This is a genomic window from Algibacter luteus (assembly GCF_030344935.1).
In the GTDB taxonomy this organism is placed as follows: domain Bacteria; phylum Bacteroidota; class Bacteroidia; order Flavobacteriales; family Flavobacteriaceae; genus Arenitalea; species Arenitalea lutea.
This window is the reverse complement of sequence record NZ_CP128313.1, coordinates 1,590,001-1,647,671: the sequence shown is the minus strand read 5'-3', so window position 1 is coordinate 1,647,671 and position 57,671 is coordinate 1,590,001. Positions and strand designations below refer to the sequence as shown.

General features: G+C 34.4%; 43 protein-coding genes and 3 rRNA genes (1 of these 46 running past the window's edge). 24 read left to right on the top strand and 22 right to left on the bottom strand.

Going from position 1 to position 57,671, the window contains the following annotated elements; all coding sequences use genetic code 11:
- The first annotated feature begins 251 nt into the window (after window positions 1-251).
- Window positions 252-1,511 carry a carboxypeptidase-like regulatory domain-containing protein gene (locus O5O44_RS07010; protein WP_289196302.1) on the top strand — a complete coding sequence of 420 codons (1,260 nt, stop codon included), beginning with the start codon at window positions 252-254 and terminating at the stop codon, window positions 1,509-1,511.
- Between the two features lie 12 nt (window positions 1,512-1,523).
- Here O5O44_RS07010 and O5O44_RS07005 read toward each other — a convergent pair whose 3' ends face one another.
- The 6 genes from O5O44_RS07005 to O5O44_RS06980 all read right to left on the bottom strand — a co-directional run bounded on the left by O5O44_RS07005 (window position 1,524) and on the right by O5O44_RS06980 (window position 10,292).
- Complete coding sequence (locus tag O5O44_RS07005; protein WP_289196301.1) at window positions 1,524-2,276, bottom strand: endonuclease/exonuclease/phosphatase family protein; 753 nt, start codon at window positions 2,274-2,276, stop codon at window positions 1,524-1,526.
- A gap of 287 nt (window positions 2,277-2,563) precedes the next feature.
- Window positions 2,564-5,215: a DNA gyrase/topoisomerase IV subunit A gene (locus tag O5O44_RS07000; protein WP_289196300.1), complete on the bottom strand. Its 2,652-nt coding sequence runs from the start codon at window positions 5,213-5,215 to the stop codon at window positions 2,564-2,566.
- Between the two features lie 295 nt (window positions 5,216-5,510).
- Entirely contained in the window at window positions 5,511-7,361 is a 1,851-nt protein-coding gene (locus O5O44_RS06995) for a DNA topoisomerase IV subunit B (RefSeq protein WP_019388346.1), read from the bottom strand.
- A 204-nt stretch (window positions 7,362-7,565) separates the two neighbouring features.
- Window positions 7,566-8,465, bottom strand: a complete 900-nt coding sequence (locus O5O44_RS06990; RefSeq protein WP_289196299.1) for a DMT family transporter — start codon at window positions 8,463-8,465, stop codon at window positions 7,566-7,568.
- A gap of 232 nt (window positions 8,466-8,697) precedes the next feature.
- Window positions 8,698-9,792 (bottom strand): redox-regulated ATPase YchF, encoded by a 1,095-nt coding sequence (ychF, locus tag O5O44_RS06985; protein WP_019388348.1) that lies wholly within the window; start codon window positions 9,790-9,792, stop codon window positions 8,698-8,700.
- A gap of 146 nt (window positions 9,793-9,938) precedes the next feature.
- The gene (locus tag O5O44_RS06980) at window positions 9,939-10,292 is read right to left on the bottom strand and encodes a 4Fe-4S dicluster domain-containing protein (RefSeq protein ID WP_019388349.1); all 354 of its coding nucleotides are present in this window, start codon (window positions 10,290-10,292) and stop codon (window positions 9,939-9,941) included.
- A gap of 98 nt (window positions 10,293-10,390) precedes the next feature.
- Between O5O44_RS06980 and O5O44_RS06975 the strand changes: the two genes are divergently transcribed.
- The 9 genes from O5O44_RS06975 (at window position 10,391) to O5O44_RS06935 (ending at window position 18,459) form a co-directional block, all read left to right on the top strand.
- Window positions 10,391-11,452 (top strand): acyl-CoA reductase, encoded by a 1,062-nt coding sequence (locus tag O5O44_RS06975; RefSeq protein ID WP_289196298.1) that lies wholly within the window; start codon window positions 10,391-10,393, stop codon window positions 11,450-11,452.
- Between the two features lie 74 nt (window positions 11,453-11,526).
- Window positions 11,527-12,591, top strand: a complete 1,065-nt coding sequence (gene serC, locus O5O44_RS06970; RefSeq protein WP_289196297.1) for a 3-phosphoserine/phosphohydroxythreonine transaminase — start codon at window positions 11,527-11,529, stop codon at window positions 12,589-12,591.
- Window positions 12,592-12,719: 128 nt separating this feature from the next.
- Complete coding sequence (locus O5O44_RS06965) at window positions 12,720-13,670, top strand: D-2-hydroxyacid dehydrogenase (RefSeq protein WP_019388352.1); 951 nt, start codon at window positions 12,720-12,722, stop codon at window positions 13,668-13,670.
- A 118-nt stretch (window positions 13,671-13,788) separates the two neighbouring features.
- The gene (locus tag O5O44_RS06960) at window positions 13,789-14,427 is read left to right on the top strand and encodes a DUF937 domain-containing protein (protein WP_019388353.1); all 639 of its coding nucleotides are present in this window, start codon (window positions 13,789-13,791) and stop codon (window positions 14,425-14,427) included.
- A 205-nt stretch (window positions 14,428-14,632) separates the two neighbouring features.
- The gene (locus tag O5O44_RS06955) at window positions 14,633-15,073 is read left to right on the top strand and encodes a DUF6146 family protein (protein WP_289196296.1); all 441 of its coding nucleotides are present in this window, start codon (window positions 14,633-14,635) and stop codon (window positions 15,071-15,073) included.
- Window positions 15,074-15,108: 35 nt separating this feature from the next.
- Window positions 15,109-15,411: a DUF6787 family protein gene (locus tag O5O44_RS06950; RefSeq protein ID WP_289196295.1), complete on the top strand. Its 303-nt coding sequence runs from the start codon at window positions 15,109-15,111 to the stop codon at window positions 15,409-15,411.
- Complete coding sequence (locus tag O5O44_RS06945; protein ID WP_289196294.1) at window positions 15,411-15,743, top strand: hypothetical protein; 333 nt, start codon at window positions 15,411-15,413, stop codon at window positions 15,741-15,743. Before O5O44_RS06950 ends, O5O44_RS06945 begins: the two co-directional genes overlap by 1 nt.
- Window positions 15,744-15,811: 68 nt before the next feature.
- Window positions 15,812-18,070, top strand: coding sequence for a TonB-dependent receptor (locus O5O44_RS06940; protein WP_289196293.1), 2,259 nt, complete (start codon window positions 15,812-15,814; stop codon window positions 18,068-18,070).
- 206 nt (window positions 18,071-18,276) lie between these two features.
- Window positions 18,277-18,459: a hypothetical protein gene (locus O5O44_RS06935; RefSeq protein ID WP_289196292.1), complete on the top strand. Its 183-nt coding sequence runs from the start codon at window positions 18,277-18,279 to the stop codon at window positions 18,457-18,459.
- A gap of 349 nt (window positions 18,460-18,808) precedes the next feature.
- Here O5O44_RS06935 and guaB read toward each other — a convergent pair whose 3' ends face one another.
- From guaB to O5O44_RS06910, 5 genes are all read right to left on the bottom strand, one after another.
- Window positions 18,809-20,281, bottom strand: coding sequence for an IMP dehydrogenase (gene guaB / locus O5O44_RS06930; protein ID WP_289196291.1), 1,473 nt, complete (start codon window positions 20,279-20,281; stop codon window positions 18,809-18,811).
- A gap of 89 nt (window positions 20,282-20,370) precedes the next feature.
- Complete coding sequence (locus O5O44_RS06925) at window positions 20,371-20,859, bottom strand: Aq_1264-related membrane protein (RefSeq protein ID WP_289196290.1); 489 nt, start codon at window positions 20,857-20,859, stop codon at window positions 20,371-20,373.
- Window positions 20,860-21,387: an FMN-binding protein gene (locus O5O44_RS06920; RefSeq protein WP_289196289.1), complete on the bottom strand. Its 528-nt coding sequence runs from the start codon at window positions 21,385-21,387 to the stop codon at window positions 20,860-20,862.
- Between the two features lie 211 nt (window positions 21,388-21,598).
- A complete protein-coding gene (locus O5O44_RS06915) occupies window positions 21,599-22,777 on the bottom strand; it encodes a porin (protein WP_289196288.1) in 1,179 nt (392 codons plus the stop codon).
- A gap of 202 nt (window positions 22,778-22,979) precedes the next feature.
- Window positions 22,980-23,843 (bottom strand): hydroxymethylglutaryl-CoA lyase, encoded by an 864-nt coding sequence (locus tag O5O44_RS06910; RefSeq protein ID WP_289196287.1) that lies wholly within the window; start codon window positions 23,841-23,843, stop codon window positions 22,980-22,982.
- A gap of 113 nt (window positions 23,844-23,956) precedes the next feature.
- Here O5O44_RS06910 and O5O44_RS06905 point away from each other — a divergent pair, with 113 nt between their 5' ends.
- Window positions 23,957-24,874 (top strand): T9SS type A sorting domain-containing protein, encoded by a 918-nt coding sequence (locus O5O44_RS06905; protein ID WP_289196286.1) that lies wholly within the window; start codon window positions 23,957-23,959, stop codon window positions 24,872-24,874.
- A 152-nt stretch (window positions 24,875-25,026) separates the two neighbouring features.
- Window positions 25,027-26,955, top strand: coding sequence for a T9SS-dependent choice-of-anchor J family protein (locus O5O44_RS06900; RefSeq protein WP_289196285.1), 1,929 nt, complete (start codon window positions 25,027-25,029; stop codon window positions 26,953-26,955).
- A 5-nt stretch (window positions 26,956-26,960) separates the two neighbouring features.
- Here the strand turns inward: O5O44_RS06900 and O5O44_RS06895 are convergent, their stop codons facing one another.
- Window positions 26,961-27,989, bottom strand: coding sequence for a quinone-dependent dihydroorotate dehydrogenase (locus tag O5O44_RS06895; protein ID WP_289196284.1), 1,029 nt, complete (start codon window positions 27,987-27,989; stop codon window positions 26,961-26,963).
- Window positions 27,990-28,128: 139 nt separating this feature from the next.
- Between O5O44_RS06895 and pepT the strand changes: the two genes are divergently transcribed.
- The 8 genes from pepT (at window position 28,129) to O5O44_RS06855 (ending at window position 37,838) form a co-directional block, all read left to right on the top strand.
- Window positions 28,129-29,373, top strand: coding sequence for a peptidase T (pepT, locus tag O5O44_RS06890; RefSeq protein ID WP_289196283.1), 1,245 nt, complete (start codon window positions 28,129-28,131; stop codon window positions 29,371-29,373).
- Window positions 29,374-29,531: 158 nt separating this feature from the next.
- Entirely contained in the window at window positions 29,532-29,756 is a 225-nt protein-coding gene (locus O5O44_RS06885) for a hypothetical protein (RefSeq protein ID WP_289196282.1), read from the top strand.
- A gap of 96 nt (window positions 29,757-29,852) precedes the next feature.
- The gene (gene trmD / locus O5O44_RS06880) at window positions 29,853-30,530 is read left to right on the top strand and encodes a tRNA (guanosine(37)-N1)-methyltransferase TrmD (protein WP_289196281.1); all 678 of its coding nucleotides are present in this window, start codon (window positions 29,853-29,855) and stop codon (window positions 30,528-30,530) included.
- A gap of 8 nt (window positions 30,531-30,538) precedes the next feature.
- Window positions 30,539-30,868 (top strand): hypothetical protein, encoded by a 330-nt coding sequence (locus tag O5O44_RS06875; protein ID WP_289196280.1) that lies wholly within the window; start codon window positions 30,539-30,541, stop codon window positions 30,866-30,868.
- 282 nt (window positions 30,869-31,150) lie between these two features.
- Window positions 31,151-31,501, top strand: a complete 351-nt coding sequence (gene rplS, locus O5O44_RS06870) for a 50S ribosomal protein L19 (protein WP_019388371.1) — start codon at window positions 31,151-31,153, stop codon at window positions 31,499-31,501.
- Between the two features lie 858 nt (window positions 31,502-32,359).
- Window positions 32,360-34,570 (top strand): NADP-dependent isocitrate dehydrogenase, encoded by a 2,211-nt coding sequence (locus O5O44_RS06865; RefSeq protein ID WP_289196279.1) that lies wholly within the window; start codon window positions 32,360-32,362, stop codon window positions 34,568-34,570.
- Window positions 34,571-34,645: 75 nt separating this feature from the next.
- Window positions 34,646-37,021: a TonB-dependent receptor gene (locus tag O5O44_RS06860; RefSeq protein ID WP_289196278.1), complete on the top strand. Its 2,376-nt coding sequence runs from the start codon at window positions 34,646-34,648 to the stop codon at window positions 37,019-37,021.
- 4 nt (window positions 37,022-37,025) lie between these two features.
- Complete coding sequence (locus O5O44_RS06855) at window positions 37,026-37,838, top strand: DUF4249 domain-containing protein (protein WP_289196277.1); 813 nt, start codon at window positions 37,026-37,028, stop codon at window positions 37,836-37,838.
- Here O5O44_RS06855 and O5O44_RS06850 read toward each other — a convergent pair.
- Genes O5O44_RS06850 through O5O44_RS06835 form a run of 4 tightly spaced genes read right to left on the bottom strand, consistent with a single transcriptional unit; the run spans window position 37,828 to window position 41,871 of the window.
- A complete protein-coding gene (locus O5O44_RS06850) occupies window positions 37,828-38,931 on the bottom strand; it encodes a serine hydrolase domain-containing protein (RefSeq protein ID WP_289196276.1) in 1,104 nt (367 codons plus the stop codon). The two genes, O5O44_RS06855 and O5O44_RS06850, sit on opposite strands and share 11 nt — an antisense overlap.
- A 1-nt stretch (window position 38,932) precedes the next feature.
- Window positions 38,933-40,195, bottom strand: coding sequence for a BamA/TamA family outer membrane protein (locus O5O44_RS06845; RefSeq protein WP_289196275.1), 1,263 nt, complete (start codon window positions 40,193-40,195; stop codon window positions 38,933-38,935).
- 12 nt (window positions 40,196-40,207) lie between these two features.
- The gene (locus O5O44_RS06840) at window positions 40,208-41,155 is read right to left on the bottom strand and encodes a hypothetical protein (protein ID WP_289196274.1); all 948 of its coding nucleotides are present in this window, start codon (window positions 41,153-41,155) and stop codon (window positions 40,208-40,210) included.
- Between the two features lie 2 nt (window positions 41,156-41,157).
- Entirely contained in the window at window positions 41,158-41,871 is a 714-nt protein-coding gene (locus O5O44_RS06835) for a DUF547 domain-containing protein (RefSeq protein ID WP_289196273.1), read from the bottom strand.
- Between the two features lie 112 nt (window positions 41,872-41,983).
- Here O5O44_RS06835 and murQ point away from each other — a divergent pair, with 112 nt between their 5' ends.
- On the top strand, window positions 41,984-42,799 hold the full coding sequence (gene murQ / locus O5O44_RS06830; RefSeq protein ID WP_289196272.1) for an N-acetylmuramic acid 6-phosphate etherase: 816 nt from the start codon (window positions 41,984-41,986) through the stop codon (window positions 42,797-42,799).
- Window positions 42,792-43,022, top strand: coding sequence for a DUF6095 family protein (locus tag O5O44_RS16310; RefSeq protein ID WP_019388380.1), 231 nt, complete (start codon window positions 42,792-42,794; stop codon window positions 43,020-43,022). The genes murQ and O5O44_RS16310 overlap by 8 nt, the downstream gene beginning before the upstream one ends.
- A gap of 1 nt (window position 43,023) precedes the next feature.
- On the opposite strand, the gene O5O44_RS06825 is transcribed toward O5O44_RS16310, so the two are convergent.
- The 4 genes from O5O44_RS06825 to O5O44_RS06810 form a co-directional block, all read right to left on the bottom strand.
- On the bottom strand, window positions 43,024-43,524 hold the full coding sequence (locus O5O44_RS06825; RefSeq protein WP_289196271.1) for a hypothetical protein: 501 nt from the start codon (window positions 43,522-43,524) through the stop codon (window positions 43,024-43,026).
- Between the two features lie 117 nt (window positions 43,525-43,641).
- On the bottom strand, window positions 43,642-46,077 hold the full coding sequence (locus O5O44_RS06820; protein ID WP_289196270.1) for a helix-turn-helix domain-containing protein: 2,436 nt from the start codon (window positions 46,075-46,077) through the stop codon (window positions 43,642-43,644).
- Window positions 46,078-46,325: 248 nt separating this feature from the next.
- Window positions 46,326-46,433: ribosomal RNA gene (gene rrf, locus O5O44_RS06815) — 5S ribosomal RNA — on the bottom strand.
- Between the two features lie 153 nt (window positions 46,434-46,586).
- Window positions 46,587-47,339 (bottom strand): LuxR C-terminal-related transcriptional regulator, encoded by a 753-nt coding sequence (locus O5O44_RS06810; RefSeq protein WP_289196269.1) that lies wholly within the window; start codon window positions 47,337-47,339, stop codon window positions 46,587-46,589.
- A gap of 338 nt (window positions 47,340-47,677) precedes the next feature.
- Here O5O44_RS06810 and O5O44_RS06805 point away from each other — a divergent pair, with 338 nt between their 5' ends.
- Window positions 47,678-48,733, top strand: a complete 1,056-nt coding sequence (locus tag O5O44_RS06805) for a right-handed parallel beta-helix repeat-containing protein (protein ID WP_289196268.1) — start codon at window positions 47,678-47,680, stop codon at window positions 48,731-48,733.
- Window positions 48,734-48,744: 11 nt separating this feature from the next.
- Window positions 48,745-56,322: a CARDB domain-containing protein gene (locus O5O44_RS06800; protein ID WP_289196267.1), complete on the top strand. Its 7,578-nt coding sequence runs from the start codon at window positions 48,745-48,747 to the stop codon at window positions 56,320-56,322.
- 463 nt (window positions 56,323-56,785) lie between these two features.
- Here the strand turns inward: O5O44_RS06800 and rrf (O5O44_RS06795) are convergent.
- Both rrf (O5O44_RS06795) and O5O44_RS06790 read right to left on the bottom strand, forming a co-directional pair.
- A 5S ribosomal RNA gene (gene rrf / locus O5O44_RS06795) occupies window positions 56,786-56,893 on the bottom strand.
- A gap of 134 nt (window positions 56,894-57,027) precedes the next feature.
- Window positions 57,028-57,671, bottom strand: a 23S ribosomal RNA gene (locus O5O44_RS06790) (it continues 2,179 nt past the right edge of the window).

Here is a 57,671-nt window from a genome sequence, read left to right as displayed (position 1 = left end):
GTAAATATACAGCTATTCAAAATTCTAATATCTAAAATTTTAGTTAAGAAATATCTCCTAGAATAAAGTCATAAAATTGACAGGGATTTAGCTCATAGATAAAATCAATAATATTTTATAACGAAATATAGGCGTTTTCTCTAGCAAGTTAGACACAAATTAAAGCCCTCATTTCTAATTAATTAAATGTTAATTTATTGGCTTTTTTTTCAAGAATTCATTATCTTATTAACAATAAAAAAAAGATAGTTATGAAAACGTTAAAATTCAACAAATATCTACTAGCTCTTTTTCTTTTAATTGTAGGAGTAAACACCTTATTTGCACAAGATACGGACTTCATTGAATTGGAAGCCAGAGTTATAGATAAAGATACTAAAGACGCTTTAGTATTCGCAGATGTACTTATTTTGGACACAAATATTAGCACGGTTACGAATACTGATGGCGAATTTTTATTAAAAGTACCTCATACCAATTTAGATGGAAGTATTATCATTTCTCACTTAGGTTATGAAAAAAAAGAATTGAAAATTTCATCAATAATGAACAATGAAAAAATTGCGCTTGAACCTGCAATAACAGAATTGGATGAAATTAGTATAAGTCTTGTGACAAAGGATGCGAGAGATTTAGTGGAACGCACCCTCGAGAAAAAAAGCAGTCTTTACAATAACGAAAACTCTGTAATGACCGCATTCTATAGAGAAACTATTAAGAAAAGAAGAAAAAACGCATCGCTTTCTGAAGCTGTTGTTAAAATTCATAAACAGCCTTATAATAATTTTAGAACTGATAATATTGAACTAATAAAAGCCAGAAAGAATACCGATTATTCGAAACTTGATACTCTTGCTTTGAAATTACAAGGTGGGCCATTTAGCAATTTATATACTGATATTATAAAATATCCTGAGTTCATTTTTACACCTGAGGACATGCCTAAATATAAATTTAGTTACGGAAAATCTACTAAAATTAACAATCGTCAAATCTATGTTGTGAACTTTAAACAGAAAGAAGACATTGGTATTCCGTTATATTATGGTAAACTTTACATAGATGCTGAAACTTTAGCGCTAACCAATGCGGTTTATAGTTTAAATGTTTCAAATAGAGAATTATCAAGTAGAATGTATGTGAGAAAAAAACCCAGAAAGGTAGATGTCTATCCGACAGAAGCAAAATATCGAGTGAATTATAGAACAACAAATGGCAAATGGCAATACGCTTACAGCAATATTTCTTTAACTTTTAAAGTGAATTGGAAAGGTAAATTATTTAATTCTACATATACTTTAAATAGTGAAATGGCAATAACAGATTGGCAAATTCAATATACAAAACTTGCTAAAAAAAGAAGTAACTTAATTACGCCTTCAACGATTATTAGCGAAAAAGCATCAGGCTTTTCAGATCCACGATTTTGGGGAGCATATAATATTATTGAGCCAGAAAAATCAATAGAATCTGCGATAAAGAAAATACAGAAGCAGTTAAAACGAACTTAAAAATATTAAACTTTAATCAATTGCTAGATTAACAAGAATAGGTTCATGATCTGATAATTTTAGCTTAAAATTTTCATGTGAGAGTACTTCTATATTTTTATCTACCAAAATGTAGTCAATTCTAATTGGATAATTAAGTCTAGGATACGTTCCACCAAATCCTCGTCCAGATTCTATAAATGAATCAAGCATATTATGTGATAACTTCCTAAAAGTATTTGAATACTGTGTAGCATTAAAATCGCCTACAAAAACAACTTTACCTTTAAAAGAATTGGCATGCTCAATAATTATTTTTGCCTGTTCTTCTTGTATGGCTTGCACTTTCTTAACCCTATTAGTAAGTTTAAAAATTCCCCATACGTTTAAATAGGAGCTTTTTGGTCTTAATTTAAAAGATTCAAGATGAATATTATAAACCCTGATTATCTTTTCGTTAAACTTAATATCTGCATAAATTGCTTGATTTCTAGAATCAGGGAAATCTACATAGCCTTCAGTCACTATGGGGTACTTAGAAAACATAGCCATAACAGATTTACCTGAGGTAACTAAATTAGTTTTAAACCAATGTGGGTAATCTTTAAAAGGCTTATATTTAATTGCTGAGAACTCTTGAAAACAAACAATATCCGGTTTTTTTTTAATTATAAAATCTGCTATCTTATCATCCCCTTCTCGATTTCCATCTTTACCATCATATTTAAATCCATTAGCATTATAACTTAAAATTGATAAATTATCTGAATTTATCGATTCTTTCAAGGAATTAAGCTGTACAAACGAATCAAACAAGATGAAATAAACTATAACAGATAAAATTGAAAGTAAAAAAAAATTATTTCTTGTAATCAACCAAAAAACTCCGATTATTACATTTAATGTAAAGAGAAAAGGTATAATAAGAGAAAACACAAAAGCTAAAAAACCGTTATAAATGGAAACTATTACACACCCAGTTATTAAAAACAAACTAGGTAATAAAGTCATTGCGCGACCTATATCTCGCCAAACAAATTTGAGAGTAATAGAATTTAACAAGTTATTATTTTTTAAAATAACGTTATTTGGCCATCATCATCAGCTTCTAAATCTGGGTCTTTAGAATCTGAATCATTTGTAGAAGGATTACTTTTAATTTCAGTTGATACTTCTTTTTCATCAACAACTTCTATTTCATCGGCATGCACTTCTTCAGGCGCATCATATGGTAGGGGTTCAAGTAGATTTACTTGATTTACTTTTTCTTTTGTTAATTGATTACCTAATGCATTTATACCCTTAATTGAAATAAACTCCTCTAAATTGATTTCTAAATTCTCTTTTCGATCTTTACCTCGTTCTTTAGCAAAAACGACTTCGGCCATGGGTCTCCAGTCTGTTGAAACAATTTCTAATTGAGAATTTGGATGCTCTGAAATAAAGCTTTCTTCTTTCCCTTCCTGTTCAATTAAAAACCGTTTAACATAATACAACTCTTTTTCACCATTGAAATAAACTGCTGATATTGGCTTTTTAGGCACCCATTTTTCCAATACAATCATGTCGTCATCAAAGTGCATTGTAACTTCAGGCGTTACTGTTTTAATTATTCCAGATTGTGTTATAATTAACAGTTTATCTTCGCCTCTAAATTCACCTATGAGCTCTCCTCTTCCGTCTACATTAAGACGTTGAACAGTTTCATCATACCAAATTTTTCGGGGTTTTAAAGTAGAAACTCCTTTTTCTTTTAATTCAATTCTCTTAACAGAGTATTTTGTCACTAAATTTCCTTTAGAAACGCGACCTTTAATAATAATATCTGCGAAATCAATATCCCACTTTAATTTCTTTATACTTCCTGCTTGTCTTAAATTTACAGTTACGACCTCGGCTTCTCCATTTGGGTTAGCAGAAAAATATAAAACTATAGAACCTTTATTAGCATTTGTCAAATCGTATTCTTTATCTCTAGTTACTCCAGTAACAGCAAAACGTTTTATGTAAGATGGTCCTTTTTTACCATCACGATAAATCATGTTATAAATAGTTCGTTTATCCTTCTTTTTAAATACAGCAACGTGCAAAATATCTTTACCAACAAACGTTTTTGAATCGACTTTGGTAACCATCATTTTCCCTTCAGCTGTAAACACAATAATATCATCAATATCACTACAATCGCAAACATATTCATCACGCTTTAATGAGGTCCCTATAAAGCCCTCTTCCCTATTTACATAAAGTTTAGTATTCCGAATAACCACTTTGGTGGCATCAACATCATCAAATATTTTAATTTCTGTTTTACGCTCTTTACCTGCACTATACTCCTTTTTTAGCCTAGTAAAGTACGCAATTGCATAATCTATTAAATTTGCTAAATGATGTTTTACTTCAGCAATTTGATCTTCAAGCGCATCTATTTTTTGTTGTGCTTTATCAATATCAAATTTAGAAATACGCTTGATTCTAATTTCAGTTAAACGCACAATATCGTCTTCAGTTATAGCGCGTTTTAGATGTTTAATGTGTGGCTGAAGTCCTTTATCAATGGCTTTTATAACGCCCTCCCAGGTTTCTTCTTCTTCGATATCACGATAAATTCTTTTCTCTATAAAAATTCGTTCTAAAGAAGCGAAATGCCATTGCTCTTCAAACTCAGATAATTTAATTTCTAGCTCTTGCTTTAGAAGTTGAACTGTGTTATCTGTAGAGCGTCGAAGCATTTCAGTAACACCTACAAAGAGTGGCTTATTATCTTCAATAACACAACCTAGAGGTGAAATCGATGATTCGCAACTTGTAAACGCATACAATGCATCAATGGTTTTATCCGGTGATAAACCTGAAGGTAAATGAATTAAAATTTCAACTTCAGCAGCGGTATTATCTTCAATCTTTTTTATCTTGATTTTACCCTTATCATTGGCTTTTAATATCGAATCAATAAGAGAAGATGTTGTTGTACCAAAAGGAATTTCAGTAATTACAAGTGTGTTTTTATCTAATTGAGAAATTTTGGCACGAACACGTACTTTTCCCCCACGTAAACCGTCATTGTAATTAGAAAAATCTGCTTCTCCACCAGTAGGAAAATCTGGTAAAATGGTAAATCGTTTTCCCTGTAAGTGTTTTACCGAAGCATCAATAAGCTCAATAAAATTATGTGGTAATATTTTCGTTGAAAGTCCAACTGCAATCCCTTCACCTCCTTGCGCCAGTAATAATGGAAACATGACAGGCAAGTTTATTGGCTCTTTTCTTCTCCCATCGTAAGAGGCTTGCCATTCTGTGATTTTCGGATTGTAAACTACATCTAGCGCGAACTTCGATAAACGTGCTTCTATGTAACGTGAAGCTGCAGCACTATCGCCAGTTAAAATGTTACCCCAGTTACCTTGGGTGTCTATTAATAAATCTTTCTGGCCAATTTGAACCATAGCATCAGCTATACTTGCATCACCATGCGGATGGTATTGCATGGTATGACCGACTATATTTGCAACTTTATTATATCGACCATCATCCAAATCTTTCATGGAATGCATGATACGACGCTGTACTGGTTTAAACCCGTCTTCAATAGCTGGAACTGCACGTTCTAATATAACGTAAGACGCATAGTCTAAAAACCAATCTTTAAACATTCCCGTAACTCGGGTTATGGTTTCTTTAGGTTCGTCCTGTCCGTTAATTAACTCGTCGCCGTCTTCAATCATTTAAAAAACCTATTTTTTAGGTGTTCCGTTAAGCATAACTCTTCCTACGTTTCTTAATCTATGTGCTTGCTCACTACTCGTGTGTACGTGCAAATATTTGTAAGATCTTTTCGTAAAGTGTGCTTTATCCTTGTTATATAACATTTTAGTTTAGTTTGATTTAATTATTTAATCCTTGTATATTTCAAGATATACGATATGTAATACAAATTTAAGATATTTTATCACATTAATTTTAACTTTAAACTAGTTTATAATTAGGTCTATTTATCTAAAAATGTACATAAACATAAAACTATTCTACAATATCTAATTCTACTTTTAAATTATCGATAATAAATTCCTGTCTGGTTGGAGTATTTTTACCCATATAGAAAGAAAGCAATTCTTCAATTGACATTCCTTCTTCTAACATCACAGGATCTAACCGAATATTATCTCCAATAAAATGTTTAAATTCATCAGGTGAAATTTCACCCAATCCTTTAAATCGAGTTATTTCAGGCTTCGGTTTCAGTTTTTCAATAGCATCTCTTCGTTCTTCTTCAGAATAGCAATAAATAGTTTCTTTTTTATTTCTAACTCTAAATAATGGGGTTTGTAAAATATACAAGTGCCCTTCTTTAATTACCTCAGGAAAAAATTGTAAAAAGAACGTTATGAGCAATAACCGAATATGCATTCCATCTACATCTGCATCTGTTGCAATTACTACGTTATTATAACGTAAGTCTTCAAGTGATTCTTCAATATTTAAAGCCGCCTGTAACAGGTTAAACTCTTCGTTTTCGTAAACTATTTTTTTACTTAATCCGTAGCAGTTTAATGGCTTTCCTTTTAAACTAAATACCGCTTGAGTATTTACATCGCGAGATTTTGTAATACTACCTGATGCCGAATCACCCTCTGTTATAAATAACGTGGTTTCTAGATTTCTTTCATTTTTGGTGTCACCGAAATGCACCCGACAATCGCGTAATTTTTTATTATGAAGGCTCGCCTTTTTAGCTCTATCTTTTGCTAATTTTCTAATACCCGATAATTCTTTGCGCTCGCGTTCTGCTTGAAGAATTTTACGTTGTATTTTTTCAGCTGTATCTGGATTTTTATGAAGATAATTATCTAGATAGGTTTTTAAAAAATCATTGATATAGGTTCTAACGGTAGGCAAATCGCCTCCCATATCTGTTGAACCTAGCTTTGTTTTAGTTTGACTCTCAAAAACAGGTTCCATCACTTTTATAGCTATAGCGCTTACTATAGATTTTCTAATATCTGAAGCATCGTAATTCTTACCATAAAATTCGCGAATGGTTCTCACAAAAGCCTCTCTGAAAGCATTTAAATGTGTTCCGCCCTGTGTAGTGTTTTGCCCGTTTACAAACGAATGATATTCCTCGCTATATTGGGTTTTACTATGTGTTAAAGCTATTTCAATATCATCACCCCTTAAATGAATAATAGGATATAGTCTATCGGATTCATTAATATTTTCACTCAACAAATCTTTCAATCCGTGTTCGCTAAAATATTTCTCACCATTAAAAACGATGGTTAAACCAGGATTTAGGTACACATAGTTTTTTATCATTTTAACTATGTACTCATTTCTGTATTTATAGTTTTTAAAAATAACTTCATCTGGAACAAAGGATACTTTAGTACCTTTTCTACGTGAAGTATCTTCTAATAAATCTTTATTAATGAGGTTACCTTGTTCAAACTCTGCTGAAGCAGATTTGCTATCACGTGTAGACTCTACTCTAAAAAATGAAGAAAGCGCATTAACTGCTTTAGTACCAACACCATTTAATCCAACCGACTTTTTAAATGCTTTTGAATCGTATTTTCCTCCGGTATTCATTTTAGAAACCACATCAACTACTTTTCCTAAAGGAATGCCTCGTCCGTAATCTCTAACAATGACTTTATTGCCTTGAATTGAAATTTCTATAGTTTTACCAGCTCCCATAACAAACTCATCTATGGAGTTGTCTAAAACTTCTTTAAGTAGAATATAAATACCATCGTCTGGTGACGACCCATCACCAAGTTTACCAATATACATTCCAGGGCGCATACGAATATGCTCCTTCCAGTCTAGAGAACGTATATTATCTTCGGTATAATTGGTCTGTTCAAGCATAAATAGGTTGTGATTTTAATACTTTCTAAACACAAAAGTATAAGATAGCACGCTAATATAGCACAACCTTTCAAAAAATAAAACCGCAGCGTTACAAAGTAATTAACAATGAAAGTAAATATTGTTGAGAACCTTGATATTACTGCCTCTATTGAGCGAATTGTTGTGTTTTTAAACTAAATTAATAGTCCAATACAAGTTTATTTAAGTTGCCTTTCTTGTTGACACCAGTAAAATGCCAACAATTACCACCAAGGCGCCAAAAAGTTGCAACCAAGTTAAAACCTCGTTTAAGAATACGGCTGCCAAAATTATCGTAGATATTGGACCAATACCAGCTATAATGGCAAAGTTTGAGGAATTAATCATTTTAATTGAGGCAGAAACTAAAAATGAAGGTATAACCGTTGCAAAACATGCAATTAAGAATCCTAAACCATAGACCTCCCATGAAAAACTAAAAATATCCATTTCATTAACCAAACCGTAATGAATGAAAACGCAAACACATGAAACCATCATAGCATACGCGGTGAATTTCATAACTCCAAATTTAGGGATTAACCATCCGCTACCAACCAAATACGACGCATAAGTAATGGCGCTAAGCAAAATAAAAAAACCTCCTAAATAGGTATCTGAACCTGAAATAGCAACCTCATCTGAAAATGCAATAACAATACCCAAATACGTTAATATTATGGCAATAATTTGAATTTTAGTAATTGCTTTTTTTAAGAATATTCTATTAAAAAGTAATACAATCGTGGGGTATAGAAAAAGAATAATACGTTCTAAACTTGCTTTGATATATGTTAATCCTACAAAGTCGAAATAACTAGCTAAATAATAACCTACTAAACCGAAAAATACAAGCCATACATAGTCTTTGGCTTCTACCAAAGCATCAGTATTTTGGTTTCTATACCAATATGCAATTACAAGATAAAATGGAAAGGAAAATAACATGCGGAGCAGTAAAACACTAATAGCATCAACATTATAGTTGTATGCCAACTTAACCATGACCGCTTTAGAAGAAAATAAAACGATTCCTAAAACCCCAAGAGCTACGCCATACCAAAATTGTTTATCGAGTTGCATAGAACGAAAGTAGATTTGATTTTTTCGTTTTAAACCTCGAGAAATAATTTATTACGATGTTCAGTGTTGTTTATGGTAATAAAAATTGCAAAATAACTCAAATACTGAATAGAAAAATGACTTAGTAAGAACACCTGCGTTAGGGATTGTAGTGGATAGCCCACAGCGGAGGCACGACGCGAGGACTTGGAACGGAAAGCCCGACCCAAAGGGTAACGCCAATAAAATAATTTTATACGTTGAACAAGAAGTGCATGACATCGCCATCTTTTACGATGTAGTTTTTACCTTCAACACGCATTTTACCAGCTTCTTTTACTTTAGCTTCACTTCCGTAGCTTACGTAATCGTTATATGCGATAACTTCTGCACGAATAAAGCCTTTTTCGAAATCGGTATGAATAACGCCTGCTGCTTGCGGTGCAGTGGCACCAATATCTACAGTCCAAGCACGAACTTCCTTCACTCCTGCCGTAAAATAGGTTTGCTGATTAAGTAATTTATAAGCAGAACGAATTAATTTTGCAGAACCGGGTTCGTCTAAGCCAATATCTTGTAAAAACATTTGTCGCTCTTCGTAATCATCTAGCTCATTGATGTCTGCTTCTGTTCCTACTGCAAGCACTAAAACCTCTGCACTTTCGTCTTTTACAGCCTCTTTGACTTGGTCTACATAAGCATTTCCTGAAACCGCAGCGCCTTCATCTACATTACAAACGTACATTACGGGCTTATCGGTTATAAACTGTGACGGCTTTACAAAATCTTCGTAATCATCCTCACTAAACTCTAATGCTCTAACAGAAGTTCCTGATTCTAATCCAGCCTTTATTTGTAATAAAACAGCTTCTTCTTTCTGAGCGTCTTTATTACCTGTTTTAGCAGCACGTTTTACTTTATCGAGTTTCTTTTCAACAGTTTCTAAATCTTTAAGTTGTAATTCCATATCGATAGTTTCTTTATCGCGAATAGGATTTACATTACCATCAACATGTACAATATTATCGTTATCAAAGCATCTTAATACATGAAGGATGGCATCGGTCTCACGAATATTGGCTAAAAACTGATTTCCTAATCCTTCTCCTTTACTAGCGCCTTTCACTAATCCGGCAATATCAACAATTTCGACAGTTGCAGGCACAACACGCTCTGGGTTAACCAAAGATTCCAATTTCTCCAAACGTGGATCTGGTACATTTACCACACCAATATTAGGCTCTATTGTACAAAACGGAAAATTTGCACTTTGTGCTTTTGCATTCGATAAACAATTAAATAAAGTCGATTTCCCTACGTTTGGCAATCCTACAATACCTGCTTTCATAATTACTTTAATTTTGCGAGTGCAAATGTAGTTAATTAGATGAATTAGATTTATACATTATTAGGAATATTTAAATTCTTACTCAAGGCAAAAAAAAATCCTAAGTGTTTGCTTAGGATTTTTTAAAATTTATTTTTTAGCCATTTTTAACCGTCAGGGTGCATAAAGCGTTGTTTAGCTAATAATTCTTCTTCGGTTTCAACATGGTCTTCATCAGGTACACAACAGTCTACAGGACAAACTGCAGCACATTGTGGCTCGTCGTGAAACCCTTTACATTCTGTACACTTATCTGGAACAATGTAATACAACTCATCACTTATCGGTTCTTGAGCTTCATCAGCATCAACTTCAGTACCATTAGTTAGTACAACTTTACCATCTAAACTCGTACCATCTTTATAGCGCCAATCATCTGCACCTTCATAAATTGCTGTATTAGGACACTCAGGTTCGCATGCCCCACAATTTATACATTCGTCTGTTATTATAATTGCCATAGTAATTTTTTATCTTTTAAAGTTTAAGAACTCTGCATAGAATCCTTAAATTTGCAGTTGCAAAAATAAAGCCAAAACCATTCATAACCAAATTCAGAATGCAATTACAAGAAAGAATTAACGCTTTTGTAAAATTAGGAGATTTTTTAAGGCAATTTTCTAATGAAGTTATCTCAAAAGCAGATAATGTTGAACACAACGAGGTATTCTTTGATGGCTTTAAACACCAGATAAAACTGGCACAAGAACATAATGGGTGGTTTACCGCCGAAAATATTAGGTTCGCGTTAAAATCATGGGCAGATGCTTTAACCCTAACTAATTTAGAAACCTGGTTAAATCCTTATGCCATAGAGAACGTGTCTCCAAAACAAGTAGCGATAATAATGGCGGGGAATATTCCGCTTGTGGGTTTTCACGATTTTCTATCGGTACTTATTACAGGGCATAAAGTCTTAGTCAAACAATCTTCTAACGATAAACATTTACTTCCTTTTTTAGCGAAATATATAGAATATGTAGAACCTAAATTTAAAGGTGCTATTTCTTTTACTGAAGCGAAAGTTGAAAATTTTGATGCCGTAATAGCAACTGGCAGTAACAATACAGCACGATATTTTGAATATTATTTTAAAAACAAGCCATCTATTATTAGAAACAACAGAAACTCAGTTGCTGTATTAACAGGCAATGAAACACTGGAGGATTTAAAAAATCTCTCCGAAGACATATTTAGATATTACGGATTAGGCTGTAGAAATGTTTCTAAACTCTATGTGCCAAAAGGCTATAAATTTGATGCCTTTTTTGAAGGTATTTATCATTGGCATCCTATTGTGGAAAAAGCAAAATATGCCAATAACTACGACCATAATAAAGCGGTGTATTTAATGAGCGAATTTGATATGCTTGAGAACGGATTTTTTATGATTAAAGAAGATGAAAGCTTTGCTTCTCCAATAGCGACGTTGTTTTATGAATATTATGACTCAACTGAAAATTTAAAAACAGAACTTGAAGCTAAAAAAAATCAAATACAGTGTATTGTTTCTAGAGGATTTATTGAAAATGAAATTGCTTTTGGCCACACTCAAAAACCAGAACTTTGGGATTATGCGGATAGTGTAGATTCTATTGAATTTTTGTTAGCAATTTCTTGAAAAAATTATTGATTTAATAACACAAAATACCTAATTAATTAGCAACTTTGCATCTTAATTTTTTATCACTCAAAATGAAAAAACACAACTTTAGCGCAGGCCCTAGTATTTTACCACAAGAAGTCTTATTAAAAGCTTCTGAAGCGGTAATAGATTATAATAACACTGGTTTATCTTTAATTGAAATCTCACACAGAAGTAAAGATTTTGTTGATATTATGGAAAAAGCAAGAGCTTTTGTTTTAGAGTTACTTGGTTTAGAAGGTAAAGGATATAAAGCATTATTTTTACAAGGCGGTGCTAGTACACAGTTTTTAATGGTAGCCATGAATCTTTTGGAAAAAAGAGCTGGATACTTAAATACGGGTGCATGGAGTGAGAAGGCTATAAAAGAAGCCCAAATGTTAGATGATATTTATCAAGTGGCTTCATCTAAAGATGCTAACTTTAATTATATCCCTAAAGGTTATACAATTCCTGAAGATTATGATTATTTTCACTGTACTTCAAACAATACCATTGTTGGAACACAGTTAAAATCATTTCCAAACTCACCAATACCTATGGTGTGCGATATGAGTAGTGATATATTTTCACGTCAGTTAGATTTTTCTCAATTTGGTATTATTTACGCCGGAGCCCAAAAAAATATGGGTCCTGCAGGAACAACTCTTGTGGTAGTAAAAGAAGATATTCTTGGAAAAGTATCTCGTAAAATTCCTTCTATCATGGATTACAAAAAACACATTGGTAGTGGTAGTATGCTTAACACGCCTCCTGTTTTTGCAGTTTATACGTCTATGTTAACTTTAGAATGGTTAAAAGGTCTTGGCGGTATTGCAGCGGTTGAACAAGAAAACGAGAAGAAAGCACGTTTAATGTATTCTGAAATTGATTTAAATCCATTATTTAAAGGATTCGCTGCTAAAGAAGATCGTTCTTACATGAATGCTACGTTCACCTTAGAAAACGAAAACTTAAAAGAAACTTTCGAATCTATGCTGAAAGAAGCGGGTATTAGTGGCGTAAACGGGCACAGAAGTGTTGGTGGATATAGAGCTTCAATGTACAATGCATTACCAATTGATAGTGTAAAAGCACTTGTTGAAGTCATGAGCGAATTAGAAAGTAAAGCATAATAAATATTACCGTAAGCAGTCTCAATTTTTAGCGCTTACTTAGACATAAAAACAAATTATAAATTGAAGTACAGAGGTAATAGTAATTTCAACTTTACACTCTTAAACTTTAACATTAAACATAAAAAATGAAAGTATTAGCAAACGACGGAATTTCTCAAAGCGGAATTGATGCCTTAGATAAAGCTGGTTTCGATGTTATCACAACCACAGTGGCTCAAGAACAATTGATTAATTATATAAACGAAAAAGACATCGCTGTTTTATTAGTTAGAAGTGCAACAACAGTAAGAAAAGATTTAATTGACGCTTGTCCAGGTTTGAAAATAATTGGTCGTGGTGGCGTTGGTATGGATAATATCGATGTAGAATATGCAAGAGAAAAAGGTTTAAAAGTAATTAACACACCTGCAGCCTCTTCACACTCAGTTGCTGAATTGGTATTCGGGCACTTTTATGGTTTAGCACGTTTTTTACATAACTCCAACAGAGATATGCCTTTAGAAGGAGATAGCAACTTCAAAGGATTAAAAAAAGCATATGCAAAAGGTACTGAGCTTAAAGGAAAAACCTTGGGTGTTTTAGGGTTTGGTCGTATTGGTCAAGCAACAGCTAAAGTAGCACTTGGTGTTGGAATGAAAGTAGTCGCTTTCGATCCGTTTTTAGCAGAAGCAGATTTAGAGTTAGAATTTTTTGATGGTCAAAAAGTAAACTTCAATATTAAAACAATTTCTAAAGAAGACGTTTTAAAACAATCAGATTTTATCTCACTTCATGTGCCAGCTCAAAAAGACTACGTAATTGATGAAGCAGAGTTTAACATGATGAAAGATGGTGTGATTATAGCTAATGCTGCGCGAGGCGGTGTGGTAAATGAAGTTGCATTAGTAAAAGCCATTGAAAGCGGGAAAGTTGCTAGAGCAGCTTTGGATGTTTTTGAAAAAGAACCTAAACCAGAAATGCAATTATTAATGAATCCTGCTTTATCTCTAACACCTCATACCGGTGCTGCAACTAATGAAGCACAAGATAGAATTGGTACAGAATTAGCATCACAAATTATTAATATCTTAGGATAGATTAATAAAATTGTGACTAATTAAAGATTAATGAGTCCTAACTATAGCAGTTGGGGCTTTTTTTGTACATTCAACTTCAATTTTTCAAATTATATTAATCAATAACAATTATAAAATCATGTCTGGAATTTTAGATTTATTAAACAGTGACCTAGGAAAAACATTAATTAACGGCGTTTCTAGTCAAACAAAACAACCTCAAAATAAAACACAAGATGTTTTAACAATGGCTTTGCCAGTTTTAATGCAAGCCATGAGACGTAATGCATCAACTCCTCAAGGAGCAGAAGGCTTATTAAGTGCTTTAAACAGTAAGCACGACGGAAGTATACTTGATAATTTAGGTGGACTTTTTAGTGGAGGTGTTGATCAAAATGTGATGTCTGACGGTGAGAAAATCCTTGGACATGTATTAGGTAATAAACAACGTAACGTACAGAATACTTTAGGTGCTAAAGCAGGAATGGACGCTGATTCTGTTGCGCAAATACTAAAAGTTGCGGCACCTATTTTAATGGGTGTATTAGGTAAACAAACCAGACAAAATAATGTCAGTAGTCCAAATGCAATTGATGGATTACTTGGTGGTTTATTAAAGGGTAATTCCCCTCAACAAGAACAAAGCTTTTTAGAATCGATACTTGATGCTGATGGTGATGGTAGTGTTATTGATGATGTTGCTGGCATGGTTTTAGGTGGAAACAAAAAGAAAGGTGGACTTGGTGGATTACTAGGAGGCTTATTCGGAAGAAAATAATACCAAATCTCTATAAATAGTTAAAAAAGTCAACATTACGTTGGCTTTTTTTTTGTTAAAAACATTTAAAAAGAACGCACTAAGGAATGATTTTTGTAAATTTAATAAGAAAGCTAATACTTTTTACTCACAACAGAATTAGTTTAAGTTTTACTTTTATTAAAATCACAAATTCTGTATTTATTCAAAAAAATGCCTAAATGCCATGAAAAAAATAATTTATATCCTTTGCATTTCAATGTTTATTGTAAGCTGCAACACAACTAAAAAAGTGGCAAAAACATCTACAGATGAGCAATTGGAAAGTTTAAAACAAAATGATACTGTAAAAATTGCTAATGACGACATAGAATATGAAATCATGATTATAGAGCCTGGTTTCAATTTTTGGCTTGTTAGTATAGCCAAACAACGCGGTTATTACTCGCAAGAATTCTTAGAAAACAGAAACAATCTTTATGTTATGGAATGGAATCAGCGTGTTTTGCTTCCTCAACAATACAGAACAGATTTATACGAATTACAAATTGATTATCAACAAGGTATAGATTATGGTTATGAAGTTAATTATGTGCTTTACAATTATTTTATATACTTTCAGAGAAAATACAATCAGAGATTAGGACCGTTCATTCCTAGAATTTAAATCTATTTTATTTATTTTTGCATAAAATTGCAACTTTGGAAAAATTAAAAGCCCGTTGGGGCATAGAACATAATTGGCAAATAATCGTTATACTGATAGTATTTGCAGTTACAGGTTCTACGGCATCATACATAGGCAAACCTATACTTTCATTTTTAAATATTACGACTGAAACCTTTTCAAGTTTCGGTTATTGGACCCTACGAATCGTTTTACTTTTTATAGTTTACCAATTTTTGCTGGTGTTTTTTGGGTGGATATTTGGTCAGTATAAATTTTTCTGGAACTTCGAAAAAAAGATGCTTCGTAGATTAGGTTTAAAACGATTTATAGATTAATGCATCGTATCAAGGAACATATCATTTTTCGTTTACTAAAATTTTTGTTGGTAATAGCGTTAATGGTACCTTCTACTATTAAATTAATCCATGTTTTTGAGCATCATGAACATGAAATATGTGTTGGTGGAGACACAACTCATATTCATAAAATAGATTTAGATTGTGAGTTTCAAAAATTTCAATTGACAACACATTTTAACCTTCCCGATGTCGATTTTGCGGTTTTTCAACCTAAAAAAATCTCAACATCTATTGAGTCTCAATACTTCTTTTTAAGTAAATATCAACGTTTACATTTTTCCCTCAGGGGTCCTCCTTCATTAGTTTAATAATTTTTACTTAGCTCAACTTTAAGAGCTTTAGCTATTTTTTTTATTAAATAAAATGAACAAATTATATGAAATCATTATTAAACGCATTGCTATTGTTAGCAATCACAAGTATTTACAGTCAAAATACATTTAGTGGTAAAATTACAGACTCTCAAACCTCAGAACCACTATCATTCGTAAATATCTATTTTTCCGATCTTGAAAAGGGTACAGTTTCAAATGAAAATGGAGTTTTTCAAATTGAAAATATCCCCACAGGGAAACATCAAATTATTTTTTCTATGATTGGTTACGAAACACAATCAGTTTCAATAAACATCTCTACAGAAACCAAATTTGAAATTAAGTTAATGCCCACCGCCATAGAAATGGAAAGTATTATCATTTCTACACCTTTTCACAAACTACAGAGTGAGAATGTTATGAAGGTGGAACAAAAATCTGTCAAAGAGTTAAAATCCAGCGGTGCCGTAACGCTTGCAGAAGGTATCACCAATATAGCTGGTGTAGAAAGTATTACTACTGGATTAAGTATAGGAAAACCCGTTATTAGAGGGTTAAGTTCAAACAGAGTGCTTGTTTACACTCAAGGCATTCGCTTAGAAAATCAGCAATATGGCGATGAGCATGGTTTAGGCGTAAACGAAACAGGTATTGAAAGTGTAGAAGTTATTAAAGGTCCAGCTTCGTTGTTATATGGAAGTGATGCCCTTGGTGGCGTTTTGTATTTAAACCCAGAGCGTTTTGCAAATACCAATTCGTCTTCAGGCGATTTTGGCGGTAACTATTTTAGTAACACACAAGGTTACAGTACCAATGCAGGTGTTAAAGTTTCAGGAGATGAATTTAAATTTTTATTTAGAGGAAGTTTAGCAGAACATGCTGATTATAAAACGAATGATTACCGTGTAACAAACACACGTTTTAGAGAACAAGATTTAAAAGCTGGTATAGCCTACTATAACAATGCATTTAAAACAGAATTTCGTTATAACGTAAACCAATCTAAACTCGGAATTCCTGAAGACATAGGCATACAGAACACCAACAGAATGCCACTTCTGCCCTACCAAGAAGTTACCAATCATGTGTTTAGTTCAAAATCTACATTGTTTTTTAATGATTCGAAATTAGATATCAGTTTAGGGTATATTTATAACAATAGAAAAGAATTTGAAGAGCATCACCATGACGAGGATGAAGATCATCATGACGAAGATGAGCATGACGAAGATGAACACGAAGAAGAAGAGCATCATGATGAAGCAGATGAAATTCTAGAAGCAGCTTTGAATATGAAACTCTCAACCGCGAGTTACGATGTGAAGTATAGTCTACCTAATCTTGGGAAATTTGAAACTATTATTGGAGTTCAAGGCATGAATCAAGTAAATACTAATTATGGTGAAGAAGCATTAATACCCAATGCCACAACTAACGATATAGGTGTATTTACAACGTCTCATATTCATTTTGATAAAGCCGATATTCAATTAGGTGCTCGATATGATAATAGACACTTAAATATTGAAAATAGTCTCAACAAAACCTTCAACAGTTTTAATGGCGCCTTAGGGTTTAAAACAAATATCACACCTGCAATAACAACACGAGTTAATTTAGCAACTGGTTTTAGAGCGCCTAATTTATCTGAATTAGCATCCGATGGGTCTCATGGTGGAACCAATCGGTATGAAATTGGAAACATCGAATTAAATAACGAACAAAATTTTCAAACCGATGTGGCTTTCGAATTTAAAAATGAACATTTAGAATTATTTGCCAACGGGTTTTATAATACCATAAACGATTACATTTTTTTAGCTCCTAATGGCGAGATTATTGATGAAGACCCCGTTTTCAGGTATGCTCAAGAAGATGCCAAATTATATGGTGGGGAGTTTGGATTGCATTTACATCCACATCCTCTAGATTGGATTCATTTTGAAAGCAGTTTTGCAATGGTAACTGGCAAGCAAGATAATGGTGCGTATTTACCATTAATTCCAGCAAATAATTTAACCAATACCATTAGAGTAGAATTTGAAAATAATTCTATAAACCAAGGCTATGCTTTTATAACCTTACGCTCTACTTTTAACCAGAATAATGTGAGTATTTTTGAAACTCCAACCGGAAGTTATAATTTGCTTAGTGCCGGTTTAGGAGGAAATTTAACCCTTTTTAAAAACGAAGTAAGTTTTAGTCTTTCTGGAACTAACCTAACTAATAAAACTTATATTAATCATTTATCTCGATTAAAACCAGACGGTATTTTTAATATGGGAAGAAACATAAGTATAGGGCTAGCTTACAACTTTTAAACACCAAAGCATGCATAAAAATTTATGCACGCTTATTTATTTCTTAACTTGAATTTGTCAGAAAAATTAACTAGCTTCGTTTAACGTCGGATATAAAACATTTAAACGTTTGATATCCGCCTGAGTTGGCAACAATTAAGAGCAACTAAACTAAAAATTAAAAAATGGAAAATATTCGGATAATATTAATAGTAATATCGCTTTTTTTGATAATCACCTTTCTTTATTGGAAACTGACCAATGGTTATGCTGAAAAAGAATACGGTAAAAAGATGTTTAAACAATGGGGAACGAGAACTTTTTATTGGACTGGAGCATTGTTTTTTAGTAGTGGAATTACAGTTTTTGTTATTTACCTATTAAAATGGGGAAATGTTTTGACTTTTTAAATATCATCTGAATTTATTATTGTTACGGAATCGGAATTAAAAACCAATCTGAATTCGGAATTTAGAAAGTGTCGGAATTGCTCACTCTAACGGAATTGAAAAATTTTGAGGAATTTATCGCTGAACGAATTTAAACTGACAAAAAATAACTGTTGCCAACACCGTATATAAAAAATTGCTGGTGTTGTGCTAAAACAAAGGTCGTTGCACGTTTGCTACGTCTGAATTTCCTTCGGAAATTCCTCGCACGCAAACACGCAACTTTCCATATACAAACACGTTAAACGAATTCCTTTAAAAACAAAAAGCACAACTTAAAAGTTGCGCTTTTTTTATATATGTAATGAAATTATCTTGAATAATTAGGAGATTCCTTCGTAATAGTTACATCATGTGGGTGGCTCTCGTTGATACCACTTGCCGTAATTTTAACAAACTGTCCTGTTTCTTTAAGTGTCTCTATATCTTTGGCACCACAGTAGCCCATGCCTGCGCGTAACCCTCCAATAAACTGGTGGATGCTTTCAAATAAATCGCCTTTATATGGAACACGCCCAACAATACCTTCTGGTACTAATTTTTTAATATCATCTTCAACATCTTGGAAATAACGGTCTTTACTACCTTGTTTCATGGCTTCAACAGAACCCATTCCTCGATAAGATTTAAACTTTCTGCCTTCGTAAATAATAGTTTCTCCTGGAGATTCTTTTGTTCCTGCTAAAAGGGAACCTAACATAACTGTATCTGCTCCTGCGGCAATGGCTTTAGGAATATCACCTGTGTAACGAATACCACCATCTGCAATCACTGGAACACCTGAGCCTTTTATGGCCGCAGCAACTTCCAACACCGCAGAAAACTGAGGAAACCCAACTCCTGCAACAACACGTGTTGTACAAATAGAACCTGGACCTATACCAACTTTTACAGCATCAGCTCCTGCTTCAACTAGATATTTAGCAGCCGCCCCTGTGGCTATATTACCAACAATGACATCAAGTTTTGGGAATTTAGCTTTAATTTCCTTAAGGACGCTTACCACTCCTTTGGTATGACCGTGCGCTGTATCGATAACAACGGCATCAACACCAGCTTTAACCAATGCTTCTGCTCTCTCAACTGCATCGCCTGTAACGCCAATGGCTGCAGCAACTCGTAAACGTCCAAATTTGTCTTTATTGGCGTTTGGCTTTTGACTTAACTTGGTAATATCTCTAAAAGTAATTAATCCAGATAGCTTAAAATGATCGTCAACAATAAGTAATTTTTCTATTTTATGTTGTTGAAGAATTTTTTCGGCATCTTGTAAAGAAGTACCAACTGCAGCTGTAACCAGGTTTTCGCTTGTCATGACCTCAACAATTGGACGTTTGTTATCATGTTCGAAACGCAAATCGCGATTGGTAACAATACCTTTTAAAGTTCCTTCTTCATCAACGATAGGAATACCACCAATACTATATTCAGACATATATTTTTTGGCGTGTTTTACTTTCGCTGTAAGTGGTAACGTTACAGGATCGATAATCATACCACTTTCTGCACGTTTTACCTTTTTTACCTTTTGTGCTTGAGCTTCAATAGACATGTTTTTATGAAGCACTCCAATACCTCCTTCTTGTGCCATGGCAATAGCCATTTTACTTTCTGTAACCGTATCCATGGCAGCAGATATAATGGGTACATTGATCGTGATGTTTCGTGTGAATTTTGTTTGAATATTGACTTCGCGTGGAAGTACTTCTGAAAAGGCTGGAACTAATAGAACGTCGTCGTAGGTTAATCCTTCTCCAACAATTTTGTTTTCGTGTGCAGTCATGATGCAATTACAGTTATAATTGCGTGCAAATATACAATTTAAAAATAGATTTTTACACCTATTTTTTGTTAAGAAATTAATAAGGGTTTTTATTGTTTTTTAAACAACTGCTTTAATATAATGACTGTTGAAGTTGTAAATGTAATAGTCATTAAAAAGCCCGAAAACATCACAACATACTTCATCCAGTGGACACCTATCCATAACAAATATAGTCCGCCAAAAGTTAAAAGTACTGAAACAAATGGTTCTATAATAAGAAACAATTTTAGCTTTCTGTTGAGTTTGGTTATTGAAACAAGTCCGCCAACTAAAAAGAAAATAATGGACATGGATAAAATATGGTTATGTACCAAGGTTAGCATTTCTTGATCGCTTTTTTTGAAACGCATAACCTCTGCGTTTTCATCGTCTTCATTACCTAAATAATGTTCTTCTATGCCGTTTGGGTTTGCTGAAGAGGTTTCGCCTACAAATAATAAACCCGTATAAAAACCAATACTTAATAGGATTACAAAAGCACCGATTAACAATTTAATCTCTTTAGGAAGTGTAAATATTAATCCGTTTAGCTGCATTTACAGAATGTTTTGGCTTTGAAGTAATTGAATAGATTTTAATAAATCGTTCATAGCATTCGTCATGGAACGCACAGAAATGGTTGCCCCAGAAATGGCCATAATATTATCGCCATGTTTAAGTTGATCGCCACCTTTTTTACCAATAAACTGTTTTAACCAGCGTGTACTTCCTATCTCGCCTCCATACTCTTCCCGATACATAAGTACTTTTGATTTTAAAACTATTAAATCTTTATCAAGCAGCACTAAATAATCAAAAAGAGCCGTCTTACTTGGCGCTTGTGATAAATAAGCATAACCTAAAAGTTTGTTATCAGCCTCAATTTTAAAGAGGTTATTTTCTTCGAATTTTGAAGGTAAATCTTTTGAAATTGACTTAGCAATTTTTACTTCCGTGAAATTGAAGGTTTCAATACCGAAGGTTTTAACAATTTCTTTATCAACCTTTTTTTGGATGTTTTTGGGCAGCCCAAAAGACATTAAAACTAATGCTAAAATTAATATTGAAATAAATTTCATTTTCATAATACAAAAGTATTGCTTTTTATTGTTTAAATCTTAAAAATCCAAACAGCTTATTCGTATTTTTTTGTTATACGAATAAGCTATTTGGTACTTGTGCGTTAGTGATTGTAATGGTTAGCTTTTGGCGAGGCGCGCTTCTAGCCAAAACTAATAATGTAAAGCCCGACCCTTGCGGTAACCTGCCTGCCGGCAAGTAGGCGCCCAAATTATTTTAGAACCAAACTCCTATTCCGAAATTTAATCTATTGGCTACATCGCCGCCAGATACCGCATTATCTCTAAATTGGTAATCGCCTTTTAAAACAACACCTGGAGCAATGTGATAGCTTAAACCGGTTGTTAAATCGTTGCGGTTGTACGCATCATTACGTTGTAAGGCGCCTGCTGTATTGGCGTGTGTATCGTACTGTTCGTAACGTGCAAATGCGAATAAACGTTGTGCCTTTTCTTGTGGTAATAAATTGTATCCTGCTTCGAGGTACCAACCTTGTAATTCGCTACCTAATTGATTTCCTGTTAAATTGTTATAAGCTTCTGTTCCTGATAAAGAACCGTGTACAAACTGACCACGAGCTGTAAAACGTTGGTAAGCATAACGGGCATCTAAACCTATCATTGAAATACCAATATTAGCGCCATCGATATTTTCTACATCGTCTTCGGCTTGCGTATCACCAAAATATCCTGAAAGCCCTAATCGTAAACCTGGAATACCATAGTAATCGAATTTAACAGATAGTGTTGGACTATCTACAGTAGATTGGATAGCTTTTTGACGACCACCTCGTAATCCGTTAGAGCCTTGTAAAGCACCGTTTACACCACCTGAACCATCAAAAGATGTTGATTTAAATCCGTTGAAAATATAGGCTTGATAACCTAAAGATAACTCGTTGAATCTTCCTGTTACACCTACTCCCAACTCTCTCCAAGTGGTTGGAATAATAACGTTATCAACAGAAGGACGTTCTACACCGTTAAATGTTGTTGGTTCGTGAAACTCATTAATAATGCCAAAAGGAACTAACATTAAACCACCGCGCAGACTAACGTTCTGCCCTACATTATAATTCACAAAAGCTTGTTCTACGAAAACCTCAACAGTATGCTCCATTTCTAATTCTGTTACAAACTGTGTTTTGTCGTTAAATTTATAACCAAAAAGTAATACCAAACGCTGCACATCCAGCTCGCCATTTGCAGCTTCTGGTTGGTTATAGGTTAGCTCTCCATAAGCACCTACAGTTACCGCTTTACCATAATTTCCAGATAAAATACGTTGCGCTGCGTTTAATTGTTGTTGTGGATTGAAAGTGATAGAATCTTGTAAGGTTTGTGCACCAACCATTGATGCCACTAAGATTGAAAAAAGTAGGGTTATTTTCTTCATTTTTTTGTCGATTGAATTTGTTTATTTAGACTTATTATAAATAATACTTAATTTGAAGCTGCAAATATAAAACTCATTATTACTTACGCAAAGTTTATTTAGATTAAATTTAAATAAAGAATTACGAGCAAAATTAACCGCCTATAATTCAATAAATTATAAACAAATTTTAACATTTAAATTTTCGGGAGAAAATGTGGAATTAATGAAAATGATTGAAAATTTTCGAGGCTTCGTTATACGCACTTTCAAAACTAAGAGCGTTTAAAGGGTTGTTTTTTTGAGAAGTGAAGTATGACAATAGTTTTTCGGTTGGCATATTACCTGTAAGTTCGTCTTTTGCCATTGGGCAACCTCCAAAACCTTGGATTGCACCATCAAAACGATGGCATCCCGCCTTGTAAGCAGCGTCAATTTTTTCAAACCATGTACTTGGAGTGGTATGCAAATGTGCTCCAAATTCTATATTCGGATACTTTGGAATTAAGTTAGAAAACAAATAGTCAATACTTTCTGGGTTTGAAGTTCCTACGGTATCGCTTAAAGATAAAATCTTCACGCCCATAGTGGCCAGTTTTTCGGTCCACTCGCCTACAATATCCACATTCCATGGGTCACCATATGGGTTTCCAAAACCCATAGATATGTAAACAACTACTTCTTTATTGGTTTTACTTGCTATTTCTAAAATTTCAGAAAGTGTAATTACGGATTGTGCAATGGTTTTATGCGTATTACGCATCTGAAAGTTTTCTGAAATAGAGAATGGATAACCTAAATAGTTAATGGCCTTGTGCTTACTGGCATCTTCTGCTCCACGAGTATTGGCAATAATCGCTAAAAGTTTGCTCTTCGTTTTACTTAAATCTAATTGAGATAAAACCTCTGCCGTATCAACCATTTGAGGAATAGCTTTGGGTGATACAAAACTCCCAAAGTCAATTGTATCAAAATCTACACGTAATAAAGACTGAATGTATTGTACCTTCTGCGAAGTTGGAATAAATTGCTTTATCCCTTGCATAGCATCGCGCGGACATTCAATAATTTTTATGGGTTTTGACATGGTTACTCAAACGATATTCAGAGGTTAAAAATACTATTATTTTTAAGAATGTAAGTTCTAATCTTAATTCCCGACCCATCTAATCCGAAACTAATCCATTTATCGCCTTTGTTATGAAAAACATTACTTTATTATTTTCTTTTTTATTATGCTCTTTTGCTTTTAGTCAAAGTACTGCAAACTACACCATAACAGTAAGCACTATATGGAATGCCACTGACCATACTTCTATACCAAACGATCCACATTGGTCGCCCTTAGCAGGAGCAACACATAAAAACCCTAATGATATATTGGAGTTTAATGTTCCCGCACCACTAACGAACGGAATAAAAAATATAGCCGAAACTGGTAACACCACAAATTTTCAAAATGAAATAGCAGCCAATTCAGATGCTGATCAGTATTTACAAGATGGTTTTTCACCGCGTCAAGCAGAAGAAAGTATAGCCGAAGTAAATGTAACTATTAGTGAGTCATTTCCATACGTAACATTAGTTTCTATGGTTGCTCCCAGTCCTGACTGGTTTATAGCTGTAAATAGTGAAAATTTAAGATCTGGAAACAACGCTGTAAATAATGGTTGGAAATCGACATATACTATTGATATGTTTGCTTATGATTCAGGCACTGATGATGGTACTGATTACGAATCGAGTGATTCAGCTAGTAATCCTAGAGTGCCAATATCTATGATTACAGGAACTCCAATAAATGGGAAAAGGATGGGAACTATGACCTTTACATATAATTCTTCAACTTTGAGCACTAATACAGCTAATACTGTAGAAAATTTAAAGATATTTCCTAACCCTACTAAAGGACAAATCAGTATTTCAAATATTCAAAACATTAACGTAAAATCTGTAGAGATTTATAACGTTTTGGGTACTCTTGTCAAGCAAATTTCAATAAAGCAAAATACGTCAAAAATTAAACTTAATTTATCCGAATTGAATAGCGGTATTTATCTTTTATCTGTTTTAGATGACTCTGGAGCAAGCCTTACTAAAAAGCTTGTTATCGATTAATGCAAGTGGTTCCTAATGCACCGTATTCCCTAACTTTTCATCAAATAATTGAGTTGAAATGTTAAATTATCGATAATTTTAACATTTTAACGTTTTTATTACGGTTACTATACATTTCCCGATACATTTACTAGTAAATGTTTTTACCCCAAATGAATATTTTAACCTACAGATTAACTCTTTTAGTACTTTCGGTATTTTTATCGACATCTATAAGCCTATTTTCTCAAAATAGTGAAGCGGTTAATTGCGGTAATACAGCATCCACAAAAACCTTAGATTTTTACAAAAATATTAAGCCTCAATTAAAAAAATATGAGGATGATTTTCTTGCGTCTAAATCAGCAAAAGGCACTGTGCCTTACCAAGTTTTAAATGCAATACCTGTTAAGGCATATATTGTTAGAAATTCGGATGGATCAGGAGGATTAGATATGAACGATCTGAATCATGCCATTTCAAATCTAAATGAAATCTATAAAGATGCCTACCTAGAATTTTTCTTGTGTGACGGTGTTCAATATATTGATGACGATAATTTATGTCACTTTAAAAAAGGAAACGAAAAAGATATTATCGAGAGTAACTATGTACCTGGGTTATTAAATCTTTATTTTACAGACTACATTGAGAATGAATCTAGTGAAGCCATTTGCGGTTATAGTGACAACGTTGGAAGAAACGATTTTGTGGTCATGAGAAATAATTGTGCAACTAATGCTTCTTCATTACCTCATGAAATAGGTCATTTTTTCTCTTTATTACATACGCATGGAGCAGATAACAATGGAACAACCGAGTTAGTTGATGGTAGCAATTGTGATACAGATGGTGATGGTATTTGCGATACACCTGCAGATCCTACTTTAAGCTATTCATCTGTTGATGATTCATGTAACTACACAGGTTCAGCTATTGATGCTAATGGTGATGCTTACCATCCAGATACAAGAAACATGATGTCTTATTCAAGAAAAGAATGTAGACAATATTTTTCTGAACAACAATTGGCTAGAATGTATGCGTTTTATATGACTACAAAGAGTTATTTAACATGTCCTTCGTTCAATGCGAATATTACAGTTAATGAAAGTGAAACATGCGACGACTATTTAACAGTGAATTTTGAAAGTTTAAATGATAATGTTACCGATTGGCAATGGGATATTGATGGTGATGGTGTTATAGATTACAACACACAGAATCCTTCTCACAATTATGAGGCTGGTATTTATGATGTTATTCTTACCGTATCAAATAAGTCGAGAACCATAAGTAAAAAGTTTGTAAACTTTATTAAAGTAGGAACTTTTACAGATCTTTTAGACGAAGATTTTGAGGAGTTCAATTTACTTGACCAACATGGTTGGACTAGTCGTGATGTTACTGGACATGGTTATAATTGGTACACGAATTACGGTGATACTCAATCAAATGAAACAGGACCTATAAATTATTATAAAAAGTCTGAAAGTGAATTGAACACCTATATCTATGCTGAAGCATCTGGTGCAAGCGCAGGAGATATTACTGAATTGATTTCACCATGTATAGATGTGAAGTATCAAAATAGCGAATTGGAATTTTCATATCATATGTATGGAAAAGATGTTGGCGAACTTCATGTAGATATCAAAACTGATACTGGCTATAATTTAGATGTTATCCCACCTTTTATAGGAAGTCAACAGAATACTCCAGAAGAAGATTTTAAAACAAAAACCATTGACTTATCGGCTTATGCAAATCAAACTATAAAAGTTCGATTTAGAGCTGTTAGAGGCTCTGGTTGGAAAGGCGATATTGCCATTGATAATATTTTAGTTAAAACGATTCATACTGCCATTTCCGATAATATCTACAATGTGTATCCGAATCCTATTCGAGAAGGATTACTCTATATTAAAAACAATGATTTAGACACTGTTTCTACCTATATAGTTACTAATTTAGTTGGACAACCATTTTTATCTGGTACCATTACAGAAAGCCCTATTGACCTGAGTAAATTATCTTCAGGAACCTATTTGCTTACTTTAACTAATGGTAAAAATAGAGTGGTTAAGAAAATTATTAAATAAGCTTATTACTTAAGAATTGCTTTATTAATAGCTTTAATTAAGCTCGGACCTTCATAAACAAACCCTGTATAAATTTGAATTAAGTCTGCTCCAGCATCTAATTTTTCTATGGCATCTTCTGAAGAATGAATACCTCCAACACCAATTATAGGGAATGCTTTATTACTTTTTTCTGAAAGGTATTTTATAACCTTAGTACTTTTATCCTTTATAGGTTGACCACTTAATCCTCCATTTCCAATAGCTTCGAGTTGTGCTTCACTTGCCTTCAATCCACTTCTATCTGTAGACGTATTACTTGCAATCACACCTTCTAAATTAGTGGTTTTTACAAGCTCGATAATTTCATCTAATTGGGTAGTATTTAAATCTGGTGCAATTTTTAAAAGAATAGGCTTTTGCTTTTCAAAAGTATTGTTCGCTTTTTGGACTGCGCCAATCAATTCTTCTAAATAATCCTTATCATTTAATTTGGCGTGACTCCCTACATTTGGACAACTCACATTTAACACAAAATAATCAACATATGGGTGCAATGCATTAAAACAAGTTAAATAGTCCGCCGTATAATCAGCGGGTTTTGTGTTGGTGTTTTTTCCAATATTACCACCAATTATTAATTTACCTTTATTCTTCATTAATTGCTCGATAGCAGAATCCAACCCTTCATTATTAAAACCCATACGATTAATAATGCCTTTATCGTCTTTTAATCTGAACAATCTTTTTTTAGGGTTACCAGCTTGACCTTTAGGGGTTACAGTTCCAATTTCTATAAAACCAAATCCGAAATTTGCCAATTCGTTATACAAAACTGCATTTTTATCAAAACCCGCGGCTAAACCAACTGGGTTTTTAAAAGTGAGTCCAAATAATTTTCGCTCTAATCTCGAGTCGTCAACAACATATAAACTTCTATAAATACTCTTGAAACCAGGAATTTTAGAAGTAAATTTTATTAACGAAAACGTGAAATGATGAATTTTTTCAGGATCGAATGAAAAAAATATTGGGCGAAGTAGTAACTTATACATCAGTCTTATTTAATGCAAAAATAAGTTGAAATCCTGTAAATAAAAAATCGTTCGACACTTACTTATTCAAACTTAATAATTGTAAATTAGAGCCTGATTAAAGTCTTCAGTTTCTTGTATAAAAACTAATATTTACTTCATGATATCAAAAGAACACATTATAAATCGATTTGTTAGTTACGTGACTATTGATACAGAGTCAGATCCAAATTCTGAAACAACTCCAAGCACCAAAAAACAATGGGATTTGGCCAAAAAACTAGCAGAAGAGCTTAAATCTATTGGCATGCAAGATGTAAATATTGATGAGAATGCTTATATCATGGCTACTTTGCCTAGTAATATTGATTATGAAGTGCCTACCATTGGGTTTATTTCTCATTTTGATACATCTCCTGATTTTACCGGAGCCAACGTAAAACCTCAAATTATTGAAAATTATAATGGCGAGGATATTGTTTTAAATGAAGCCAAAAACATTGTACTATCCCCTGATTATTTTGAAGATTTATTACTCTATAAAGGTCAAACATTAATTACGACTGACGGCACCACACTTTTAGGAGCCGATGATAAGGCAGGGATTTGTGAAATAGTTTCAGCCATGGAGTATTTAATACAACATCCAGATATTAAGCACGGTAAAATAAGAGTAGGTTTTACTCCCGATGAAGAAATTGGTAGAGGCGCACACAAATTTGATGTTGAGAAATTTGGAGCAGATTGGGCGTATACTATGGATGGAAGCCAAATTGGCGAATTAGAATATGAAAATTTTAATGCTGCTGGAGCCGTTGTGAAAGTAAAAGGTAAAATTGTGCATCCTGGTTATGCAAAAGATAAAATGATAAACTCTATGTATATAGCTACCGAGTTTATAAACTCTTTACCAAGATTAGAAACGCCAGAACATACTGAAGAATATCAAGGTTTTTTTCATTTACATCATATAAGTGGTGATGTGGAAGAAACAACGCTTCAATATATTATTAGAGATCATGATAAATTACATTTTGAAGCACGCAAAGAAGTGATGATAAAACTTACTCGAGAATTAAATTCACAATACGGACGTGAAGTAATAACAACTGAAATCAAAGACCAATATTATAACATGCGCGAAAAGATCGAACCCGTTATGCATATAGTTGATATTGCCGAGGAAGCAATGAAACAGCTTGATATTGAACCTCTAATAAAGGCTATTCGCGGTGGAACAGATGGTTCGCAGTTAAGTTATAAAGGGTTACCATGCCCAAATATATTTGCCGGTGGACATAATTTTCATGGACGCTATGAATATGTACCTGTTGAAAGTATGATAAAAGCTACTGAAGTGATTTGTAAAATTGCGGAGTTGACGGCTTTGAAAAATAAAGACTAGTTGATAAAGCAAAATTTCAAAATACTAGTTTTCAATATTAGTTATAAAGCTTTGAACGAATTATATGGTGATTGATAAAAACGCTTAGCCTCAATAGCAATTGAGTATACTTATACCCAAATATAATTGAGTATCTTCCAATAATAAATGAAATTATTATGAAATTAAACTTATTGTCGTGTGATGCTCAAAGGCCAGATAGAAGAGCGATTGCCAATTGTATTACAGAGATTTCATTAAATAGTAGCGAATCATTATCGAAAGAGCTAACTGATATACTTTTAGAAGGTGATGCTGTTGATATTCAAGTGGAAGATAAAAACTCAGGTTCTGCTTTAAGAGCATTGCGAAAGCTAAACATTGACTACGAAATTCTAGAATGAAGCGAATAACCGGAATAATTTATCTATTTATTCAAAAATAATTTCTCTTACCACATCCAAAACAATTAAATTATCTTTGCGGCAGAAAAAAATACCATGCGAATAGATATCATTACTGTTTTACCAGAATTACTTAAAAGCCCATTTGAAGCTTCTATTTTAAAACGCGCTATTGAAGCCGGTTTGGTTGAAGTTCATTTTCATAATTTAAGAGATTACACAACCGACAATTATAAATCGATTGACGATACGCAATTTGGTGGAGGAGCAGGAATGGTCATGATGGTTGAACCAATTGACAAATGTATTTCTGCATTACAAGCAGAACGTCATTATGATGAAGTTATTTACATGACACCCGATGGTGAAACCTTAAAACAAGGTATTGCCAACCAGCTATCTTTAAAAGAAAATATTATTATTTTGTGCGGTCATTATAAGGGTGTAGACCAACGTGTGCGCGACCATTTTATAACTCGAGAAATATCGATAGGTGATTATGTATTATCTGGTGGTGAGTTAGGAGCTGCTGTGCTTTGCGATGCTGTAATAAGGTTAATACCTGGAGTTTTAGGCAATGAGACCTCTGCCCTAACCGATTCATTTCAAGATGGATTATTAGCGCCACCAATTTATACAAAGCCTAGAGAATACAAAGGTTGGAAAGTACCAGAATTATTGTTTAGTGGTAACCTACCAGAAATTGAAAAATGGCGAGAAGAGCAAGCATATTTAAGAACAAAAGAACGACGCCCTGATTTGTTAGATAATTAATAGGTGATATGGATAACATAGACAATATACAGCTTCAATACGCTTTAGCTAGTTTAATGAATGGTGTAATACATTTAATAGTACTTGTTGCTACTATAGTTTTAATTACAAAAAAAAGATCGATGGCTACCTTACTGTTATTTATTGGTAGTTTACTAACCAGTTTAGGATTTATTGGCGGATTTATATACAATGCTATTGCTGCAAAAGATGGAGCCGAAGCCTTACTCAAGGCTCAAGTATATCTTAATTTTTTCAGTGTTTTTTCTTTTTTTCTATTTGGTATTGGCTTTTTGCTTTTAGTTCTAAACAACTTCAAGAAAAAAAAGCTACATTAAAAATTTAATTCACATCTGAAAAGAGGCTTGAGATATGTGTTAAGGATTGAACGGTATGTTTGAGCTCGCCGACGCAGGAGGAAGCGAGTAGTGAAAGCCTGACTTTTTGCTATTACTAGATATAAAGCCTTCCTGAATTTTTAAAGCAAAAAGAAACACCAAAAAAACAAATAAAAAGGTTGCAGATTATGAATTAATAGTTATTTTTGCAGCCAATTTCGGGTTAACCTCTGGCGAGAATCGTGAATGTTGTTCTGAATTAATTATAATAAATTTAAAGATATGGAATCTTTAGTAAAATTTGTACAAGACGAATTTGTAACAAGAAAAGATTTACCAGAATTTGCTGCTGGTGATACAATTACAGTTTACTACGAAATTAAAGAGGGTAGCAAAACGCGTACTCAGTTTTTTAGAGGTGTAGTATTACAAAGAAGAGGTTCTGGAGCGTCAGAAACTTTTACAATTAGAAAAATGTCAGGATCTATAGGTGTAGAGCGTATCTTCCCGGTTAATTTACCTGCATTACAAAAAATAGAAATTAACAAGCGTGGTAAAGTACGTAGAGCTCGTATCTTCTACTTTAGAGGTCTTACTGGTAAAAAAGCCAGAATTACTGAGCGTAGACGTTAATAATAATACAACTGCGAATGCAGTGTTTAAAGGCCTTGAGAAATCTCAAGGCTTTTTTTATGAACAATTGTTAATAACAACGGTTTATAACTGGTTGATATCTAATTAGTTAAAAAGCTTGGTTATTTTGTGGTTTGGTGCTATATTTACAGAAGGAAAAATGACAGCTTAGGCTGGTTTCGATTCAACACCGAATTTGCATAACTTTCTAAATAAGGTAACGTTCTTTATAAAATTGTTTTTGAGGTTTTGAGGGATAGCGTGTATGCGTTGAAACAAGAAACCATGACGTTATAAAAAGTATCGCATATGTAAGTAGGAGATAACTAGTATAACCGAAAGCTTAAAAAGCAACAAAAGTGAAAGCAGATGTTGTAATGAGAGCAATGCTAGAGGCAAATTTAACGTGAAAGCGAAGGAAGAGATAATAGCATCAAGAAAACAATTACAGAAACATATTTGTAATAGGTCAATACATTTTGAAAATTGCAAAAATGTTTCGTTGAAATAACATTAACTTGAACTGAAACGGTTTAGATGAAAATTTTAAACAATCATGAGTAGAAATGCTCATTAGGTCACGCTAAGTTATTTCAAGAAAGCCATGTCAAAAGTAGATTAAATTCTGCAATGATATGGCTTTTGTTTTTTATTAACTTTCCTTCTTCTTTTTTAATAATTTCTTATCACATGCAAGCTAAATTGTGAATATCTAAAATCTATTTGGCATTATATATTAGTTAATCGATTAACCTATTTTAAATTGCATTTTTTTGTATATTCGCAACGCTAAAAACTAAGGGTGTTTCTTTATCACTTCTTTAGCCACAAAATAACTCTAAAAAAACAACTATAGGAATGTCTAAAATCATTTACACAAAAACCGATGAAGCTCCTGCTTTAGCAACTCGATCACTTTTACCAATTGTACAAGCTTTTGTTAAATCTTCAGGAATTAATATCGAAACAAAAGACATTTCGTTGGCTGCGCGGATTCTAGCTGTTTTTCCAGAATTTCTATCGGACGACCAGAAGGTATCAGACGATTTAACTGTTCTAGGCGAATTAGCAAAAAAACCAGAAGCTAATATTATTAAATTACCAAATATTAGCGCTTCTATACCACAGTTAAAGGATGCTATAAAAGAATTGCAAACTAAAGGTTTTAACATCCCTGATTATCCGAATGAAGCAAATACTGATGCTGAAAAAGATGTTAAAAATCGTTATGACAAAATAAAAGGTAGTGCTGTTAACCCTGTGCTACGTGAAGGAAATTCAGATAGACGAGCTCCAAAAGCTGTAAAGAATTATGCCAAGAAAAATCCACACTCAATGGGTGAATGGTCTAAAGATTCTAAAACACATGTAGCAACAATGAGCTCAGGTGATTTTGCACATAATGAAAAGTCAGTAACTCTTTCAGAAGCTACGAGTGTAAAAATTATACATACAGATACTAACGGTAATGCTACTACTTTAAAAGATGCTTTTTCGATTCTAAAAGGAGAAATTATTGATGGTACTGTAATGAGTAAGAAAGCCTTATTGGCATTTTTAGATCAGCAAGTTGACGATGCAAGAGCGCAAGGAATTTTATTCTCTCTTCATATGAAAGGTACCATGATGAAAGTGAGCGACCCTATTATTTTTGGTCATGCTGTAAAAATATTTTTCAAGGATGTATTTGCTAAACACGGAGAAACAATTGAAAAAATAGGTGTTAATGTTAATTCTGGATTAGGAAATTTATTAGAACGAATCCAAGAATTACCAGATGCCAAACGTAAAGAAATAGAAGCAGATATTGAAGCAACTTACAAAAAAGGTCCTAGCGTCGCCATGGTAAATTCAGATAAAGGAATTACTAACTTGCATGTGCCTAGTGATGTGATTATTGATGCATCGATGCCTGCCATGATTCGTACTTCTGGACAAATGTGGAATGAAAAAGGTCAACTTCAAGATACTAAAGCAGTTATTCCAGACAGTAGTTATGCTGGTATATATGCAGCCACTATTGATTTCTGTAAAGAAAACGGTGCCTTCGACCCAACAACTATGGGAACTGTTCCAAATGTTGGACTCATGGCTCAAAAAGCAGAAGAATACGGTTCTCACGATAAAACTTTCGAAATTCCTTCAAATGGATCGGTAAAAGTAATAGATTCAAATGGCAACACGTTAATTGAGCACCATGTTGAAGAAGGTGATATCTGGAGAATGTGCCAAACAAAAGATGCACCTATTCAAGACTGGGTAAAACTAGCTGTGACGCGTGCCAGAGCTTCTGAAACGCCAGCTGTTTTTTGGTTAGACAAAAATAGAGCTCATGATGCTGAATTAATCAAAAAAGTAAATGCTTATCTTAAAGATCATGACACCACTGGATTAGATTTGAGAATATTATCGCCAATTGAAGCTACAAAATTTACTTGCGAGCGACTAGTTAAAGGATTAGATACTATTTCTGTTTCAGGAAACGTATTACGTGATTATTTAACCGATTTATTCCCAATTTTAGAAGTTGGTACAAGTGCAAAAATGCTATCTATTGTTCCTTTAATGAATGGCGGTGGTTTATTTGAAACTGGTGCAGGTGGTTCTGCTCCTAAACATGTGCAACAATTACTTGAAGAAAATCACCTAAGATGGGATTCACTAGGTGAATTTTTAGCCATAGCAGTTTCTTTAGAGCATTTTAGCGAAGTGAATAACAATGCTAAAGCCAAAATATTAGGCGAAACTTTAGATGACGCTACCGAAAAATTATTAGAGAACAGAAAAGGACCTTCAAGAAAATGTGGGGAATTAGATAACAGAGGAAGTCACTTCTATCTAGCGTTATATTGGGCGCAAGAATTAGCTAATCAAAATGAAGATGAAGCTTTAAAGGCGGAATTTACTCCAATAGCTAAAGCATTAGCTGAAAATGAAGAAAAAATCGTAAACGAATTAAATAGTGTGCAAGGAAACCCAACAGATATTGGCGGTTATTATGAACCAAACGAAACATTAATTAATCAAGTAATGCGACCAAGTAACACCTTTAATGCAATTCTAAATTAAGAATTAAAAAATTTTATAATTTCAAAAAGCCCCTTTTTAGGGGCTTTTTTTATATTTTTATAAAAAAATTGTTAAATGAAGTATAGCCTTTTTTGGTTTCTTTGTGTGTATTGTTTTACTTTTAATTTACTTCACTCACAACAAAAATTTACGATTAGCGGATCTGTCTCTGAAGAAAAAAGTAATGAAACCTTAATAGGTGTCAATATTATTTTTCCAGAAATTTCTGCAGGAACAACAACCAATGAATATGGTTTCTATTCCATTACATTGCCAGAAGGCACTTATAATATGGTAATAAGTTATCTTGGTTTTACTACAATCACAGAAACAATAAATCTTACAGATGATATTATAAAGAACTTTAGTTTAACCGATGCCTTGGAAAGTTTAGATGAAGTCATTATTACCGAAAATGTTGAAAAACTTAATATAAGAACGCCTCAAATGAGTGTTAACAAACTCACTTCGGGTACAATTAAAGAAATCCCTGTTGTATTAGGCGAGTCTGATATTATTAAAGCCATTACGTTATTACCTGGGGTTACAAATGCTGGTGAAGGCTCGTCAGGATTTAATGTTCGAGGTGGATCTGCTGACCAGAATTTAATACTTTTAGATGAGGCCACCATTTATAATTCTTCACATTTATTTGGCTTCTTCTCCGTTTTTAATCCTGATGCGATAAAAGATTTAAGATTATACAAAGGAGGTATTCCTGCCCGTTATGGAGGTCGAGTAGCATCAGTATTAGATATTTATCAAAAGGAAGGCAACAGTAAAGAGTTTCATGCCAATGGCGGTGTTGGGATTGTTTCTAGCAGATTGTTAATTGAAGGACCACTCAAGAAAAATCAAGGTTCCTTTTTATTAGGCGGTCGATCGAGCTATGCACATTTGTTTCTGCCTTTATTTGATATTAATAATATTGCATATTTCTACGATTTAAACACTAAAATAAGTTATAAACTAAACGCTAAAAACAACATTTATCTTTCTGGTTACTTTGGTAGGGATGTGTTTAGAATTGAGGATTCTTTTGAAAATATATACGGTAATTCTGTTTTTAATTTTAGATGGAATCATTTGTTTTCAGATAAACTATTTTCAAATCTATCATTGATTTATTCAGATTACTATTATAATTTAGAATTAGGTTTTGTTGAATTTGATTGGGTTTCTGGCATTCGAAATTTTAACTTAAAATACGACTTCAAACATTATATCACTGATAAAATAAAACTGCAATACGGTATTAATAGTATTTATTACAAATTTAATCCAGGTGAAATTAAACCTACTAAAGCATCTTCTGGAATAAATCCATTTAAACTCATAGATAAATACGCCTTTGAAAATGCTTTATATGTTGATGCTGAGCACAAAATTTCAAATAATTTAGCATTATCCTATGGATTTCGTTTAAGTAGCTTTTATAGGCTGGGACAAGATGAGTTAAATGTATATCAAGATAATCAAGCAGTCGTTTTTAATGAAGATTTCCAAATTTATGAGAAAGCAGATCCTATAGATACCGAAACTTATAAACGAAGTGATGTCATTGAGAGTTTTCATAATATAGAACCTAGAGCATCCGTAGCATACCAATTTTCTTCAAATAGTTCTATTAAAGCTAGTTATAATAGAATGAGTCAATATTTACACTTACTTTCAAATACCAACTCACCTACTCCTCTGGATATCTGGACACCAAGTGGGAAGTATGTCAAGCCACAATTACTAGATCAATACGCAATTGGCTATTTTCAAAATTTTAATAATAACAGATTTTCTTTAGAGCTAGAATCATTCTACAAAAAAGTAAAAAACAGAATAGATTATATTGATGGTGCAGATTTAATTGCCAATAATGCCATAGAACAAGTTATTTTAAATGGTCGCTCGAGAGCATATGGCTTGGAGATGCTTTTTAGAAAAAACGAAGGTCAATTTAAAGGTTGGTTAGCGTATACCTTGTCAAAATCTGAACAACAAACCCCAGGGAGAACAGTTATTGAAACTGGAATTAATAATGGAAATTGGTACAATACACCTCACGATAAAACCCACGACATTTCTTTTACTGGAAGTTATAATTGGAATAACAAATGGAAAATAAGCACCAATTTTCTATTTCAAACTGGGCAACCTGCTACATTTCCTAATGGTCAATATCAATACAATGGTGTGATTATTCCAAGCTATAGTGGAAGAAATTCTGATAGACTACCATCCTACCATCGATTAGATTTATCTTTAAACTACACGCCAAAACCTAATAAAAACAGTGGGTTACAAGGAAATTGGGTGTTTAGTATTTATAATATTTATAATCGAAGAAATGCGAATTCAATTTCGTTTGATAGAAATACGGATACCGGCAGAAATGAAGCAACACGATTGGCAATTTTTGGTATTGTTCCGTCCATTTCATATAATTTTAAGCTCTAAGATTATGAAAAAATATGTAATTGTACTTTTTAGTTTATTTTTTATTTCATGTGAGGATGTTATTGATGTTGACCTTGATACGTCTGAACCAAGATTGGTTATTGATGCTTCTATAAATTGGATTAAGGGAACAACAGGCGAAACACAATTTATAAAACTGTCGCTTTCAGCACCATATTTTGATGAATCGATTCCTGCTGCTTCGGGCGCATCCGTTCTCATTACAGATTCAAATAGCAATACTTATAATTTTATTGAAGAAGGAGCTTCTGGTATATATGTAAATGATTCGTTTGTACCTGAAATTGGCATGGTATACAATCTTTTAATAAATTACAACAACGAAATATATACTGCTAGTGAAACCTTAATGCCTGTCGTTCCTATTGAATTTGTAGAACAAAAGAATGATGGTGGTTTTGCAGGAGATGAAATTGAAATAAAGGTCTTTTATACAGATCCTGGAGGTATAGATAATTATTATTTATTTGAATTTATTAAAACATCAAGTAACTCCCTAAATCTGGAAGTTTATGACGACGAATTTAATGATGGTAATCGCATTTTTGCATTTCATTCTGATGAAACTCTTGAGGCTGGAGATGAGCTAATTATTCGAAACGCTGGAGTTTCAGAACGCTATTACGAATTTTTCAATATTCTATTACAACAAACTGATGAACAATCTGGTGATCCATTTCAAACTCAACCTGCAACCGTAAGAGGAAATTGTATAAATCAAACCAATCCAGAGCACTACCCTTATGGATATTTCAGAGCATCAGAAGTTGATGAATTTATCTATTTTATTGATTAGATTCAAGTGATTCAAATACTGAATCAATCAATTTATTGAAAGTTTTATCAATCTCAGGATTTGAACAGTTTATTAATATCGTTATTACGACACCTTGCTCAGGGTATATATAAAAAATACCATACCCGCCTAAACCGCTTCCAACGTGTCCAAAATAGAACCTGCCACTTGAGTCATTACTAACTTCAAAACCCAAGCCATAATAGGTAGAACGAGATTCATCAGTATTTAACTTTTGTGCTGTAATGAATGGCTTTAATTGATCATGTTGAATTAGAGAATCTTTTAATAAAACATTGCCAAAATTGGTAATATCCTCTGAAGTTGATAAATAACCCCCAGACGCTAACTTAAAATAATTACTAACTTCACTCACTGGCTTGAAGCGTCTTTTCCCTTTCTTTTTATAAAAAATGGCTTTCCCATCTATGACTTTATTCTTATCGGCAACAGTTTTATTCAACTGAAAAGGATTCAGTACATGTGTTATTACAAAATCTTCAAAAGGAATATTGGCCTGTTCTTGGATAGCCAACGAAATTAAATTCCAATTATAGCTCGAATAAGCAAAATTGGTACCTGGTTTGAATAAGAGGGAATCCGATTCAAATAATTTTATTCCATCTCGAATACTTAAAGGTTTATTATTTTTAAACTCATTACCCTTATAATTTCTAATTCCAGACAAATGTCCAGCTAATTGCCTAATTGAAATATCATATCGTTTTTTAGGGAAATAAGGCACATAGTTGTAAATAGAACTATCTAACATAACTAATCCTTCTTCGACAGCTTTTAACAATGCCATGGCCGCAATAGGCTTAGAAACACTAGCAATTCTAAATACTGTGTTATTTGGAATAACGGGAATCTTATTTTTTAAATCAGCATACCCAAATCCTTCAGACCAAACGACTTCTTGATTTTTAGAAACCGTTATTGCCAATCCAGGAATTTTGTGCTTCCGAATCATTCTACTAATAATACGCTCTGCCCTATTAAACTTTTCAGTTGCTCTTTGTGCGAGTAACTGATTAGAACATGAAAATATAATTAAGCAACTAACTAAAATTGAGTGTGGTAATCTTCTCATTTTAAAAATATTGTCCAATTCCAAATACTATTCCTTTTGAAGCATTATCAGTTATACCAATACCATAATCTATCCTAAAAACAGCGTTAAATATTTTAGTATGTATAAAACGTAGACCAACTCCAGGATAAATTCGGATATTATGAGATTTGGCAAAATCATTTAACTCGCCACCTGGGTTACGCCAAGTACCTGCATCAATAAATATATTACTTTGCATTGCAAACCAACCTTTTTGAATAAGTGTATGGCGATACTCGGTATTTAAAACTATGACACCGGTACCTCTATCTATTAAATTACCAACGCCCCTAAGATTCAAATTATTATCAACTGAAAAAGGAGCGAACGGACTTTCACTATTTGAAGACAAACCCAATCTTAATCTATTTGCCCAATTACCTCGCGTTCCAATTTGTTTGTAAAAGAAAAAGTCATTCCAAGCTATATAAAATTCATCCTGAAATGAATTACTAGTTGTAACAAATTGTGTACTTAATAAACTTCTAAATCCACTCACATACTGGTAGTTATAATCTAAGAAATCTAAATCATAAATAAATTTGAATAAAACTTTATCTATTTCAAATTTAGTAGGAATATCATCAGATGTTAACCCTGATAAATATTCATACTTTTCCGTAAATAAATTAACTCCAAACTGAAATTTGTGATTAAAATTCAACTCAAACAAAGCGAGGGCTTCAATAGACTTATTGTTATAAAGATAATTAGAGCTCCCGTCGTTAAAATAAAGTGGTTCTTCACTTCTCCAATTTTGATGGTTTATTGCAATCCCCCAACGGTTGTTAAATAGATAAGGTGCTCTAAGATTAATACTATAGGTATCGTATCCATTATTTTGATAAAATCCACCAAAAGCAATTCCTCGACCTAAAAAGTTATAATCGTATAGTCCAATTTTATATGCAAATTGTTGATTGGTTGCGGTCCATACATTTACTGCTGGAATAAGTGTGAAATTTTCTTCAATATTTATAAATACGTTATAACTGGTATCATTGGAAGCAAATACTTGATAACTTGCATGAGATACTAAAGGTAATCGCTTTAACCTAGTCATATCCTTATCTAACTGCAACAAATCCAATACACCACCGGAATGAGAAGAAATTACATTCTCAATAAAACTTTGCTTAGTTTTCTTTAATCCACGAATATGAAGCGTTGCAATAGAAGTTTCTTGAGAAAACAACAACAAAGTCATGAAGTGGCTTATCAAGATGAGTACAATTTTTCTCATGCCTCAAGATAATTAATTTAGTATTAACCTAGCTCCTAAATTAAATGTTTGCCCAAGACCAGAATCGTTGCCTCTTATAAAATTGGTATATAATGCTTCTAAATTTAAAGTATCGGTTAATTGGTATTTCGTCCCACCTCCTACTGCGGTAAAATTTTGTTCAAAATTATTTCCTAAATCAATGAGTTGAGAATGTTGCGCTAAAGCTAAGATGGTAAATTTTGAACTGGGGAAATAGCTAAAGAAGACACCCGGAGTCAACCTTAAACTATTATTCGCAAAACTGCCTTGTGTACTATTTCCATTCGTTCCAAACTCTTGTTTTTTACCGAAATTAAATTCTGAGTTTAGCTCTGAAAATAATTGAAACTGATTGCCTTCAAAAGTATAATCATAGTAAAATCGGTTTTGCCATGTAAATCCTTTCTGATCAAAATACACATTGTTTTCAACCTCATTATCTATAAGTGGAATGACCAAAGAACTCTGAATAGAAAAATTATTTACGCTACTAAATGGAACAAATTTTATTGAAGGTGCAATAGATGTTAATCCACTTCTGGCCGTATTAGCATCACCGTCAAACTTAAATACATCTAAAGCATCTCTGTTACCAATTACATTACTTCTAAATTCAAAAATAACGCCAATATTTATTCGTTTATTTTCAGAAACTCCAGTATATGCCTCTAAAGTAGAGGTGAAAAATGTTTCTCTTGGAAGTTTTTTGCTTATATCCCCACTGTTATCGGCCGATTTAGTTTGTGTATATAAATTATTAAACCATTTAATATCATATTGTCCATTAGCAATTAGTTTGGAAGGCGTAAGTGTTTGAATAACAGAACCTCTTGGTTCTTCTGCCTGATTATCATCTATCTGCGCTAGTGCAACATTATGGTTAAACAACAATACTATTGTTGATATTTTAAAAACTATTCTCATATTTAAAAAATTCATAATTAAATGTTATTTAGTGTCCAATCGTACGGGTAATACTCAATCTTATAATAGGTAGGTATATGTTCTTCTCGGTATTTATTTATGTAATCAATAAGTTTAGATTCTTTAGGTGAAAAATCTTTTAAATACCATTTAAATATTTCAGAAACAGCCACTCTTTTTCTCTTTTCGTTTAACCGAATAAAATTTGGGTCGTTTAGGGCTTTTCTAGTTTGTTCTTCCAATTGTGCATTTAAAGTTTTAGGAAAATAAGCACCATTTATAATAGGTGGGCAACCCAAACCGGCACAAACCAGAACAAAATGGATTCTAGCATCATCAAATTGAGCTCTAATTTTTTCGTTTTCAATAGCATTCAATGTTAGGTTTTCATCACCAACTTTATGCTTCTTATTATCAAAAAAACCAGATAAAGCTAATGGCGATTTAATAGGATAGTTTTCAATCACACTTTTAATTGTAATCAAATTATATAAATTAATCCAAAATGCTTTCTTTGTTTCTGAATCTAGAGCACTTATAGCAATAGAATTTGAAAGCTCTAACAATGTATTTAAGCTTTCTGAGTTTTTCTTAATTGCCTTATAATTTACCAATCCGTTACTAACATATGTTGAAAAAAACGCGTCGGCTTGATTAAAAAAAGCATTACTATTTTGTGAAAATGTATTTAATGAAACTATTAGAAATGAAGTAAGTAAAAATGATTTCATAAATTGGATTTAGCTATAGGTCGACAAATAAAATGAATTCTTACATATATCGATTCTAAATTATTTATTTGCGAATTATTTTAAGACCTTTGCACAGATAAATTTTAAGATTATGTCTTTCACGAAAACTACAGAACAAGATTCTAATTATAATCATCTAGAAAAGATGAGTGTTTCAGACTTACTTAAAAGTATTAATGAGGAGGACAAATCGGTTCCTTTAGCGGTTGAAAAAGAACTACCACAAATTGAAACTTTGGTTCAGCAAATTGTTTCAAAGTTAAAACAAGATGGTAGATTGTTTTATATAGGTGCAGGTACAAGTGGAAGATTAGGGATTTTGGATGCATCCGAATGTCCTCCAACTTTTGGTGTTTCTCACGATTTGGTTATTGGTCTTATTGCTGGAGGTGATTCTGCTATTAGAAAAGCAGTCGAGTTTGCTGAAGATTCTACAACTCAAGGCTGGAAAGATTTAAAAGAATATCATATTAATCCGAATGACGTTGTAGTCGGAATAGCTGCGTCAGGAACCACACCTTATGTCATTTCTGCATTAGAAGCATGCAATACAAACAATATCATTACAGGTTGTATCACATGCAATAAAAACAGTCCATTATCCAAAGTTTCAAAATATCCTATTGAAGTGGTTGTTGGCCCTGAATTTGTTACAGGTAGCTCAAGAATGAAAGCTGGTACCGCTCAAAAACTTGTCTTAAATATGATTACAACATCTACCATGATTCAATTGGGACATGTAAAAGGAAACAAAATGGTAGACATGCAATTGAGCAATAACAAACTAGTTGACAGAGGTACAAAAATGATAATGAACGAACTTAATATCCCTCAAAAAGAAGCCGAGGCCCTTTTAAATAAGTATAAAAATGTTCGATTAGCAATTAAAAATTATAACAATGGATAACAAAACAGACAAAACAATACTTTTTAAAGGCATAAAAACCCTTGTGTTCGCTGCAATGAGTCTTTTCATGGGACCAATTCTTCTTAGCTTTGCATTTAGTAAACCAGAAGCATCTCTTTACTATCCACTTTTAATTGTAGGTTGTTTAATATGTGCATTTGCTGTCTTTTTAATGTTTAAAGGCATCAAACTTATAATGAACAGCATGTTCAATAAAAAATGAATTAATTTAATTCGGATTTTTTTGGTGTAGTGGGGTTATAACCAAACTCGGTATCAATTATTACAACCCCTAAACTATCAAATATATAATTTATTATTGCATAATGATGTATGGTATGACTGTTGGCTTGCGCTAATAAAGATCCATAAGTATAAGCAATTTCCGTTTTCCCTAATCCCAAATCATCAATCACTACAACAGATTCATTCATACTAAATGTTGCCGATTTCAACTTTTCAACAATTGCGTTTAAATAATCTTTAGCACAACCACAATCTGATTCTACCTCTTTATTTCGACTTCTATTGGTTAAATCTATCCTGTTGTTTGAATTCATATTAAAAATACACTCGTAAAAGTCTAAAATATGCCTAATATGAGTTCCGATACTAGAATAATAAGGTGGAACAGACGTGTCGCAAAATTGAGAATTCGATAAATGCTCCAAAATAATTTGAGACTTATGTAATGATTTTAAAGTAGAATGTATAATAATGTTCATTGACGCTAATTTAGCTAAATTAATTGAATATTATAGTGTGGTTAACTTAGTCTAAACACCTTTCAATCCTTACATTGAAGACGGCCAATTCATAAAAATTCCTTTCCGTTAGCATTCCTATTTACTTAAATCCTCCAACACCAATCTTATTTCACCATAACTATATTTATCATCCAATTGATGTTTCAAATCAGAAAGATTTTCAAATTTTTTCTTCGGAATTATAACCTTTAGTTCTTTATAAACTGAGGTTGCCATCAAATCCGTTACTTTTATTTTACCCGAAGGAATAAAACTAGCCAAGTGCCCAAAAATAGTGTTTTCATTAAGTTCTCGCTCACTTGCTATTTCTGCAACCGATTTCCCTGATTGAAATAACTCAAGTGACACCTTTTTTGTATCACCTCGTTTCTTTTTGGGTTTTAATTCTTCAAAAATCTCAACTTCATTCGAGGTTTCAATATCATGTTCATCACAATAAGTCTTTATAACTTTCAAAATATCTGCCCCATATTTCTCAACTCGTGTTTTCCCCATGCCATTAATCTTTAACAAAGCCTTCTTGTCAGTTGGCAACGTTTCACACATTTCATATAAGGCTTTTTGAGTAAAAATCTGATAGTGAATCAAATCATGTTCTTGGGCTATGTCATTCCTTAAAATCCTTAATTTTTCAAATAACTCAACGTTACTTGTGCCATCAATAACTGCTTTTCTAGGTTTTTTAGGCTTATCTTTTCCAATAAACACAGATTTAGCACGTAATTCTAAAGCTCGTAATGCTTCAAAACCAGCATCCAATCCATTAAAATATAATAGCTTAACAGACAATAATTCTTCGAATGCGTCCAAATGTTTCGTAATTTCAGTACCTACAGCTTGATTATCTGTAGTAAAGGCAAAAGTCTTTAAAGGACTCGTAATTTTTGCTTGCGTTTCAAACTTAAAATAACCTATTCCCTTTTTAAAACGATCTTGAATGACTGAATTTTTTTCAGGCAAGCCACTTTCAGTACTTAGTTGCTTTAATTGTGCATTAAAACCATTAGCTACTTTCAAGAAATTAGTAATTGTCTCTTTTATTGGTATAAATACATCTTCTATAGGCCCTACAATTACAGTTCTATTTTTATAATAAATATCCAGGATACGACTCACAGGATATAAAAATTCATAAAAATTAAAAATATCAGCAATTAAATCCAATTGAAATAATTTCTTAGAATCTTCTAAAACTGTTTCATTTGGTGCATTCTGTTCTGCATTTTCATTAAATGTTGTTACATTAACATCACTAATAATATGATGCGGATGAATTTCACTCTTCAAAACCAATCCTTCCAAAGATTTACACCTACTTAAAGCGACATATGTTTGCCCATGAGCAAAAGCACCTTGTGCGTCAATTATTGCCTTTTCAAAAGTTAAACCCTGACTTTTATGTATGGTAATACTCCAAGCTAAACGCAAAGGCATTTGTGTATAACTACCTATTTTTTCTTCGGTAATCGCCTTTGTTTCATTATCTACCGAATAATTTATATTCTCCCAAATTTCGGGCGTGACGTTAATATTAAAATCATCTTCCGGACAATGCACGACAACTTCATCATTATCTAGATGAATTACTTTACCTATTTTGCCATTAAAATAACGCTTATCCGGGCTGCTATCATTTTTCACAAACATAACTTGCGCGCCAACTTTCAATTCTAATTTTTCTTTATTTGGGTAAGCATACTCAGGAAACTTGCCATCAACTTCGGCATTGTAAATAACTGCTTTAGTTTTTAGCTTTTCAAGTTCTATCCTATTAGTGGCTTCTGCTTTATTATTATGCGTTGTTAGCGAAATATAGCCGTCACCAGGTTTAGGGGTAAAATCAGGAACATATCGTTTATTCAATTCAGATGCCGCAGCAACACTCAATCTATTATTTCTAATCTCATTAAGTATTTCAATAAATTTAGGGTTCTCTTGCCTATAAATGTGTTTCAATTCAATAGTTACCGCTTCACATTGCTGAAAAGCAAGACTACTAAAAAAGAATCCGTTGCTATAAACATGTTTCAATAAATCCCACTCCTGCTCCTTAATTACTGGTGCTAATTGTTGTAAATCGCCAATCATTAACACTTGTACACCACCAAAAACCTTGTTCCTATTTCTAAAACGGCGTAACGTTCTGTCAATACCATCCAACAAATCCGCACGAACCATACTAATTTCGTCAATAACCAATAGGTCCATCGACTTGATAATATTTATTTTTGTTTTGCTGAATTTTCTATTAAATCCCTTAGAAGCATTCAAATCCGTATCAGGCAAAATAGGTCCAAAAGGCATCTGAAAAAAAGAATGTATCGTTACTCCTTTAGCGTTAATAGCGGCAACTCCTGTAGGCGCCACAACTACCATACGTTTTAAACTGTTCATTTTTAATCGATGTAGAAACGTAGTTTTACCAGTCCCTGCTTTCCCCGTTAAAAAGATAGATCGGTTTGTATTATTCACAAACGCCCATGCTAATTCCAGTTCCTTATTTTCCGACATTAAAAAGTATAAAATTTAAAATTTGAAGATAATAATTTACTAGGTTTTTTAGGGCGGGTTTTTCCAGAAAAAGCAAAAACCGCGCTATCCGTTACAAGTTTTGGCTCGATGCTCGCCTCGCCAAAAGCTAACCACTACTATCACTCCCGCAAGTCTGTGTTAACTTCCCGCTTACCTTTAATACCGTTTTTATTTACTTGAGTTTAGAGCACAAAAAAACCCTCCATGTTTCCATGAAGGGCTTTCAAAAAAGGCAACGACTCTACGCTCCCCTAATGTAGTACCATCGGCGCTAATGGGCTTAACTTCTCTGTTCGGAATGGTAAGAGGTGAACCCCATCGCTATAGCCACCTTAAGCTTTAGTCCTGCACTTGGATGCAGAATCTTTTTCATTTAGGCTTAATAGCCCATGAAAGACAAATATCTTAACGTATTATAAATATAGAGACATGAATTGTTGAATTATGTTGAACTTATAATAAAAACAGGCGTACAATAAATCTATGGGTTAGATTACACCTTCCCGTATACATTTTGTAATTAACTCAGCACTATTTTTACAACCAGATTTTTTAAAAATATTACGTTTATGCGCTCGTACCGTATGTGGTGAAATATGCAATTGTTCCCCTATCTCATTGAAATCCAAACCTTCTGATATCTTTCTAATTATTTCTACTTCTCTATTTGTAAAAGCTGTTTCTTTTTTAGTTTCATTTAAATTAAAATAAGCCCCTTTTTCCATAGCGTAATAGGAAGGCCCATCATCAAGTGCTATCAAAGACACCTTATGGTCAACCGGAATATTCAAATGCGTTACATCGGTTTGAATTATCAAAGACTGTTGGATTTTGCCGTCGTCTGAAACATTCAGTGCCATGGCCTGATGTAAAATGGTTTTATAGCTGCCATCCCTATGTCTTAATCGTTTTAAATAAACCCCTTTGAATGAAAAAGCACCTTCAATCGTAGCCTCATTATACAGGAAATCCCCAATAATATCTTCCTTTTCATGCAATTTTTGAAGATCTTCAGGATGGTATAAACCAAATAGAGATTGCAGATCAAAAGTTTCTGGTTTAATGCCTAATACATTCTGGACACTATCGCTTACCATTTCAACTTTCAGATCGGCCATATTCATCACAAAATAATAGAATGGCCCAATTGAAAACAACACCGTCATCTTATTAATGAGCTCCTGAAAACCTGTCTTGTCATTCGGTTGTTGCACCTGATTTCCAGATCTCCAAACGGACATCACCTTTAATCCTTTCTTAATTGCCATTGTAACTTTGTAATATTTTAATTGTTAAATTACTAAAAAAATGACTATTAACAAAATACCGCATATGGACTATTTTGATTTTCAAACATAATTTGTAATTTGTAACTAACTATTAACCAACCCGATATATTCATACAAGGGCCTAACGTTTCCCCACTCATTCTACTTCTTAACAGGCTCTGTTTATTTAAAAAAATTCTCTCAAGATGATTAAGCATTTTTTAATGTGTAAAACTTGTATTGTCTAATATTAAATAACCATCATTATGAAAAATCTCTTTACTCTTTGCAAAACAGTGTCCCTAATTTTTATGCTAACCTTCAGTTCTGTGCTCATGGCGCAAACCATACACATCGTAAACAACACCCCTGGTGCGGCGGCAGATTTTACCAATGTGCAGGCCGCAATAGATGCCGCCTCCAATGGCCATATCATTTATATACAGCAATCTCCAACCAGTTATGGCAATATTATCGTTAACAAGGAACTGACTTTGGTGGGACGCTCTCACCACGAAACCAATTCTGCTTATAGAACAACACTTGGAAACATTACTATCGCTGCAGGAGCATCCAATACCACCATCAACGGGATTAACTTTAATCAACTATTGGCAGCATCCTCAAGTGCAACCATTAATAATTTAATTATTAAAGAAAGTTATTTTCAAAATTATGATATCGGTCCTAACTCACTAAACTTCAATAATGTATTAATTCAAGGTAATTTTATTACTAATGGTAATACCAAAAGAATAGGAGTAAACGCTACCAACGTTATTATTAAGAATAATATATTCCTTGATACTACAATTGGATTTAGTAGAGATTTGCAGTTTGATGCCGCAGCATCCGTAATCCTTGAAAATAATATTTTTAGAGCTTATACGGCTACAGGTGGCACGCCAATTGGAATTACAAATTCTTCGGGTACCACATTAACGATCAATGACTGCATATTCATTGGAAGAACTAGCAGTCAAAATACCATCATTTTAAATGGAGGCTCTTTTGAAATCAATAATTGTTTAACCTATAATCCAAGTATTGTTATGAGTTTTGCAGGCAATGGGACTAGAACGATCAATAATACCATAGAAGGTTCGGACCCCATGTTTGTTAATAATGGTGGAATTTATTCAAATGCATTGGGCATCGACCACGCCACAGCAGACTTTACACTAATGCCGGGTTCTCCAGCCATTGGTACTGCTATTGATGGCGGTGATATTGGCGTAGTGTATGGCTATAATTTTAGCATGATGGGCCAACCTAAAAACATTCCATACCTACAAATAGAAAGCCATAGTAGTACAGTTCCAAAGGGCGACCCGCTAACGGTAACTATTAAAGGCAAAACCAACTAAAACCAAAACTTATGAAAACGCGTATTTTACTTTGGTTAATATGCGGTATAAGTTGGTTGGGGTTTAGCCAGTCTGTAACCCAAATTGAATACTTTTTTAATACAGACCTTGGCCTTGGCAGCAACACCGTTATTACCGCAGCAGCAAATTCGGGCGATTTGGAGCAAACGTTCGATATCACCTTTCCAACTAGTCTGGAAGGGTTTAACATACTTTATGTCAGATTAAAAGACGACAACAATGCATGGAGTCTTTACGACCAACGTCCTTTTTACATTGTGCCCGATGACAGTCCCTCCAATATAGAGAGTGCCGAATACTTTATTAATAATGGGCCCGCCACATCTTTAACTGTTGATCCCAATACAGGTGAACTGGCCCAAGCTTATGCCATAAATTTAGACAATAGTTTAGAAGGCTTCAACACCCTATACATTAGGGTAAAGGATAATAATGATAATTGGAGTCTTTACGATCAGCGCGCTTTTTATATTGTACCTGATGAAGGTGGCCCCAACAACATTATGAGTGCCGAATATTTTATTAATTCCGATCCAGGTATTGGTGTAGCAACACCATTAAGCGTAAATGGCAACACTGGTGAACTGGAGCAAATGTATGCCTTGAATTTAGATGCCAGTTTAGAAGGTTTTAATACCCTTTATATTCGTGTAAAAGACAATAATGGCAAATGGAGTTTGTACGACCAACGTACATTTTATATTGAACCCGATCAGACCATTCTTCCTATAACAAGTTTGGAATATTTCTTTGATACCGATCCTGGCTTTGGCGCTGGCACCGTTGCAACGCTCAACCCCACTGGCAATCCAGATGAATATACTGTAGATTTGGAAACAACAGATCTCGACTGTGGCCTGCACGATTTTTATATTCGAATTAAAAATCAAGGCGAGGTTTGGTCTTTATACGATTTAGGCCTAGGAATTGAAGTTACGAGTGCCACAGATGTTGACCCTCCTGTTTTGGAAGATGTGGTAGAGGAATGTGCCGCTACCGTGACCGCACCCACCACATCGTTATTCTGTGCAGACCAAATCACAGGTACCACCACAGATCCTTTAACCTATACGGAACAGGGCACCTTCGAAATCACCTGGACATTTGATGATGGCGAGGGCAATGTTGTGGAATCCATGCAAAACGTAATAATTGATGACATTACGCCACCCGAACTTACAGCAGTGGGCAACTTTGATGAAAACTTAGATGGTAATTGTGAGTTTATAGTTCCCGATTATACATCATTAACAACAGCAACAGATAATTGCACCACACCAACAATTATTCAAACACCTAGCCCAGGCACTGTGCTTACAGGCCAAAACTCACAGCATATTATAACTTTAGAGGCGGATGACGGCAACGATAATACCAATAGTATTTCGTTTACGATTACCTTGTTAGGCAATACTGTTTTTTATGCAGACGAGGATGAAGATGGGTTTGGAGACCCCAACAATACCATTTCAGATTGCGAGATACCAGTAGGTTACGTTACCGATAATACCGATTGCGATGATACTATGGCTACCGTTTTTCCGGGTGCACCAGAACTCTGTGATGGTTTAGACAATGATTGCGATGGTTTAGTGGATGACAATGATCCAGATTTAATAGCCCCAACAACTTGGTATGCTGATACAGACAGCGATGGTTTTGGTGATATAAACAATGCTTTATCTCAATGTACCCAACCTATAGGCTATGTTGCAGATAATACCGATTGCAATGATACGGACAACACCATTTTTCCATTTGCAGAAGAAATTTGCGATAGCAAGGATAATGACTGTGATGGCTTAATTGATGGTGAGGACCCTGATGTGACTGGACTGACTACTTGGTATGCCGATACGGATGGTGATGGCTTCGGAGATTCTGGAAACAGCACATTGGCATGCACCCAACCTCCAGGTTTTGTATTAAACAGTACCGATTGCGATGATACTGACGGCAATCTAAACCCTAATAATCCAAGTTTACAATTTAGTAGCTCTGCAAATTATACCAGTGCTTTGGTGTATCCGCTTTCAGGAGCCACCGATACTGGATTTACTTTTGAGGTAGAGTATACCGATGTTAACAACGGACCACCACCAGCTACTTTTCCAAGATTACTTTTAGATTTTGAGGGCAACGGCAGTTTAACGGACGCTAATGACCTCACGCTAATCATGACGGAAGCAGACCTCAATGACATGGATACCAATGACGGTAAACGTTACACGGTTACCGTTCCTGCACTTCCGGCTGGCACCAATTGGGAAAGCTCTGTTCAGGTTATCAATGGGTCGTGTACCACAACCTTGGGCGCTTTTAATTATCCCGATGTATTTGTACTACCCGATTTACAGATTTTTGCTAATGATATTTCCTTTAGCAATCCAAATCCGGATTTAAGTTCAGAAATAACGGTTTTTGCTACCGTACATAACATTTCAGATTTTGACGCACTAAATTTTGATGTGCATTTAGAAAATCAGGCCGAACCAGGAACAATTTTTACTGATATTAATATACCTATTTTACCTGCCAATAGTAGTACAACGGTGTCTTGGTTGATCACAACCCCGCCTACAGAAGGCTGGAACCCGATGTTGGTGAGTATTGACCATACCAATGTAATAGCAGAAACTATTGAAACCAACAATACGGCCATACGGCCATTTACCAATGGCGACTTTAATGTTCCTGGAAATATAGTTTTAACAGCAAATACTAATCCAAATACAACTTACAATACCTTTGGAAATACTGTTGCTATTTGTGGAAATGCGATATACACCGATACGGCAGTAACCCTAGCTAATCCTGTTGTAGCTGGAGCAACTGTCACCATCAATATTATTGAAACAGGTGCAAGTTATACTACATATACCAATGCTAATGGTAATTATTGCTTTAATGTTCCCGTGTCTCAAGCAATTGGTACATACAATGCAGAGGTATCGATAACTGATTTCACATTAAGCACTACTGAATCCGCTTCGTTCGAAATCATCGAACCGCCTTGCTTACCAGATTTAAAAACCACTGTGTCAGTTTCTGAAAGCAACATATTAATAGGAGAAAGTATTTCAGGAACCATAACCATTAAAAACCAAGGTTGTGCCGCAACAACAATAACAAGCCTGTTGGATATAAGCAACAATGGAGGAAGCCCTACCATTTCAGATGACACCATCCCCGTACTTAATCCTGGTGAAACCTTTACAACAACATTTTCAAATATTACATATACCCAAACAGGCAAGTATTTAATCTGCGCATACGCAGATGCCAATTTGGAAATTGAAGAGGGCTCGGAAGCAAATAATTACGATTGTGCCGAAATCAGAGTTGCTCCAATTCTTCCAGATTTAAAGGCTATTTCAGGGCCAAGTCAAAATACGTGCACCGAAATAGCTCCGTCTTTGATATCATTCTCAATTTCTAATTCAGAGACCGTAGCATCTGGGGCATTCACTGCAATAGTTAATATTTACTTTGATGGCTCTTTAATTCAAACCGTTACAGAGAATATCTCTAATTTGGATGCTGGAGCTATTTATAATTTTGATGAACCATTTTCTTATAATTCCGGTTCATATGCTTTTGAATTGATTGTAGATAGCAATAATGATGTCGCAGAATCAAATGAAAGTAATAACCTCGTTACATTTAATCAAAGCATTACCACGTGCATTCCCAATTTAGCTTTCTATCCAGAAAATTGCGATGATGATAAAATTGATGTTAGTGTAGATCCTGTTTTTCCTGGTACGGCCAGCTATTCGGCTCAAATTTATAATAAGGGTGACGGTACGGCAACCGGGCCATTTGATGTAGATTTTCTGTTTAGCGGTGGCCAAGTACTAACAGCTACTTATAATGGTATCCTTTCGCCAGGAGCCAACACCACAGTAAGTGTTGATGGTCCAACGGTGCAATCGGGTACCGAAACGCTAACTGTAAATATTGATTCCAATAATGATATCACCGAAAGAAATGAACTGGACAATTCTGGTTCTGGAGATTTGTGTTGGGATTTTGCCTTTGATACGGCTTCTTGTATAGAAACAAATTTTTGGGATAACATCCAGCCTATAAATAAACCCATTTACTTTTCAATGGGCTTTGACCTTTTTGGGCTTTACGATGCGAGTGCTGTAGATGTTTTATATGAAGTCAGTGGTCCAGGCCTAACGGGAACAGTTAATGCGGGAACCGTAACCATCAACGATTTGGAGTCCAATTGTAATTGTCCATACCGGGCAGATTTATCTGTCCCCTTTGTATTTCCGCAAGTAGGTGTTTATACAATTACCGCAACTTTAGATCCGTCCAATGGATATATAGAATGTGATGAGACCAATAATGTCATAACGGTGGAGGTCAACGTCACAAATTTACCAGATATGCAAATTCTAGCACAATACATTAATCCTTCAGAGTTAAATCCAGATATTGGAGAAGCTATTAATATCGATATAACCTATGAAAATATCGGAGCATCAAACCCAGGTGATCAAATGGAATTATGTGTTTATGCAGATGGTACACTCATCGAAACAGTTTCGAATGTTGATGGCCTTTTGACAGGTATGAATAATACTATTTCCTTGACTTCTACCTACTCGTCAATTATAGCTGGGGCTCATATCCTTTCAGCGGAAATTGATTGCGCTGATGCTATAAATGAATCTGACGAACTCAACAATGAAGCCACAAGAGCAATTGTTGTGGGAGACGCTGGTAACTTGAAGTTTACATCATTTATAGCTTCCGATTCTTCACCAAACCTTTCTGATAACATCGATATTACAGCAATAATTGAAAATGAAGGAAATGCTGAAGTTGATGCCGACGTATTATTCTACTATACGGATAATACCCTCAATGAGGTTCAAATTGCTGGCCCATTTTCAATATCCCTTGATGCTGGACAGAATACTACCATTCAATTTCCTTGGTCGGTCCTTGATGAAAACACCATCATTATAGGCAGAATCGTCAATTCTAGTCCTTACGAATACAATTATGATGATAATGAAACAATCTTACAACTTGGAAATTTAAACATCAATATAGAATCAACTCCAAGCTGTTATGGTGAAACGAATGGTAGTTTAACAGCCAATGTTACAGGTGGCACACCTCCATATTCTTATATGTGGAATGATGGTTCACTTCAAAATTCAATAACCGGAACTGCCGGCATGTATACTTTAACAGTAACGGACAATACAGGATTTTCTGTAATGTTAGAAGCTGAAATTGTTAACGATGACACTGATAGTGACGGTGATAGCATTCCAGATTGCAAGGATATTTGTCCTGATTTTGATGATAATTTGGATACTGATAGCGATACAATTCCTGATGGTTGCGATAATTGTCCTAATGATTTCAATCAAGATCAAGTAGATGCCGATGGCGATGGTGTAGGCGACACATGTGATATCTGTCCTGATGGTGATGATTTAGCAGATACAGACGATGATGGCATTCCAAACGAATGTGACTCATGCCCGCTTGACTTTTTAAATGATTCCGATGGCGATGGTGTTTGCGATTCAGATGATATTTGTCCGGGCGGGGACGACAACAGCGATTCCGACGGGGACGGCATACCCGACTTTTGCGATTCCTGCGACAATTCCGTGGATACCGATAACGACGGGATCAACGATTGCGATGACCTTGAAGTCAATTCACCTTGTCCAATCGACGTAGATTCTGATGGCATTTCAAAAGATAGTGATGGCGATGGTATTCCAAATTGTTTGGATGCATGTGAGGCCTTTGATGACCTTGCCGATGCCGATGGTGACAGTGTCCCCGATGGCTGTGACGTTTGTACTGGCGATGATGCCTCTGGCGATAACGATGGTGATGGTGTATGTGACGACAGCGACCCCTGCCCATTGGACCCTGCAGACGACTCCGATAACGATGGCGTCTGCGACTCGAACGATATCTGTCCGGGCGGGGACGACAGTATAGATTCCGACGGCGACGGCATACCGGACTTCTGCGATTCCTGCGACAATTCCGTGGATACCGACAACGACGGGGTCAACGATTGCGACGACCTTGAAGTCAATTCACCTTGTCCCTTGGACGTGGATTCGGATGGCGTTTCCAACGATAGCGACGGCGATGGTGTTCAAAATTGTTTGGATGCTTGTGAGGGCTCTGATGATTTGGCCGATGCCGATGGAGATAGCGTTCCTGATGGCTGTGACGTTTGTGTCGGCGATGATGCCTCTGGAGATACCGATGGAGACAGTGTTTGTGACGACATAGATCCTTGTCCGCTTGATGCTTCTAACGATTCAGATGGCGATGGTGTTTGTGACTCCGATGATATTTGTCCTGGCTTTGATGACCTTTCCGATTCTGATGGTGACGCTGTCCCCGATGGCTGCGATTTGTGTGATGGAGATGATACCACGGGAGATTCCGACAATGACGGTGTTTGTGATTCTAATGATAATTGCCCTGATAACCCAAATCCCGACCAGACCGACAGTGATAATAATGGTATAGGAGATATTTGTGACGATACTGAATGTGATGAACTAATCATCACGTCAATTAATTTACCTGCCGATCCTTTTCCTATGGGATCTAATATTAGTGCCGTAGCTAATTACTTAGGTGATGAAATTGTATCTGCTACATGGGATTGGGGTGATGGTTCAACATCAAACGGAACGATTTCCCAATCTACAATTTTTGGTAATCATACCTATCAAAATCCAGGAGTTTATGAAGTCATGTTAACCATAATAGATATTTGTGATGCTGAAACAACAGAATTTTTCAAATATGTTGTGATTTATGATTCTAGTGGTGGATTTGTAACCGGCGGAGGTTGGATAGATTCACCATTAGGTGCTTATGTTCCAGACCCAACACTAACGGGTAAGGCAAATTTTGGCTTTGTTTCCAAATATAAAAAAGGAAAAAGTATTCCTGATGGGCATACAGAATTTCAATTCCATGCAGGTAATCTCAATTTTAAAAGTTCAGTTTATGAATGGTTAATTGTTGCAGGAACAAAAGCTATGTTTAAAGGTTCTGGAACCATTAATAACGAAGGGTATTATAAATTCATTCTTTCGGCTAAGGATGAATCCAAGAAGGGAGGAGACGATACCTTCAGAATTAAAATTTGGGATGCCATTACAGAAATTGTGGTGTACGACAACCAATTAGGTGACGATGATAACGCAGATGCCACATTAGCCATTTCTGGTGGCTCAATTATGGTTCATCAAAAAGGAAAAGCCAAAGCCAAAGAAAGTGTTTCTAAGAATGATGAATCATCTGGCTCCACGTTTACAGTTGATTATTGGCCTAGCCCAAGTGAGACGAATTTCAACCTAAGATTGATATCACAAAAGGAACTTGGTAATACAGACATTTTTGTTTTCGACGTTAATAATAGGCTGGTGCATAATAACCAATTTAATGGAAATAAAGTTTATTCCTTCGGGACAAATCTTGAAAGTGGGGTTTACATGGTTAGGATAGTGCATATTAATGGCATTAAAACATTTAAACTTGTGAAGTATTAAATTAGACATCAAAATGCAAAGAATTCCAACTCTTTAATAGAGTTGGAATTTTCTATTTTTGATGAATTTACTCAGAATTAAATCAATATAATGGCTGGTAATATCAAAATGGATAATTAGTTATTCTGGTAACAATAAGTTTAGCAGCTCTCAGGATCCTACCAATCAATTCACTTTTTTCTAAAATCAAAAATCTCTAAACCTAAAGCTCCGCACAAAGGATGCCGTTACTATCGCTCCCGCAAGTCTGTTTTAACTTCCCGCTTGCCATTAATACCGTTTTGGTATGTTTTGAGTTTAGATCAAAAAAAATCCCGATTCTAGAATAAGAATTGGGATCCATAAAAGGCAACTATTCTAAGCTCCCCTAATGTAGTACCATCGGCACCGATGGTTTGCTTTTCAATACTATTTCGATTTAAAGCACAAAAAAACCCTCCATGTTTCCATGAAGGGCTTTCAAAAAAGGCAACGACCTACTCTCCCACAAATGTAGTACCATCGGCGCTAATGGGCTTAACTTCTCTGTTCGGAATGGTAAGAGGTGAGCCCCATCGCTATAACCACCTTAAGTTATAGCTGCTGACTGTCGGCTTTCGCTTCTAGTCTTCAGCGTTCCGATTAAAATCGGAACAAATATCTTAACATATTGAAAATAAGAACATGATTGTAATAATTCTATTGAACTTTATAAAAAAACAGGCGTACAATAAGCCTATGGGTTATTAGTACTACTCGGCTATGACATTACTGCCTTTACACCTATAGCCTATCAACGTGGTCATCTCCCACGACCCTTTAAAGAAATCTCATCTTGTGGTGGGTTTCGCGCTTATATGCTTTCAGCGCTTATCCCTTCCAAACGTAGCTACTCTGCAATGCTCCTGGCGGAACAACAGATACACCAGAGGTTTGTCCAACTCGGTCCTCTCGTACTAGAGTCAGATCCACTCAAATTTCTAACGCCCACTGTAGATAGAGACCGAACTGTCTCACGACGTTCTGAACCCAGCTCGCGTGCCACTTTAATGGGCGAACAGCCCAACCCTTGGGACCTTCTCCAGCCCCAGGATGTGACGAGCCGACATCGAGGTGCCAAACCCCCCCGTCGATATGAGCTCTTGGGGGAGATCAGCCTGTTATCCCCGGCGTACCTTTTATCCTTTGAGCGATGGCCCTTCCATGCGGAACCACCGGATCACTATGCTCTACTTTCGTACCTGATCGACTTGTAGGTCTCTCAGTCAAGCTCCCTTATGCCATTGCACTCTACGCACGGTTACCAAGCGTGCTGAGGGAACCTTTAGAAGCCTCCGTTACTCTTTTGGAGGCGACCACCCCAGTCAAAC

Excerpts from the sequence above, each read along its gene's own strand:
- O5O44_RS07010 (WP_289196302.1), top strand. The coding sequence starts at position 252 with ATGAAAACGTTAAAATTCAACAAATATCTACTAGCTCTTTTTCTTTTA.
- O5O44_RS07000 (WP_289196300.1), bottom strand. The coding sequence starts at position 5,215 with ATGATTGAAGACGGCGACGAGTTAATTAACGGACAGGACGAACCTAAA.
- O5O44_RS06995 (WP_019388346.1), bottom strand. The coding sequence starts at position 7,361 with ATGCTTGAACAGACCAATTATACCGAAGATAATATACGTTCTCTAGAC.
- O5O44_RS06990 (WP_289196299.1), bottom strand. The coding sequence starts at position 8,465 with ATGCAACTCGATAAACAATTTTGGTATGGCGTAGCTCTTGGGGTTTTA.
- ychF (WP_019388348.1), bottom strand. The coding sequence starts at position 9,792 with ATGAAAGCAGGTATTGTAGGATTGCCAAACGTAGGGAAATCGACTTTA.
- O5O44_RS06980 (WP_019388349.1), bottom strand. The coding sequence starts at position 10,292 with ATGGCAATTATAATAACAGACGAATGTATAAATTGTGGGGCATGCGAA.
- O5O44_RS06975 (WP_289196298.1), top strand. The coding sequence starts at position 10,391 with ATGCAATTACAAGAAAGAATTAACGCTTTTGTAAAATTAGGAGATTTT.
- serC (WP_289196297.1), top strand. The coding sequence starts at position 11,527 with ATGAAAAAACACAACTTTAGCGCAGGCCCTAGTATTTTACCACAAGAA.
- O5O44_RS06965 (WP_019388352.1), top strand. The coding sequence starts at position 12,720 with ATGAAAGTATTAGCAAACGACGGAATTTCTCAAAGCGGAATTGATGCC.
- O5O44_RS06960 (WP_019388353.1), top strand. The coding sequence starts at position 13,789 with ATGTCTGGAATTTTAGATTTATTAAACAGTGACCTAGGAAAAACATTA.
- O5O44_RS06955 (WP_289196296.1), top strand. The coding sequence starts at position 14,633 with ATGAAAAAAATAATTTATATCCTTTGCATTTCAATGTTTATTGTAAGC.
- O5O44_RS06945 (WP_289196294.1), top strand. The coding sequence starts at position 15,411 with ATGCATCGTATCAAGGAACATATCATTTTTCGTTTACTAAAATTTTTG.
- O5O44_RS06940 (WP_289196293.1), top strand. The coding sequence starts at position 15,812 with ATGAAATCATTATTAAACGCATTGCTATTGTTAGCAATCACAAGTATT.
- guaB (WP_289196291.1), bottom strand. The coding sequence starts at position 20,281 with ATGACTGCACACGAAAACAAAATTGTTGGAGAAGGATTAACCTACGAC.
- O5O44_RS06925 (WP_289196290.1), bottom strand. The coding sequence starts at position 20,859 with ATGCAGCTAAACGGATTAATATTTACACTTCCTAAAGAGATTAAATTG.
- O5O44_RS06920 (WP_289196289.1), bottom strand. The coding sequence starts at position 21,387 with ATGAAAATGAAATTTATTTCAATATTAATTTTAGCATTAGTTTTAATG.
- O5O44_RS06915 (WP_289196288.1), bottom strand. The coding sequence starts at position 22,777 with ATGAAGAAAATAACCCTACTTTTTTCAATCTTAGTGGCATCAATGGTT.
- O5O44_RS06910 (WP_289196287.1), bottom strand. The coding sequence starts at position 23,843 with ATGTCAAAACCCATAAAAATTATTGAATGTCCGCGCGATGCTATGCAA.
- O5O44_RS06905 (WP_289196286.1), top strand. The coding sequence starts at position 23,957 with ATGAAAAACATTACTTTATTATTTTCTTTTTTATTATGCTCTTTTGCT.
- O5O44_RS06900 (WP_289196285.1), top strand. The coding sequence starts at position 25,027 with ATGAATATTTTAACCTACAGATTAACTCTTTTAGTACTTTCGGTATTT.
- O5O44_RS06895 (WP_289196284.1), bottom strand. The coding sequence starts at position 27,989 with ATGTATAAGTTACTACTTCGCCCAATATTTTTTTCATTCGATCCTGAA.
- pepT (WP_289196283.1), top strand. The coding sequence starts at position 28,129 with ATGATATCAAAAGAACACATTATAAATCGATTTGTTAGTTACGTGACT.
- O5O44_RS06885 (WP_289196282.1), top strand. The coding sequence starts at position 29,532 with ATGAAATTAAACTTATTGTCGTGTGATGCTCAAAGGCCAGATAGAAGA.
- trmD (WP_289196281.1), top strand. The coding sequence starts at position 29,853 with ATGCGAATAGATATCATTACTGTTTTACCAGAATTACTTAAAAGCCCA.
- O5O44_RS06875 (WP_289196280.1), top strand. The coding sequence starts at position 30,539 with ATGGATAACATAGACAATATACAGCTTCAATACGCTTTAGCTAGTTTA.
- rplS (WP_019388371.1), top strand. The coding sequence starts at position 31,151 with ATGGAATCTTTAGTAAAATTTGTACAAGACGAATTTGTAACAAGAAAA.
- O5O44_RS06865 (WP_289196279.1), top strand. The coding sequence starts at position 32,360 with ATGTCTAAAATCATTTACACAAAAACCGATGAAGCTCCTGCTTTAGCA.
- O5O44_RS06860 (WP_289196278.1), top strand. The coding sequence starts at position 34,646 with ATGAAGTATAGCCTTTTTTGGTTTCTTTGTGTGTATTGTTTTACTTTT.
- O5O44_RS06855 (WP_289196277.1), top strand. The coding sequence starts at position 37,026 with ATGAAAAAATATGTAATTGTACTTTTTAGTTTATTTTTTATTTCATGT.
- O5O44_RS06850 (WP_289196276.1), bottom strand. The coding sequence starts at position 38,931 with ATGAGAAGATTACCACACTCAATTTTAGTTAGTTGCTTAATTATATTT.
- O5O44_RS06845 (WP_289196275.1), bottom strand. The coding sequence starts at position 40,195 with ATGAGAAAAATTGTACTCATCTTGATAAGCCACTTCATGACTTTGTTG.
- O5O44_RS06840 (WP_289196274.1), bottom strand. The coding sequence starts at position 41,155 with ATGAATTTTTTAAATATGAGAATAGTTTTTAAAATATCAACAATAGTA.
- O5O44_RS06835 (WP_289196273.1), bottom strand. The coding sequence starts at position 41,871 with ATGAAATCATTTTTACTTACTTCATTTCTAATAGTTTCATTAAATACA.
- murQ (WP_289196272.1), top strand. The coding sequence starts at position 41,984 with ATGTCTTTCACGAAAACTACAGAACAAGATTCTAATTATAATCATCTA.
- O5O44_RS16310 (WP_019388380.1), top strand. The coding sequence starts at position 42,792 with ATGGATAACAAAACAGACAAAACAATACTTTTTAAAGGCATAAAAACC.
- O5O44_RS06825 (WP_289196271.1), bottom strand. The coding sequence starts at position 43,524 with ATGAACATTATTATACATTCTACTTTAAAATCATTACATAAGTCTCAA.
- O5O44_RS06820 (WP_289196270.1), bottom strand. The coding sequence starts at position 46,077 with ATGTCGGAAAATAAGGAACTGGAATTAGCATGGGCGTTTGTGAATAAT.
- O5O44_RS06810 (WP_289196269.1), bottom strand. The coding sequence starts at position 47,339 with ATGTCCGTTTGGAGATCTGGAAATCAGGTGCAACAACCGAATGACAAG.
- O5O44_RS06805 (WP_289196268.1), top strand. The coding sequence starts at position 47,678 with ATGCTAACCTTCAGTTCTGTGCTCATGGCGCAAACCATACACATCGTA.
- O5O44_RS06800 (WP_289196267.1), top strand. The coding sequence starts at position 48,745 with ATGAAAACGCGTATTTTACTTTGGTTAATATGCGGTATAAGTTGGTTG.